We start from the raw sequence: 57671 nt of genomic DNA, 5'->3' as shown, positions 1-57671 counted from the left end.
ACAAAGCCGCTATGGCGAAGTAGTCGTTGCCCTGAATGAACGTGAAAATCGGCCCCAAACCGTCTTCGTAAGGCTTAATGTTTTCGATTCTACCGGCAGCCCAGATATTGCTCTGGTATTGGTTCGTGCTAGGACTCGCCTCGATAGCGAAGGCCCAACAGGCGAAAACCGAAAGCAAACTAAAAATTCTCGTCATGCTATCTCCCTTTGGTTTTGTTTTCCGCCTTAAAAAGCTCGTCGTGGTCGGCATCCAGCCAAAGGCTAAATTTTCGCGGATTTTCGTGAAATTATATCAAAAAATAACGTAATGCAAGCTTAGCGCCGAAACACCGCTTTTTTAGGCGGTTATGGCGCATTTTTATCAAAATCGGGGTCAAATTTATAATCCGCTATACTAATTCATTTATATAAGCTAGATTTTATTTATCTTAAATTTAACTTCGTTTGGGATTAAATTTGCGACAAATTTGGCAAACGATAATCCAAATTTTAAATTTGACGCTAAAAAGGTGCAGGTTTAGCAAGCCCGCACGCCAGGCGCAAGCCAAATAAAAGATCGCCGCAAAATTTGATAAATTTATCGCCAAAAACGGCGCCTCAAAATGTCAAATTTGCATCATAAACGGCGCGGTTCCTGGCGTCAAATTTAGTTTCGCCTCTCGTACTCTTCAAAGCCGAATTCCCGCACGGTTACAAGCTCGCCGTTTTCTTTTAAAAGCAGCAAATCAGGCAGCTTTATGCCGTTAAAGGTCGTGTTTTTCACGATCGTGTAGTGGATCTGATCCTCAAATATCACCTTATCGCCCACGCTTAGCGGCGCGTCAAATTTATACTCCGGCTCGCCCGCGTCAAGTCCCACGATATCGCCTGCTAGACAGGTATTTCCGCCGAAGCGGTAGATAAATTTACCGCCCTTGCTCTCGCCTCGCACCGCCGGTCGGTACGGCATCAGCACCGTGTCTGGCATATGCGCCTCGGCTGAGACGTCTAGGATGGCTATAGTTTTTTCGTTTTGCACGAAATCAAGCACCGAAGCAGCTAAAAATCCCGTCTGCCAGCCCACCGCTTCGCCGGGCTCTATATAGACCTCGACGCCGTATTTTGCGCGGAAGTTTTTGATCAAATTTATGAGCAGATCCACGTCGTAGCCCTCTTTTGTCACGTGATGTCCGCCGCCGAAATTTACCCACTTCATGTGTGGGATAAACTCGCCGAATTTCTCCTCAAACGCCATTAGCACGGTCTCCAGACTCTGCGCGCTCTCCTCGCAAAGCGCGTGAAAATGCAGTCCCGTGATACCCTCAAGCGCGTCTGCGTCAAAATTTGCGCGAGTGATGCCTAGGCGGCTATAGCGACCGCACGGGTTATAAGCGTCAGTCGGCGCGACGGAGAGCTCCGGATTTACGCGAAGGCCGCAGGTAACGCCCGCGACTAGGGCTTTTTGCTTAAATTTAGCCCACTGCGCAAAGGAGTTAAAGACCACGTGTTTTGAGAGCGCTAGCACCTCATCTATGTCCTCGTCTTTAAAAGCGGGAGAATACGTGTGTATCTCGCCTCGAGCGTATTTTGCGGCAAATTTAGCCTCGTGTAGGCCGCTGCATGTCGCGCCGTCTAGATATTCGCCGACAAGCCCCATCACGCCGCTAAATGCAAAGCCTTTTAGGGCGACTAGCACCTTCGCGCCGCTTTCATCCTTGACGCGTTTTAAAATTTCGAGATTTTTGCGCACTTTGGCCTCTTCACAGACGTAGGCGGGCGTTTTTATTTTGCTTAATATTTCGTTCATTACGGCTCTTTCGTTTAAAATTTGACGTAAGTATATCTAAATATTTTTTTAAGTAAAATCAAGAAAAAAATTTAATTTCAAAGGCGAATTTATGGTAGAAATCGAGTTTTTGGGCCCGATAAAGATGCATAATTTAAAGCTAGAAGCGGCAAATTTAAGCGAAGTAAAAGAAAAACTAGGCGAATACGCGCAGCTCGGCGAGTGGCTAAAAATCTGCGCCGTCGCCGTAAACGACGAGATCGCGAGCTCTCTTGACGCGCCGCTAAAAGACGGTGATAAAATTTCCATTTTACCGCCGGTTTGCGGAGGCTGAGATGCAGATTTTTGAAGGAAGCCTAGACGCCAAGGCGATCACAAACGCCTGGTACGACGAGTTTAAAGACAAAAACTGCGGCGCGCTCATCACGTTTACGGGCATCGTGCGCGAGGAAGGCGGCATAAGCGCGCTTAGCTTTGACATCTACGAGCCGATCCTGCGCAAATGGCTAACTGACTGGGAGCAAAAGGCGAAGGATCTGGACGCATACGTGCTTTTTGCGCATTCACGAGGCGACGTGCCGGTGCACGAGAGCTCCTACGTCGCAGGCGTCATTAGCCCGCAAAGAAAGGTCGCCTTGCAGCTAATAAACGAGTTTGTAGAGGACTTTAAGGCTAACGCGCCGATCTGGAAATACGACGTCGTGGGAGGCGAGCGCATCTACGCAAAAGAGCGCAGCCAGGCGATCAAAGGCGCCGGACTACTAGCGTAGCGCCGCTTTTTATTAGTTTTATATAGACTCGTAAATTTGATTAAATTTTAGTTTGAAACGACACTCAGGTAGTGACAAAATGCGCTTTTGCCACTACCTTTAAGCTCAATTTGCAAACCTGAAATCACTTTAGAGCCTCGTATTTCTCGCACGCTTGTAGCCATATCTTCTTTTGCTCCTCAATGACTTGCGCGCTGCGGTCGTTTTTACCTAGATCGCATGCTTTTTTGAAGTATTCTTCGGCTGTTTTAAAAGATGCTTCCGACTTGGTTTTTTGACCGATAAGCTCGTTAGCAAGCGCAAAATTTGAGCAAGCACCCCAAAGCCCTTTATCACAAGCTATTTTTATATAGCCTAGCCCTTTTATGGCATCTGCTTTTACACCCTGGCCCTTAAAATACATGGCTCCTACGTTTTGGCAACCAAAAACGTCTCCGCCCTCGCAAGCCTTTACGTATAACTCCGCGGCTTTATCAGGGTCTATAACGACGCCTTGGCCGGTAGAATACATAAAACCGAGATTCGAGCAGGTTTTGTAGTTATTTCCGTCGCAAGCTTTCGCAAAAAATTTCGCGGCTTTTTCGTAATCTTTCGTAAAACCGTTATCGCCCATATAGTACGATATCCCGACGCTACCGCATATAATAGCGTCTCCAACCTCGCACTTTTGCTCAAATTCACGTATCTGCGCCTCGTTAAACGAAGCGGCAGAGACCAAAGAATACGCCGCAACCAAACAAAAAATTACTTTTTTCATTTTCTTTTTCCCTAAAATAAATTTTAAATCTATTTTACGCCGAGGCGCATTAAATATCTATAAAATCGATATTATCCTAGTTTTTGTCTTTTGGTCACATAGAGAAACTTGCAAAAATTTAATATTTTATTCGTATTTTTGTCTTGTGGTTGATTTTAAATTTAAGCTAAATTTGACCCACCGAGACCCGTACCGCGAAAATGTCAAATTTGGCAAGATATGAAGCAAATATTCTAGACAGAATAGGCGTAGTTTAACTTTAAAATTTTAACCCGTTAGGGCGCGTATATGCAATACCTAACCGAAACGGGTTTAAAATTTTAAAGCTTGAAATCCGTCATTTATGGGGAATCAAGCGGCTTTTTTGTGAAAAAATCCTACATAAACCGCAAAAACAAACCCCACCGTCACCGCCCACGGAGCCGCCGCCGTTATGGCGCTCGGAGAGCTAGCGAGCAAGAAGTTATGCGCTACGGCCGCGCCAGCCGCCATACCGATGACAAAGATTACCGAGCTTAGATTGCCCGTACCCATTTGCACGAGATGCTTGCCTGGGCAGCCTTCGCTAAGGCTAAAGCAAAGCCCAGCTAGCGTCATGCTAAGGAAGTTCCAAACCACGTCGTTGTGCGCGATAGGCTGGCCCTCGAAGCCAAATTTATACTGCCCGAGCGCCAAATTTACGATGCTGGCAAAAACGACGATACTGATAATGCCCGTAAACATCGAGAAATCCCCTTTAAAAAGCCTGCCAAACGCTCCGACGCTACAAAATTTGCTTTTGTGCATTAGCGCGCCCACGACGACGCTAAATCCAAGCGAGATCAGGATCGGAGCGTGCATGGAGCCAGGGCCCTTTGCGGAGGTAAAAAGCGCGCCGTTTTCGCCAAGCTTTAGTCCTAAAGCCAGCGCCGCAAGCAGCAAAATACCAATAACCGTCGGCAAAACGCCTATCGCGGCCTGAGTTTTAGTCTCGTGCGTGAGGCCGTAGCCGAGCTTTTTGAAAAATACGCCCGCACACACGCCCGCAAAAATACCGACGACTCCAGCAACCGCGGTCATATCGCCGCCACCAAGACGCAAAAACGCTCTCCACGGGCAGCCCAAAAACACGAGGCAGCCGATCATCGCAAAAAATCCGAGAAAAAAGCGCACGAAAGGCGACGAGCCCGTGGTCGCGCTAAACTCCTTCGTCCAAAGCACGCTAGCTAAGAAGCCGCCCAAAATGAGCCCGATGATCTCCGGGCGCACGTACTGCACGACTCCTGTGCGGTGAAAGCCCAGCGCGCCCGCCGTATCGCGCAAAAAGCAAGCCGCGCAAACGCCCATGTTGCCTGGGTTGCCAAAATACACGAGCAGTGCGCCTAAAGCGCCGAGCGCCGCACCTGAAACGATAAACCATTTTGAATTTGATAAATTCATGAAGTGTCCTTTGAAAAGGTAAAATCGACCCGATTTCTTAGGCTGTATTTTACTGATGTTAAAATAAAAAATTAATAAATTTTGATTTATATTTAATCAAATTTGAAGGAACATATAAAATTGAACTCAAACGGTCAAATTTGTGAAAATATCAAGAGTATTTAAAATTCGCAGGCGTCAAATTTGTGCCGCCAGATAAAGATATAAAAAACGATCGCGATATGCTATTTCTGCTCTGATTATAAAAAAGGGCGGCTAAATTTAATCGGCTTTATCCCGATTTCGCCGTCCCTTTACATAGCCTTAATCGAATTTACGGCCAAATTTACTTTTTCTTACCGTCTTTTTGTTCGCTTGCGACGTTATATTTCTCGGTATCTTTTGTGCTAAAATCCGACGCGTCTTTAGGTTTTTCGAAACTGCTTAGCAATGGCGAAGCGATATTTTGTATCCCGCCGTTTAGGTCGATGCCTACTTGCTTCATTAAATCATCGATTATAGGCGCGTTTACTTTATAGTTTAAAGACGCGTTTACGATTTGATCGGATAGCGATGCGCCCGCGTTGCTAACGCCGCTGCTAGTACTTGAACCGGCACCGCCCTGATTTGCACCGCCAAGGCCCGCCATTTGCACGATTTTGATAGAGTCGATTTTCTCTACGGGTTTTACGACCTGGGCGATGATTTGTGGCATAAACTCTATCAAAGCAAGCTTAAATCTATTTTCTAAAATCGCCGCTGAGACGATATTTTCTGCATTATTTATCTCAGTTTTACCCTTAGCCTCGACCTCATAGTTTAGCCTGTTGGCTTCAGCCGTTATCTTTATGGCTTCGGCTTCTGCAGTAGCCTTGATCTTTAGCGCTTCGCTTGCACCCATAGCTTTGATTTTGGCAGCTTCAGCTAGGTTTTCTTCGGCTTCTTTTTCAGCTTTTGCGGCAACCGTTTTTTCGATAGAGAGTTGCTCGGCCTCTTTTTGCGCTTCAATTAGTGCTAGTTTTTTAACGCGCTCGGCCTGCTCAGTCTCGGACGATGTTTTGATCTTTTCAAAAGATGCGGCTTCTAGCGCCTTTTTTTCGTTGGCTAGCGTTTTAGCGGCGGCCTCTTCCTCGACTTTTTTGGCGATTTCTATGTTTTTGCTCTGATTTGCGAGCTCGACGGCTTTTTCTTTGTTGATCTCGGCTTCCCTGATAGCCCTAGCCTTTTCTATCTCGACGGTTTCGATGGCGCGCGCTTTGTTTATCTGAGCTTCTTCGATAGCTTTGTTTGCGACGATCTTGGCTTCTTCGGCCTCTTTTCGCCTACTTTCGGCTTCTTTTGCTCTTAGCGCTTCTTGCTCGGCTTGAAAATTTGCTATCTTGGTTTGTTGCGTCGCTTCAGCCTCGGCTTCTTTTCTTTGGATTTCAAATTTCTCCGACTGCGTTTCGTAGTTTTTTTGCGCGATTTGCACCTCGGTAGAGCGTTCGATATCGTTTCGTAGCTTTTTGCGCTCTTCGATAGTTTGCGTTAGGCTAGTTAAACCTTCTGCGTCAAAAGCGTTGTTTTCGTTAAAAAACTCTTTAGCCGTTTGATCTAGCGAAGTAAGCGAAACCGACTCTAGCTGAAGGCCGTTTTTAGATAGGTCGGCTTCGATAGCGTTTTTTACCTGCGAACTAAATTCATCCCTTTTTTCGTGTAGCTCCTTCATCTCCATCGAGCTTGCTACCGAACGAAGCGTGGCGATTAGCTTACCTTCGATAAGCCCGGTTAACTCCCTTAGATCGACCGTCTTTTTACCAAGAGTCTGCGCCGCGCGCGAAATAGACTCTCTATCCTCGCCCACTCTGATGTAAAAATCAGCCGTGATATCTACGCGCATTCTATCTTTGGTTATGAAGCTATCGCTTTTAGAGCGAGCTACCGTGACCTTCATCGACTGCATATTTATGTCGATATAATCATGCAGTATAGGCAGTATCAGTGCGCCGCCGTCTACGACGACCTTTTCGCCGCCAAATCCCGTTCGTACAAATGTAAGCTCCTTTGTCGTCTTTCGGTAAAGTCTTGAAAAGACGATACCCAAGATAATGATAGAAAAGAGTCCTATGCCGACAAATACGGCCAAAGAAGTCATTGCGTCAATGTTCATACTATTCTCCTTAGATTAAATTTACTGTTTTTTCTTGATGTAAAAGTTATTTTTTTCGACTCTAACTATAAGCGCGATATCGCCTTTTACAAGCTCTTTTTCATCGGCAGCTCGTGCAAAAACGAAACGTTCTTTTCCGTTTTTATCCGCAACCTTAACGTCGCCGCCTTGCTCTTTGGTTATTTTATAGTCCTTGACTTCGCATTCGCAGCCAAGAAGCTCTTTTTTACTAAACGCAGCGCTTTGCACTTGAGGTAGGTATTTTGCCGCGAGCAGACTAACCCATCTAGTCCAAGTCAAAGCGATAAAAAACGAAACTGCGGCGATAGCTGCGCTCATATACCACGCAGGCGCCGCAAATCCATAAAAAACGCTAACGATAAAAAGCCCGCACGCCCCGAAGCTCATAAGCAAAATCCCATAAAAAATCGTACTCGGCACGCCGCCTTTATTTGCCCAAGCTAACAACTCGGCGCCGGGCACATCTATACCGTCCGCTCCGTCAAATAGCCCGTTTAACGGCTCAAGCGCTGAAAATCCGGTCATCATCAAAATAATCTCAAGCAAGGCAAAAACTACAACAATAACCAGCGGAACGGAAAATATGAGATTGTTACCAAGAAGCGTTAAAAATTGATCCATCTTTTACCTTTTTTGTTTTTAAATTTACCCTCTTGCAAAGTCAAATTTGACTGCTACAGCTTAAATTTGAACGAGGATTTATCCGCCGAGCGTAAATTTGCTATCGCAAGAGCCGCAAAGCAAAGTTAAATTTGAGCGAAATTTTACCGTTTTACGCTCAAATTTAGCCCGAGAGCCGACCGCGCTTTAGATCAAATCTACCAAAACGCGAGTCAAATTTGACCTTCTCGCCGCCCTACTCGATACTATATATGTCGCTTTGCTCGATCTTTTCGAGCTTATTTACCTTACTTTCCAGCGCCTTGCTCATCTGCGCGATTTTGGCGATATTTTCTTTCATCTTCGGCAGCGCCTCGTTTTTGAAATTTTCTATCTTATCTAGCGAATCTATCATCAAATTTATCGCTTTTTCGAGGCTCTCGTTATCTAGCGCGCCGCCCGCGACCTTTGCCGTCACTTCTGTCGCCGTGTCGTTTACGTCCTGTGCGTTTTTTAGGATGACGTCGGTAGCTAGCTTGTCCATTTCAGAAACCGCTTTTAGCTGCTTTTTGCCTTCCTGCGCTGCGCTTGCGATGTAGACGTTGGTTTTTAGCGCGGTGATGCTAGTTGTGATCGTGTTTTGCGTGGCGAAACTTAAAAGCGAATTATTGTGCTTGATAGTGGCGTAGTTTGCGAGGCTTTGCTGCATCACGACTAGCACTTGTTGCAAATTTTGCAGATGCATACGGATGTAAAATAGCGCCTCTTCGAGGAGAAATTTTTTCTGCTCTTCGTCCGTTTGATTTGCCGCTAAATTTTCGATGAGCTCGTCTGTTTTGCTTAAAATTTCTATCTTGCCTTTTAGGCTTTCGATGATGAGCGAGAGCTCCTTTTGTTTCTCGGAGATTTCGGCGTTTCTAGCTTCTAAAACGTTTATCGAGTGCTTTAAATTTGCCGTGATTTCTTCAAACAAGCTTGACACGCTTTGATATTTGCTAGCCAGCTCGGCGGCTAGGTCTTTGCCGAGCAAGAAATTTATAAATTTCGCGCCCAGTCCACTCTCTTTTATCTTATCGCTTGCTTTTATGAGCTCGGCGGAGTACTTTTTGACCGATTTTAGCGACTCGCCGACCGAGCTTCCTACGCTTTGGCTCATGCTAAGCAAATCTCCGACCTTCATATCCATATCGCCGTTTAGCTTTTCAAACTCGCCTAATTCATCCTTACCAAACGATACGATAAATTCTTTGGGATCGGTAAATTCTTTCCTTTTTTCTATGAGTAAGGCGACGACGTCTTGGGGCGTTTTAGCGATTTGATTCAAAGCTTGTCCTTTGCTTAAATTTAAGAGCTATTATAACTAAATTTGTACGCTTTTTACAGGCTTAACAATAAACTTCTGTGCTTTATTAGCATAATTTACGATTAAATTTAGTAAAATCGGCAGAAATATTCCAGACGGATTGTGTGTAGTTTAAATAGTTTTTGGCGGATACGACGGGAGCGGACTGGTCGTCCGTGACCCGAGTATTCTAGCCGAAAACTACTTTTAAAATCCAACCGAGCCGGGGAATCAAAAAAGGATAAAAAATGAAAGAATTTATGAGTTACGCATCCTCTCTTGAAATTTTACGCTCTACGCTGGCTCCGTGGGACCGCGTAGAAAAGGTCACGCTCACGCAAGCACTTGATCGACGTATCGCCGTAGATATCGCGGCGCAGGACAACTACCCGGAGCGTCCCGTCTCGGCGATGGACGGCTACGCTTTTGCGTGGCAAGAGGGCCTAAGCGAGCTAGATCTCATCACCGACCTACCAGCAGGTAGCGACAAAGGGCTAAAAGTAGAAGGCGTAAAATGCGTTAAAACATTCACCGGCTCGCTAATGAGCGAGGGCACAGACACACTAATCCCTGTCGAAAACGTCGAGGTCTCAGGCGGCAAGATCCTCATCAAAAAGCCTGTGCCGAAGGGCTTTGCCGTGCGCGAAGTCGGCGAAAGCTACAAAAAAGGCGAAATCCTAATCAAAAAAGGCGCGACGATAGGCTACGCCGAGACTGCGCTGCTAGCCGAGCTTGGGATCTTTAACGTTAGCGTATTCGTGCGGCCTAGAGTCGCGGTGCTGGCGACTGGAAGCGAGATAAAAGACCTCGGAGAGCCGCTAGAAAACGCCGCGCAGATTCACAGCTCAAACCACGTAGGTATCGCAGCCATGGTGCGCAAAATGGGCGGCGAACCCGTGCTGTGCGAGATAGTTCGCGATCGCGCCGAACTCGTAAAAGACGCCATCGTCCGCGCGCTAAAATCAGCCGACGTACTCGTCACCACTGGCGGCATCAGCATGGGCGACTACGACTTCGTCAAGGGCGCGCTGGGTGAAAATTTCGACATCATAATAGACGGCGCCGCGATCAAACCCGGCCGCCACATCAAGGTCGCAAAAGCGGGCGAAAAGTACATTTTTGCGCTGCCGGGCTTTCCGTACTCGGCGATGGTGATGTGCGTGCTCTACGTGCGCGTGCTGCTAAACGCGTGGTTTGGCGTTAGCGAGCCCAAAATCACGGCAATCATGGACGAGGATTACAAAAAGCGCTCGCCGTTTTTGGAGTTTACGGCGGTAAATTTAGAAAATCGAGACGGTAAAATTTACGTGAATTTAGACGGCAAGAAACTGGGCAGCTCGGCGATCGTAAATAACCTAACAGGGGGCGCCGCGCTTTTAATCATCCCAAAAGAGACCGAATTTATCGCAAAGGGCGAGATAGTCGAAGTGCTGAAAATGGTTTAAATTTGGGGTCAAATTTGAGTTGTGGCGTTTGCGGTTGCGGGCGCACAACGCCGAGCAAATGCGACTAGACGATCAAATTTATACACCGCAAAATTAATTTTTTGAGCGGTAAGTTTTCAAATTTTAGGTAAAATTTTACCGCTTTGTTTGATCTTTTGGCGTTTTACTTGGCGCCGCGGACATTAAATATTGTTATTCGGTGCGCCTGTGCTCAAGGATAAAAATACGGTGAAATTTCTACCTTCTTACTTTGTGCGGCGTAAAATTTACTTGGGCAAATTTTATTAGACTTGACGCGCATAGCACGCATCTTGATTACATTCAGCGTTTTTTAGAGTTTAAAAATTCGTAACTAGACAATAAACAAAAAGTAATTTTTGAACTAATTTTTGATATAATCGGCATCTAAAATTTAACAAAAAGCAGCCATCTTGAATGAACAAATAATATATTTTTTTAGAAAAAAGCCCTACTTTTTCTATTCGTTTTTTCCGGTTTTTGGTGCCTTATATAGCTTTATATTAGCGGTTTTGTTTTTAAAATGGTCGCCTTTTAAAACGGACATTTTTATCGTACTATTTTTTCTTAGCGCGTTTTGGTTTTTGGCCTTTTATCTTAGCTACACAAAGACCCTACCTACCTATAAATTTGAAAGAGAAAAGGAAAAATTTACGCTTTTAGAGGCTAGGGTCATTTCTGATTTTAGCCTGAGCGATAGAGAAAATATCTTTAAAAAGATAGAAGCCGTGCGGGTTTTTGCTAGAAAAATATTTTCCGAACAAAGCCTAGTTTCGGTTAAAATTTTAAGCCTGATAAACAAAACGCTATTTTTATACATCGAAAATTTAAGTATCATAAAAAGCCTAAACGCAGGGCTTGGTGCGGTGACGGGCGAATCAAAAAAAGAGCAAATCGCAAAAAGAACGCAAATATACGAGGCTAGAAACGCAACGCTTTTAGAGTATCTAGATAGCTACATAAACGAACTTGCGTCAAAAAACCAAAACGACAAAGAGATCGCGTCAATACAAAACGAACTTGAACGTATGTTGGTCGTATTAAAAAATATCAACAAAAAATAAGGAGAAAACAGTGGAAAAAACAGGCCAAGAGATACTAATAGACTACATAAAAGAGGATGCGCAAGATAGCGAAAAAAGCATGCAAAATTTGATCTTTAAAGATGATTTTAGCAAAGAAGACGAGGAAAAAATTTCTCAAAAAGCGGCAGAGCTTTTAGCTTTTTTATCAGATAAGGATAGTGCGCAGATAAGAGAAATTTTAGAAAGCGTCACGATCGAAGACGCGCAAAGTCTAGAGAGCTCTTCGTCGCTCTTGATGGGGAAATTTGCAAAACTAGACGACATAAAAGACGAGCAAACGCAAAATTTAAGCCGCTCCATAATCGCTCTAAACGAGGAGCTAGAGCAGATAAATCCGCACAAATTCGACTTTGATAAAAAAGGCGTTTTAGCTCTCTTTCCCTTTGTTGCAAAGCCAATAAACAGATATTTAAAGAAATTTCAAAGCGCTAAAGAAGTGATAAAAGATACTCTTTCGCACATCGAAGACGGCGAGAAAATTTTAAGAGAAGACAACGCTCTTTTACAAGAAGAAAAACAATACTACAAACAAAAAGCCGTAAGTTTGCAACGAAAAGCCGTAGTATTTGAAAAAATAGTAAGATCTATCGAGCAAAATATCTCCAAACTAGACGCCAAGGAGAGAGAATTTTACGAAAATAACGTCTTGCTAAATTTAAATAAAAAAATCAGAAGCATATATGAAATTTTAGCCGTTACGCAGCAGGGATTTTTATCAAGCGACCTCATCATAAACACAAACTGGGAGCTAATAGATAATATCTCAAACGTAAAAGCCGTAACCAAAAGAGCCGTAGAGATCGGTATCGCGATGGCTATAACGCTACAAAATCAAAAAAACGCGTTAGAAACGGCCGAAAAAACCAAAAAATTCGCAAACGATATGATTTTAGCCAACGCGCAAAGACTAAACACGCAAGCAAGTGAGATCTACAAGATGTCGGGCGATGCGACACTTGATATAGAGACGCTAAAGCAAGCTTTTAGCCAGATAGAAGAGGCCATGGGTAAGATAAATGCCTTTAAAACTAAGGCCGTAGAAAAAATCAAAACCGAAGTAACGGCGCTAAAAGAGGTAACGGCCAAGCTCGAAAACAAAATCCAAGAGTCGCAAAAAGCGCAAGAGTTTAAAACTTCTTTTTCCATGGACTTGTGAGACTTAGATGATCGATCCGAACATAAAGAAAAAGCGGCAATTTACGATCTATCTTACCGTCTTGATCGTAATTTTGCCCTTTGTTTTTCTATACCTAAAATATGCAGACAAGGAGCCTGAAAGCTTAGCGCAAAATTTCACCGTCGCTCGCCCGCAGCCGCCGGTACAAAAGGCTCAAATTTCACAAAATAGAGACAAATCGGCATATAAAGGCGACATAACGATATATAAAAAAGATATTATAAATAACTCCGTTCAAATTCCGTTTGAAGTGCGCGATATGTTGATATCTCGCGACAAAAAAAGACTCTATACTATCGGGCACGACAGAGACGGCATAAGCGTGATAGACATATCAAATTTAGACCGCATAAAGCTACTCGGACTTTTTTATTTTCCAGAGGCCAAATATAGCGTAGAAAGTATCCAGGCAGTTGAGTCAAACGACGGTAAAAGTCTGTACGTAGCAAGTCCGAATTTAGGTATTTTACGTCTTGATGTTACGGATCCTAAAAAAATAAAGATAGCAACCAAATTTGAAGTCAAAGGCTACTCTAAAATAAAATTAAGTTCAAACAACAAATTAGCCTACGTAAAAGCTAAAAACGGCATGGTTGTCCTAGATATTTCATCCAATAATATAAAAAAGATAGGCGAGTTTATAAGTATGGAAACTTTTAATCCAATAGAAAAAGGCGATGTAGCGATATACTCGGACAAATACGTTTTTATGTCCGATTTTGCGGGTCTTCATGTGCTTGACGTAAGTGATCCGAAAAGCATAAAAGAGGTTTATAAACGAGAGAACTTTAAAGTTGCTATAAATTTGCAAATTTCTCCAGACAAAAAATATCTATACGCAAACGAGCTTTATAATTTTAAAGTATACGGCATCAGCAATATAAGCAATATAGAGCATCTAAAAAACTATACCACTAGTAATAGAATTTATACTTTCGACATCGATAACGACAGTAAAATAGCATACATATCCAGAAGTAGAGACGGGCAAGACGATACTGTTTTGCCTAGTATCGATATCATGGATATCTCTAGTAATTTTGAGCCCGAACGCCTAAGAAGCTACTATATGCCCGAAGCAAAGAAAACAAATTTAGCCCTGCATCCCGACGAGCGCCATATGATTATATCTTTTGCTTACGATGGGATTGTGGGAGTGATTAGAAACGATGCTCAAACCATACAAAAAGAGGCGACAAAAACGCAGATAGATATAAAAGAATTAGAGGATTCAAGCAAAAATATAGATAAATCAAAGCCTGTTTGGGATCTGCCGTTTTCGCAAAACGGCTTTGGCAACGTTAGCATGATAGAAGCCACGGACGACGGATATATACTAGCCGGAGAATATGATAGCGCCAGAGAACCGGATCTTTTTATGAAAGTAGATAAAAGCGGACGAGAAATTTGGAGAAAAATAGTCGATAAAAGCTATAGCGGAATAGCAAATCTAATAGCAGCCCAGATGGAAACCTACTACATAATAGGAAACGAAGAAATAACCTACGCCGTGGATATGAATACACATAAAATCATAAGCAAATTTTCTCACACCTTAAAACAAGTGACGCCGTTAGATAACGACGAATTTATAGCGTGCGACTATAAAAATACCTTATATAGAATGGATAAAAACGAAAAAGTAATCTGGAAGAAAAAATTTGACGTTTCGCATTTGCCTGATACTTTTTATCACGAGTATAGATACAACGGCCCCGATAAACCAGCCGATGTAAAAACTATAAAAGCACCCAAAGACGGGTTTATAAAGATACTAAAAACTAGCGATGGAAATTTTATCTTAGTGGTAGAAGGCTTTGATATTTATAAATTTAATCCTGACGGTAAGCTTATATTTGAAACTAAAATGGAAGCGAATGGATATTTTAAAGATATGATCGAAGGAGACGACGGCTCACTCTTGATATTGCTTGCTTCTGAAGACAAAGAAGGAACAGATACCGCCGATATCATAAAGCTAAATAGCCGCGGCGAACTCATAAAAAAATCGACTATTTATAAAAGCAAAGATTCCTTTTTTGCTCCGTCTATAGCCAAATACAAAGACGGCAAATACATACTTGGCGTATTGTTGGCACACAAACGATTGTTACTCATTGAAATCGACGACGAAAACAATATTTCGGATCAAAAATATGTAGAAAATTTTGGAAAGTATATGGAATTCCATAAACTAATAAATATACCGGACAGAGGAGTGTTGGCCGCCGGAAAAAGAGACTACATCAAAGAAAGACCTCCGCAATACATAAATGGAGAACTTAAGAAGTTTTCAGATTTTAATATGGAAGAAGCTTATATGCTGATGATAAATTTCTACCAAAAAATAAGCGAGCAAAATTTAAACTTCACAGACGGAGAGTAGGCACTAAATTTAACGCTCAAATTTGAGCCGCAAGAGTGGCGCATTTTCACAAAGAAAAGACCGTAAATCGGCTTAAATTTAAGCTAAAACAAGTAGAGCAGAATTTGTTATTTTTATTTGCACTGGCCCAGTTTAAACGCGCGCCGGGTTAAATTTATATGGGCCGCATAAATTTGGAACCGTTACGGCAGAGGTAAACAAATTTGAGTTTGGCTAAAAAGCGCCAGGCAAACTTAAACCAAACAGCCTAGCGGTAAAAAGCTTTTATGAGTGTCAAATTTAGCCTATGCGCCGATTTGCCGCGCCGCAAAAGGCGCTAACAGCTAAATTTTGCCGCACGAATGCTCAAATTTAATGCTTCTAGATTTACGGCTAGCTCGCAGTTTTCGCAGTCGCGACCCCGCTCACTCAAACACCCTATAATGCGCCTCGTCGGCAAACTCCAGCATCTCCTTGTCGCCCCTGCTGTCGCCGTATGCGATCACGCGATCAAAGGCGTCCGTGTCGTACGCCTCGCGCACGCGGCGCACTTTCTCTGCGCCGTAGCAGTTGGCACCGTCTATCTCGCCCGTTATCACGCCGCCCTTTTTCTTGATGCGAGTACCCAGTAGCTCGAGCCCCTGCGCCTGGCACCACGGAGCTAGCCAGTCCTCGAGCGACGCCGTCACGATCACGACCTTGTCGCCGTTTGCCTTATACTCGGCGATCTTTGCCATCGCGGAAAATTTCACGATATCCTCGATGTGCGTGTTTGAGTATTTTTTGCAAATTTGAGCGAATTTATCCGCGCCCATACCCGCGAAAAAGTGCATCATCAGCCGCCTACGAGCGTAGTTGTTGCTGCAAATTTTTAGCTTATAGCCGATCAAAACGGGCGAAAGCCAAAAAATACCCCGAAAAAATTTCTTAAATCCCACGACGTAGGCGATAAACTCGAGCAGCGAATCGTCGCGCGTGATCGTCCCGTCAAAGTCGAATAAAACCAGATTCATCTTCGTCTCAAATTTTAAATTTGCGCGATTATAGCGCGCTAGAGTTAAAGGACGGCAAATTTAGCCGGGTTTTGCCGCGCAAATTTGCTTTCTCTTTCGCGCTTTAATCTAGCGCCCAAATTTTCTATCAAGGCTTTTTAACACGTATTTTATAAGCTCAAGCCCCTTTGAGCGGTGCGAGATTTTTAGCTTTGTGGCGTCGTCTAGCTCGCCAAGCGTGTGCGTAAAGCCTTTGGGGATAAAGAGGCTATCGTAGCCAAAGCCGTTGCTGCCGCGCTCCTGGCAAATCGCCGTGCCGTGCATAAAGCCGTGCGCCGTAAAGTCGCCAAGCTTTGAGCTAACCGCGATACAAGCGGTGTAAAAAGCAGGCGAGCTAGTCAAATTTAGCGCTTTTAGCTCCGAGATCAGCTTTGCGCGGTTACTAGCATCGGTCGCGCTTTTGCCCGTTATCTGCCCGTGCTCGTTCATATCGCTAAATCTCGCGGAGTAAATCCCAGGCCTGCCGCCAAGAGCGTCCACGCTGATGCCACTATCGTCGCTTAGCGCGATAAACTCGTCCGCCAAATTTAGCTCGCGCAGTTTAGCATGCACCGCGCGAGCTTTTATTAGCGCGTTTGCGGCGAACGTCGCTCCGTCCTCGACGATCTCAAAGGGCTCGCAAATTTCGCGCAGTGCGTAAATTTCGTAATCTTTTAAAAAATCTTTTATTTCGCGCACTTTGTCGGAGTTGGATGTTGCTAAAACTATTTTCAAAATTTTTCCTTTTTCGGCTTCTCTTGCGCGCCTTTAAATGAGCTAGAAATTTTCTCCCTCGATGAACTATATGTTCTATCTTCGGTCGAAAATTTCGTCGCAACATTTAAATTCATCGCAAGATAACTTTGCCGATTTTTTAAATTTACCGCTCACATTTTATCAAATTCGACTTTAATTTACGTATTATCAAAATTCGGGTAAAATCACTCCTTTAAAAAGGAAAATTTATGATAGTAAAAAGCGCTTTACCTTTATCTTTTATCATCGGCAGCAGGTTTTTTGGACTCTTTATCATTTTGCCAGTTATCAGCGTCTACGCGCTCGAGCTTGAGGGGGCGACCGAGTTTTTAGTCGGCGTTCTCATCGGCGTTTACGCGATGTCGCAGATCACGTTTCAGGTGGTTTTCGGCTACGTCTCAGACCGCTTCGGGCGCAAAAACTCTATGCTAATAGGCCTGCTCGTCTTTATCGTTGGAGCTGCGATCTGCGCGGTGGCGACTGATATCTACACGATGATTTTTGGTAGATTTATCCAGGGTGCGGGCGCGATAGGAGCCGTGGCGATCGCGCTGATGAGCGACATGACCAAGGAGGAGGTGCGCGGGCACGCGATGGCGATGATGGGCGCGTTTATCGGCATTAGCTTTACGCTTTCTATGATACTCTCGCCGATACTTAGCGCCAAATACGGCCTTTCAAGCCTCTTTTACCTCTCGATCGCAGTTACGGTCGTTTGTATCATGCTTTTATACACGGCCGTGGGCGAGGAGCCTAAATTTACGCACTCGCAGGCCAAAATGCCGGCCGTAAAGCTACTCTCAAACAGAAATTTACTACTCATGAACATCAGCAACTTCATGCAAAAAATGCTGATGTCGGCGGCCTTTATCGTGATTCCGATCGCTATAGTGAAGTATTTTGGCATGGACAAAAAGGACCTCAGCGGCATCTACTCGGTCGCGACGGTGTTTGGCTTTATCGCGATGGGTATCGGCGGCGCGATCGGCGAAACAAAGCGAATCACAAAGCAAATTTTAGTTATCGGCGTCTCGCTTTTCGTCGTTTGCTACGGACTTTTCGCACTCTCGCTCGGGCACAAGCCGCTATTTTACGCGGGCGTGATTATATTTTTTATCGGCTTTAACCTGCACGAACCGATCCTGCAATCCATGGCGTCCAAATTTAGTAAAGTAAGCCAAAAAGGCGCGGTTTTGGGCATCTTTAACGCCTTTGGCTACATGGGAAGCTTTATCGGCGGTATCGGCGGCGGTACTTTGCTTAAATTTTACGGACTTAGCGCGCTTTCCGCCGTTGTGACGGTGCTTTGTATCGTGTGGCTGATCGCGCTAAAATGGCTAGATAATCCAAATATCTTTAAAAATATCTATCTGCCGTCTGACACGGATGCCGACCTAGCCGAGATCGAAAAGCAAAAAGGCGTTGTGGAGTGCTATAAAAACGCGCAAAATCTCGTTGTAAAATACAACTCCAAGCTAACAAACGAGGCGGAGATAAAGCAAATTTTAGGCGTTTAGCGGACTTTTACGGACGGCAAATTTACCGAGTCCGTCCCGCGCAAAACGCCAAAACTTCGGCTCGTGCGCCGTTTGATAACGCAACGACGCCTGTCATGTAAATTTAGCCGCTTTTTAGCTATTTTTAAATACTATTATCAAAATCTAATTTCAAAAAAGGACAAAAATGAGCGATCTAAAAAAACAAATCGACGAGCTTTTCCAGGATAAAAAGATGTCCGTTTACGATGCGGCCAAACAGCTAAACGTACGAGAATACGAAATCCTGCAATACCGCGGCGATGACGAATTTAAGGAAGTCGGCGCAGAAAATTTGATGAAAATTTTCGAAGAAATCAGCACTTGGGGCGAGATGCTTTTTATCAAAAATACGCCTGAGTTTATCATCGAGATCAAGGTGAGCGTGCCTATGCCTAAAAAGGCGAAAGGGTTTTTAAATTTCACCGATAAAACAGGCTTTTTAGGCGGTCACCTCAAAGAAGAATCTATCGCGAGCATCGGCTTTGTGAGTACTAAATTTATGGGATTTCTCGGGCACAGCCTGCACTTTTACGACGCGGATCACAACGTGATCTTTAAGCTTTTCGTAAATCGCAACGAAAAAATGAAACTAGACGAAGCGCAAGAGCAAAAATTCCTAGCGCTAAAAAACAGTTTTTGATTTTAGCTAGCTTTGCCGCGCGTAAATTTTAAGGTTTTATGATGGCTAAAATTTGCAAAATTTACGACGTTTTGATAATCGGAGCGGGCGCAGCAGGGCTATTTTTGGCGGCGAATTTACGCGGTAAAAGCGTCGCCATACTCGAAAAAAACGCAACTCCCGGCAAGAAAATCCTAGCTAGCGGCGGAGGCAGGTGTAACGTCACAAACCGCCGCATAGACGCGTCAAACTACCTCGGCGACGCAAATTTCGTCAAAAATATCATAAAAAATCTAGACTTCAAAGACGTTTTAAATTTTTTCGGCGAGCTAAAATTTAACGAGCAGAAACAAAGCCAATTTTTCTGCGAAAGCGGCGCAAAAGACGTTTTGGGCGTGCTTTTAAAACGCGCTAGACAAAGCGGAGCGCAAATATTTTGCGGCGTTTGCGTAAAGGGTGCGAGGAAAATTTCGACAGATGAAAACGGTAAAATTTTGGATGCCTCTCTTACCGAAGAGACAAAATTTGATAGCGAAAATTTGCAGAATTTTACATCCAAGCAGACTGAAATTTTTGAAGTGCTCGCCGAAAACGAAGATAAATTTTACGCCAAAAACCTCGTCGTAGCTAGCGGCGGACTGAGCTACAAAAGCCTAGGCGCAAGCGATATCGGCTACGAAATAGCGCAAAGCTTCGGCATCAAAGTCGTCCCGCCCGCGCCCGCGCTCGTAGGATTTACCGTGCAAAAAGACGAGTTTTGGTTTAAAAATCTAAGCGGAGTTTGCTTCCCAGCCCGCATCCGCGTAGGTTGCGCAGGCAAAGACGCCGCAAACCGCGAGCCAAAAATGCCGCGAGAATTCGAGGGCGACATACTTTTCACGCACAAAGGCATAAGCGGCCCGGCCGTACTAAACGCTTCTCTTTTTTGGCAAAAGGGCTTAATCGCCATAAATTTTTGCCCGAATTTTAGCATCGAAAACGCGCAAAAAAGCAAAAAACAGCTCAGCACTATCCTGCCGCTACCTAGGCGATTTACGCTCGAGTTTTTACGCGCGGCGGGGCTTAGCGACAAGCCTTACGGCGAGTACAAGGCGGACGAGACGGCGAAAATCTCGCGGCTCTTTGCTTACGAATTTGCGCCTGCTGGGACGTTTGGCTTCGAGCGAGCCGAAGTCACAAAAGGCGGCGTAGACACGGACGCGCTAGACGCAAACTGCGGCCGTGGCGACACTCGCGGGCTTTATTTCATCGGCGAAGTCTTAAACGTAACGGGGATGCTCGGCGGATACAATCTGCATTTTGCTTTCGCTTGCGCGGCAAATGTAGCAAAGCGATTAAACGCCGAGTAGTGGCGCGGCTTAGTCAAATTTGAGGCGTAAATTTAGCCCGCCTCAAGATCCAATCGCTAAATTTACAACTCTTTTATCTTTGCTTCCACCTCTGCTTTTAGGCTTTTTGCATGTTTATCGTTACGTTTTTCTAAAATTTTATCCGCGACTTTAAGGGCTTTTTCGTAGTTTTGCAGAGCCTCCGTTTTATTGCCGAGTCCCGCCAGATCGCCCGCCATCAGCGCATAGTACTTGGCTCGCAGCAAATTTACGCTATCAGCGCCGAAAACCTCTTCGTAAATTCTAAACGCGACGGCGTGTTTTACGTATGCGCCGTTAAAATCGCCCATTTTATAGAGCGTATCGCCAAACCCCGCGCAGCAACTCATCAGGTCTTTTTGCATCTTCTTGCCGCCAAGCTCGTAGCATCTGATCGCCGCGCCGAAATTCGCTATCGCTTCATCGTATCTCCCCAATGCCGACTGTGCGATAGCTACGCCGTGATAGGACTTTGCTAGCGCTTTGTGCTCTTTGCCGAGCCCTTTTTGTAAAATTTTTAGCGAGCGCTCATAAGCTGCGAGCGCCTTTTGCGGCTCGCCTGCAAACATAAAAAAGCTGCCCGAGTTGTTTAATGCTATGATCGTGTTCTCATGCTCTTCGCCGTACTCAGCCAGGCAAATTTGCGCCGCCCTTTCACTCGCTAGCGCAGTAGCCGTGGCGTTGCGGTCGGGCTTAATAAACTCTTCGGCGCTAAGCTCTATCGCCTCCTCGCAGCTCATCCCAAACAGCCAAATCGGAAGCAGAAAAATTAAAATTTGACGCATAGAATTCCTTTAAAATTTCGCGCTATTGTAACGATTGAAAGCAAATTTTATCCCGTATTGCCTCATAAATCAGTATTATTTCTTGGCAAATAAACTTGTGACATTATTTTTATGTCTTCTTCTTCTGGATTCTCGATTTGAGTATCAATTATCTGCCTCATTAGCGCCACGCAAAATTTCATACCCATCTCTTCTGTGATTATATCTTTTAGATAAATATTTGTTATTTCATTATATTCACTGGGAAATTTAACAGAAAAATAAGTCATTTTCTTCTTTTTTGTCTCCCATATTCTATATTTGACCTCTGATTTATCATCAATTTTATATTCTTTTGCCTTGGTGAGAAATTTATTTATTTGCCCAGCCTTATCCCAAGTGGCAAGACTTTTGTTTATATAGACTTCATCCCATGTGTCAAAAATAGGAAAGTGCAATAAGAGGTTTCTAATAAAACTAAATAGATCATCGGCAATCACTCCTTCAAAAAAAGGTCGTCCTCCTCTTTTCATCCACTTTAAATATTCTTTAATTGGTTCATAATTAGAAATCTCTTTAAATACCAAAAATGCTTCTCTGAGCCTATAAAATCTAAAGCATGGTTCTTGAGTTTTGAAATTTTCACTAGAAATTTCATCATATAAAAAATAAAATCTATTATAAAAAAGAGTTAAGGCTTCTATCTCTTTTTCATTCGGTCTTTGCTTGCCATTTTCAATCATTGTTGCCTCTTTTTGCGTTTTCTTGCCAGGCGCTAATCCACCAAGTTTTTTAACTCGGTTGCGGTAGCTTTTTAGATTTAAATATGCTGATTATACCCAAAACAAGTCAACTTGATAATACATCGTTGATATGCTTTAGGATAAATTTAGGCGCTCAAATTTTAGCGACAAAATTAAACCTAAAAATTTAAGCTTATTTCTTATGCAATCTACCTCAAACTAAAAAATGGAATTTGAGATAAATTTTATTGCGCGATGCAAGGCGGTAAATTTAATTTGGTAAATTTAATCTCATGCCGCCGTCAATCGACATGCTGCTAACTATGCAAAATTTTAGCGCGTGCCGCTTTTGGCGCTCTTGTTGGAGCGAGCTTGCGCTCCGCGCCCGCCACAACCAAACTCTATGATTAATTACACCTAGCCTCTTAAAATTCATCTTAAATTTGCTAAAATTGCAGCTAAATTTAAAATTTAAAGGAGCCAAAATGTCAAATATCTTAATCATAGGCGCGGGCGGCGTGAGCCAAGTCGCGACCGTAAAATGTGCGATGAACTCGGACGTTTTTAGCAAGATCACCCTTGCTAGCCGCACGAAAAGCAAATGCGACGCGATCGCTAAATTTATCAAAGACCGCTTGGGTGTCGTTATCGACACCGCCCAGATCGACGCGGACGACACCGATGCTGTAGTCGCGCTCATCAAAAAAACGGGCGCCGAGCTACTACTAAACGTCGCGTTACCGTACCAGGACCTAACCCTCATGGACGCGTGCTCTCGCACCGGCATCCCATACATCGACACCGCAAACTACGAGCACCCCGACACCGCGAAATTTGAATACAAGCTGCAGTGGGCAAAGGACGGCGAGTTTAAAGCCGCAAACACGATGGCGCTGCTGGGAAGCGGCTTTGATCCGGGTGTGACGAACGTATTTTGCGCCTACGCACAGCAAAATCTCTTTGACGAGATCCATGAGATCGATATCTTAGACTGCAACGCGGGCGATCACGGATATCCGTTTGCGACGAATTTCAACCCAGAGATAAATTTACGTGAAGTGAGTGCAAAAGGCCGCTACTGGGAGCGCGGCGAGTGGAAAGAGACCGAGCCGATGCAGATAATGTTCAAATGGGACTACCCGAAAGTCGGCGTCAAAGATAGCTACCTGCTCTACCACGAGGAGCTAGAAAGCCTTGTTAAAAACATCAAAGGGCTGAAGAGAATCCGCTTTTTCATGACATTCGGACAGAGCTACCTAACCCACATGAAATGTCTAGAAAACGTCGGCATGCTACGCATCGACGAGGTCGAGCATAACGGCGTAAAAATAATTCCGATTCAATTTTTAAAGACCCTACTGCCTGATCCTGCGTCGCTCGGCCCTCGCACGAAAGGCAAAACCAATATCGGTTGCGTGATACGCGGTCTAAAAGACGGCAAAGAGCGCCAGGTCTATATCTATAACGTCTGCGACCACGAGGCTTGCTACGCCGAGACGGGCGCGCAGGCGGTGAGCTACACGACGGGCGTGCCTGCGATGATCGGCTCGATGATGGTGGCAAAAGGCATTTGGAGCGGGAAAGGCGTCTTTAATATGGAAAATTTCGACGCCAAGCCTTTTATGGATGAGCTAAATAAGCAGGGCTTGCCGTGGGAGATAATCGAAATGAAGCCTGGCGAGAGGTATGAAGTAAGATAGCAAGGCTTGTCTTTTTCTACTTAATACTTCGTTGAAATTTGATTTTTAGTGCTCACGTATCACATATACGCCCCGCTTAAAAATCAAATTTCGCCTCGTCTAAGCAAAAAAATACTGCGCCTCATTTGGTGGGTATATTTAAATAGATTTGAAATTTTCGCTCTACGACAGACTGCATGTATAGTCTTGGGACGAAATTTACTTCAAAACATTTAAAATCATCTCACGATACTTTGCCTTATAATCTTGCATTTAAATTTTACTCGGTCACGTATTTCATATACGCTTCCGTCATAAAATTTAAATCCGTCTTGATTAAGGCAAAAATACTGCGCCTTGCTCTACTGCATTTAAATTTCTAGTTTAAATTTTGCACCGCTAGCATTCAAATTTTACATCAAATTTAATTTAAACTTCCACACCGAAAAGCGTTTAAATTTAGCTATAATCGCGCCAATTTTATCAAAACAAATTTGAGCAAATTTAAAGCTGTCAATCTCCAGTCGCGCAAACCCTGCGCCCACTCAAATAACAACAAAAGGAAAAATTTGAACTCTTCAAAAACTTAACTATCTTTTTTAGTCGTGCTAAGCGCGCTCATGGCTTGTACATCGCTATCTACGGACGTATATCTACCTGCTATGCCTACGATGGAGCGGCAGCTGCACGGCGATGCGGAGCTCACGATAACGGGCTTTTTGATCGGCTTTGCTATAGCGCAGCTCGTATGGGGGCCTATCAGCGATAGGATCGGGCGTAAAATCCCGCTTTTTATCGGTATGGCGCTCTTTGCGATCGGATCAGTAGGATGCGCGATGTCGGACAATATGGCTAGCGTAGTGTTCTGGCGCGTGTTTCAGGCCGTGGGCGCGTGCGTAGGACCGATGTTAAGCCGGGCCAAAATCGTAAAATGCAGCGATCTTTTCGGTAGCTCGCAGGCCGCACAGATGCTCTCTACGCTGGTTATCATCATGGCGATAGCGCCGATAGTGGGTACGTTACCGGGCGGCGCGATACTGGAGTTTGGCTCTTGGCACGGGATATTTTGGCTGATGGCGCTAGCTAGCGCGATTATGTTTGCGATGATTTTTTCTCTGCCGGAGACCTTGCCGTCGCAAAAGCGCTCCACAAAGCCCATCGTATCGTCTTTTAGGAACTATCTAAGATTATTACAAGATGCCAAATTTATGCGCTACACTCTTAGCGTGACGTTTTTCTACGTAGCCGTCTATGCCTTTATCACGGGCTTTGTCTATATCGATTATTTCGGCATTCCTAGCAAATACTACGGATTTTTATTCGGCATAAACATCGTGGGCGTCATGGCGCTAAGTTTCGTAAATAAAAAGCTGGTAAAGCGCTATGCGCTAAACCGCCTGCTCATAGTCTCCACGCTCGTTGCCGCGCTTGCTACCGGCGTGCTATTTGCGTTTGCGTTTTTCAAAACGGGCGGAGTTCTTGGCGTGATAATCCCGATGTTTTTCGTTTTTAGCATGAACGGCATCATCGCTTCTTGCTCCAATGCCGCCGCTCTTGATAGCGTGCCGCAGGAGATGAAAGGCTCGGCCGCTGCGCTCATAGGCTCGTTGCAATACGGCAGCGGCATCCTTTTACTTTTTACCGTTTTTTGTGCGATGCTTGCGGCGTTTTCCGCGGGTACGCCGTGGACGATGTCTTGGATAATAGCTCTGTTTGTTTGGCTAAGCGCGCTCGCGGCGTATTTTAATAAATAAATTTAGCCTTGCGGGTTTGACTCAAATTTCGGTCAAATTCGCAAATTTGGGTCACTAAAGCTAAAAATCAAATTTGACTCCAGCGGGCCTAGCCAAATTTTACTTTTTCTTATTTTCGCTTTTTTGCGCGTTTAACGCCTCAAATTTCTGCTTTAAAATTTTAAAAACCTCGTGCTTGGATAGCTCGTATTTGTCGTATATCACGGCGTCATCGTCGCCGATAGGCTGCATGAGGCCATCAGCCGCGTCGCGGTCTAGTTTGCCTCTTTTAAACCTCACGTTTAAAACGTCGATTTTGCGCTTGGCGTCGACCATACGAACGCCGATCTCTTCGATATCTTTAAAGTAAAATTTGGCGTTCTTGCCGCCTTTTTGCACCAAAAACCCGTCGTCATCGATGCTTAGAAAGCTAACCTGAAATATCTTTTTCACGCAAAAAACGGCGCAGATCACGGCAACGACCATCGTAAAAACGCCCGTCCCGCCTATGCCGTAATAAAAATATCCCGCACACCCCGCCGCAAACAGCGCAACCGCCAAAAATAGCGCGCTTACCGCCCCTTTTTTATTTTCTTTCGTCGTCATTTTTTCGCCTTAATTAAATTTTACGGCTCATTATATCTTAAGTTATCGATTTTTCGGCATTACGGAATAAAAAATAATAATAAAGTAGAAAATTCGGCGCAAGCAGATCTTTAAGCGCCGAATTTAAGGATTATTTTATTTTAGCTTCGAGTGAGATTTCTACATCCGGATAGCTTTTGCCACCATGAAAAGGCTTGGCTGAAGCCGCGTATTTTTCAAATGTCTCATTGAGTTTCAAATCAGCCAACAAGTCAATGCCGATTTTAGCCTTTAGTTTACCATCTTCCACCGTATACTGCGTTTTGTAAGACTTTGAGTTTCCTTTTACGCTAACTTCGACTTCAGCTTCGCCCGCTTTTTCGTCGCCGCTTACGGATACGATTTTAGCTGTTATTGCGTTGCCGTCAAAGATCATACCGACACGTTTGTCGCGATCGGGCAACTTTGTATCGATATTTTTAGGATCGATGTTAAACTCAAAGGTTTTTAGAAAATCGGCAAAATTTGCGTTTTCCGCGCTTTTAAAGCCAAGATCTTTAAACGTACCCTCGACGGCTGTTTTGTTAGCTAACTTATAACCAACGAATTTGACGCTAGGGTTGCCATCTACACTAAAAGCAAATGCCGAAGCAGCCAGCAATGACGTGGCTAGCGCACCTGAAATGATTTTTTTCATTTCTTCTCCTCAATATTTAATATTAATAACTACTATCGTTAAAATGAGAATTATATAATCTTGCTCTTCAAAGAAAGCTTAAAGCGGATATTTTTTATCCTCTTTTTTTGAGTTGCCGTTTTTATGGTGCTTATAAAGCGCATCTGGAAAATTTCAAACTCGAAAAATACTAAATCGCCGTATAGATTTGCTCCAAATTTAAATTACTCTTTCCTAAAAAGAGATAAAAAACCACCACTTCTGCTGCACTATCCGAAGCCTGCGCTCCGATAGTATTTCCCTCCCGAGTACCGCGCGGCATCCTAAAATGTAGCCAAATTTAACCAAAGCGGAGTATAATGCTAATGAGACAGCGGCTTTAAGGAGGCGAAATGAGTTTAAATTTGAGCAAATTTTACGCGTTTTTTGCCTTTTTTATCCTGATTTTTGCGGGCTGCGCGGACGAAAGCCGGAGCGCGTTTTTTAACGGCTACGTCGAAGGAGATTATCTTTACGTGGCGCCTGGCGTTAGCGGGCAGATCGTAAATTTAAGCGTCAAAGAGGGCGTCGTCGTCCAAAAAGGCGAGCCGCTTTTTGAGATTGAGAGCGCCGAAGCGCTGGCAAATTTAGACGCCGCAAAGGCTAACATAGAAGCTCTAGAGGCCGAGCTAGCCGACCTTAGCACGGGCAAGCGCCCGGAGGAGATCGAGCGGATAAATGCCGAGCTAAAACAAGCTAAGACCGCGCTTTGGATAGCGGAGGCCAACTACGATCGCGCAAAGTCGCTGCTAGCTAAAAACGCCGTTTCGCAAAAAGAATTTGACGCCGCAAAGGCGGAATTTGACCGCGCAAACGCCCTGGTTAGCGAGCTAAACGCCGCGCTAAAGATCGCAAATTTGCCCGCTAGAATCGAACAAATAACAAGCCTAAAAGCAAAAATAAAAGCGGCCGAAGCGCAGGAGCGAGCCGCGCGGTGGAGGCTGGAGCAAACCGCCGTCCTAGCGCCGAAATCCGGATTCGTCGAAGATATATTTTATAAAACGGGCGAGTTCGTCCAAAGCTCGCAGCCCGTGCTATCTCTACTGCCGCCGGGCGAGGTCAAGATCAGATTTTTCGTGCCCGCAGGCGCGCTGCCTGGCCTGCGCGAGGGGCAAAAAGCGCGCGTGAGCTGCGAGGGATGCGCGGACTTTAGCGCTCGCATCGTCAAAATCGCGTCCGCTCCCGAGTACGCCCCGCCCGTCATCTACAACCAAACCTCGCAAAGCACGCTAGTGTATCTAGTCGAAGCCGTACCCGAAAACAACGCAACCGCCTTGCACCCGTCGCTACCGATAAAAGCGAGGCTAGAGCCGTGAACGCGCAAAATATCTCCGCTCAAATTCGGCGCTTAAATTTAGACGAAATTTCGCTCGGGCAAAATTTAAACGCACGCGGCGATAAAATTTACGGCATAGACAAAGCTCCGTCGCCGACCGAAAGAAAATCAAATTTGAGCGGGTCAAATTTAGCAAACAAGGTCAAAGCCAAATTTAGCCTTCATAAAAATTTTCGCGTAAATTTTAGCAGCGCAAATTTGCCGTCAAATTTGACAAACGCCTCAAATTTAACTGCAAGCCAAAGCTCAAATTTGACTCCAAATTCGAGCCCAAAACAGCAGAGCGACGACTACGCCATCGACGTTAGAGGCCTCACCAAAAAATTCGGCAAAAAGATCATCACGGATGGCGTAGATATCAGGGTCAAAAAGGGCAGCGTGTGCGGATTTTTAGGGCCAAACGGCAGCGGCAAGACGACCACGATACGCATGCTTTGCGGCCTTTTAAAACCAGACGGCGGTAGCGGCAGCTGTCTGGGGTATGAATTTCGCGGCCAAAGCGAAGCCATACGCCTAAAAACAGGCTATATGACGCAGAAATTCGGTTGGTACGACGACCTTAGCGTGAAGGAAAATTTAGAATTTATCGCTAGGCTTTTTGCGGTCAAAAACCAAAAAGCCGCCGTAAATCAAATCCTAGACCGCTTAGACCTCGCCCCGCGTCAAAACCATCTAGCGGGCAGTTTATCTGGCGGCTGGAAACAGCGACTGGCGCTTGCGATGTGCCTCGTGCACGGCCCGGAGCTGCTTTTACTCGACGAGCCGACGGCGGGCGTAGATCCAAAGGCTAGGCGCGAGTTTTGGGATATCATCCACGGACTAGCCCAGGACGGCATCACCGTGCTAGTCTCCACGCACTACATGGACGAGGCCGAGCGCTGCCACGAGCTCATCTACATCGCCTACGGCAAGATCCTAGCCCGCGGCACGCAAGCAGACATCATCGCCGGCTACGATCTAAACGTCTGGCAGCTAAGCGGAGATAGGGCGGGCGAAGCGGCGTCGCTGCTAGGCTCAAACGCCGCGCTTAGCGTTTCGGCTTTTGGTAACGGCTATCACGTCACGGCAAAGGACGAGGCCGCGCTACAAGATGCGGTTAAAGGCCTTGCTATACCGCAAGACGAGCTAAGTCTAATACCGATCAAAGCAAGCCTAGAGGATGTTTTCATCCACCTGCTAGAGCTTTATAAAGACGAGCGGTTTTAGGAGCGACGATGAAATTTATCTCGTTTTCTCGAACCGCGGCGATGATCGTAAAGGAATTTCGTCAAATTTTAAGAGACCGCGCGACGTTAGCGATGATCATCGCGATGCCGCTGATGCTGATGCTGCTTTTTGGTTACGCGATAAACAACAACCCGCGCCACCTGCCCTCAGCCGTAGTGATCGTAGATGGCGGCGGCAAGCTCACCCGCTCGCTAGTTAGCGCGATGAAAAATACGGAGTTTTTCGACGTCAAACACGTCGGCGCGGACGCAGCTAGAGCCGAAGCCATGATGCAAAGCGGCGAGGCGCAGTTTATTATCTATTTTCCGCCAAATTTAGAACGCAACCTCATGCGAGGCCAAACGCCTAAAATTTTAATCGCCACCGACGCCACCGACCCATCGGCAAACTCTGGCGCCGCGGCCGCTCTGCAAATAGCTTTTGAGCAGGTCTTAGCTAGAGACAAGCCCGGCTACGCGCAGCCTAGAGCGGAATTTGAGCTACGTGCACACTCTCGCTACAACCCCGAGCTACTCACGCGCTATCAGATCATCCCGTGACTCATGGGTATCTTGCTCACGCTAACTACGATCCTGCTAACGAGTATCTCGGTAACGAGGGAGTTTGAGCGCGGCACGATGGAAAATCTCCTAGCCGCTCCGTTGCGCCCGGCCGAGGTGATGATAGGCAAAATTTTACCCTACCTGCTCATAGCCTACCTGCAAGTGGGCGCACTTTTGCTGATAGCTAGGCTGCTTTTCGGGTTGCCCCCTATCGGCGACTGGGCCGCGCTTTTTACGGCTTGCACTCTGCTGATGCTTGCAAATTTGGGCGTGGGATTTACCTTTAGCACGCTAGCTCGCAGCCAGCTGCAGGCGATGCAGATGACTTATTTTTTCTTTTTGCCTTCGATGTTGCTATCTGGATTTATGTTTCCTTTTTACGGGATGCCGGCGTGGGCGCGGTTTATCGGCGAGTGCTTTCCGCTGACGCATTTTTTGCGTATCATTAGAGGCGTATGGCTAAAAAGCGCCGAGCTTAGCGATTTTTACTACGATCTAGCCGCGATTTTGGCGTTTTTATGCGTTAGCACAGCCATATCGCTCGCTAGGTATAAAAGGACGCTAGATTAGCCTACTCAGGGTCGTCGCTAAACTCGTTATCTCTAAAAATTACATAAAAGTCGATAAACCAAAGCGCGAAAGCTACGGCGATAAGAGTTGCTGGTAGATGTATATAAAATCCGCTCCAAACGTAAGCCAAAAAGCCCCTGCAAATGCCGGCGGCGATAACGAGCACAAAGGCAATCTTGCTAAGGCGTAAAAACTCAAGCTCCTGCCCGCTGTGACGCAGGCCTGCGATATTAAAGATAAGCATAATGCTAAAAATAATGCCGTTTAGCGCGATGACGTGCAGCATATTTGTCTCCAGCCCCAGGCCCAAAATCCCGCTCACGCCGTAAATGGCATAGCCCGCAGCCAGTAAAAGCTGCATCAGGTAGTAATAAATCACAAAGCTATGACGCAAAAGCTCCTTGTAGTGCCACTCTTTTAGCTTGGCTAAAATCGCGCTACCGCAGGCTATCGCGGCAAAATTTACCGCCTTGCTGCCTTCAAAAAACAAGCTAACTAACAAAAACGCGCAAACGCTAACGATCGCGATGTTTTTATAGACGAAATTTGGCACAAAGGCCGCGTCTTGCATGCCAGGCTCGCGGTTTAACGCCTCTTTGCCAAGCACCACGCTAACGCGAAAAGATATAAGCAAAATCGCGATAACGTGTAGGTGGATTTGTAAATTTAAAAATCTCTCCTCGCCGCTAAGCAGATAGCAAATCTCAAAGCCCAAAATGCCGAGTAAAAATGCTAAAACGCCCAGCTGATCGTCGTTGCGGTCAAGCCAGATCATATAAACGCAAAGCCCCGCCAGATACGCCCAAAAAAGCACCATAAAAAAATGCGCCGCAAACAGGCTAAAAAATGCGCTAAAAAAACTCGCCGCAAAAAACGCAAACATAACGCAGGCGTGCTTTTTTAGCCCTCCGCCAAAATTTGTCCAATCAGTTAGCCCCGTTAGCAAAAACCCCGCGTACGCAAGGGCTGCAACCAGGTGCAAAAAAATAAATTTGTGCCAGCTAACGAAATCTACGGGCGTAAAAAATATCGCTCCGCCTAGTACCGCACAAACCGCGCTCGTAAGGAAAAAAATTCTCATCGGATGGGTGAAAAAGTCGTTAATCATAATAAATTTTTCCTTTAAAATTTTCGTCTATCACGCCGCTAGCGTAGGCAAAATCCCGCTGCGAAAAGGCACGGTCAAGTTCTAGCTCGCGCTCGATCACAGCGCCTTTGCTGGCTAAAAAGCAAATTTTACTAGACATGCGTGCGGCCTCCATCCTGTCGTGAGTCACCAGCACTACGCTCATGCCCTCCTCGACGCGGCGCGTGACGATGTCGATTAAAATTTCTTTCATGTCGTAATCAAGCCCCGAAAACGGCTCGTCCATCAGTAGCAAATCAGGCTTTGTCACGATCGCCCGCACGAAAGCAACTCTTTGGCGCATACCGCCACTTAGCTCGTCAGGGTACTTTAGCGCGTCTTTTTCCGTTAGTCCTAGTCTAGCAAAGAGCTCTAATACGGTCTTTGCTTCAGGCTCATTCATCACGAGCAGCACATTTTCAAGCGCATTTTTCCACTCGAGCAGGCGATTTTCCTGAAAGAGATAGGTTGTTTTGTTAAATTTATTGATTATTTTGCCTTTGCGCGGATCTATGAGGCCCGAGATCAGGCGCAGGATCGTGGTTTTACCGCAGCCGCTCGCGCCAAATAGCGTCACTACTTCGCCCGCGCCGACCTTTAAACTAAAATCGCGCACGACCTTGTCGCGTAAAATTTCGTATTCTAAATTTTGAAGTTCCAGCATAGCAAACTACCTTTTCCACGGCATTAGCGTGATCTTTAGCGGCTCGATAACCAGATACTCAAAAAGCATAATGATAGCGATAGTAAGCACGACGTAGGCCATCACTTCGGTGGTATCTAGCATCACTCTAGCGCTCGCGATCTTGGCGCCCATACCATCGTTTGCGCCCAGTAGCTCGCCCATGATGACGATCTTTACGCCCATGCCCACGGCGACGCTTAGAGAGCTGATGATATGGCTGGTTAGGTGCGGAACGTATAGGTGGCGAATCTTTTTGCAAATGCCTAGTTTATAGGCGTCAAACACCTCCTTTAGCTCCTCACTAACGCTCATCATGCCGACCATCGAGCTAGCAAAGGTTAGCGGCAAAACCGTGATGATGATGGTAAAAACGACGTTTACGGCTAAAATTTCCCCCTCGTCTCCAAACCCGAACCAAAATATAGCTAAAACGATCCAAATAATAGGCGGCATAGAAAGCAGCGTCGTGATCACGGGCTTTAAAAACGCGGCAAAGCTCCTATACGCTCCGGCAACCAGACCTAGCGTGATACCGATAGCACAGGCCGTGCCGACTCCGACTAGCGAGCGCACGAGAGTGATATTTATCTCACTGTTTTTATAATCCGCCAAAAGCTCGTAAGCCCGCACGAAAACCGCCTCGGGCGCGGGGAGTAAAAACTCCCCTCCCAGCTCGCTGCCGATCTGCCAAAGCGCGATAATAAGCGCTATCGTCGCAAGACCGCTAAAGCCGCCCCAAAGGTAGTCCGCGACCTTTAAAAACGCGCCGCGGTCTTTTTTGACGTTATCTATAAGTATCATAAAAATAGGCTCTTATCGGGCATTTTGCCGCCCAGAAGCTTTGGATTAAACTCGAAAATTTGCTCAAAAAACGCCATCACGTCGTCTTGCAACTCATGCGCTTTTGTTACGGTCAAATTTGCCTTATCGAAAGCCCCGGCTAGCGCAGGCTCGGGCGCAGGCAGATACTCGGCGCCGATTTTAGCCGCGCTTTGTTTGTTTTCTAGGATCCATTTTAGCGCGCTCGTTAGATCGGCGTGCAGAGTTTCAAAAAGCGCGCGATTTGCCTCGTAGTAGTCCACGTTTACGATGATTCCCGCCATCGGGATGTACGGCTTGGCATTAAAGCTCTCGCCCCAAGTTTTAGGAAAATCAAGCCCGTAATGCACCGCCACGCCCGCTTTTTTACCGCGCAAAATCGTCGCCTCGCTAAGAGGCTGCGGCACGATAAGTACGTCATAGTCCTTTTGGATGAACAGCCCCACCGCTTCAGGCGGCGTCTGGGTATACGTGATATCAAGCTTACTCGCGTCTATGCCGCGTTTCTTGCAGAGCGCGCGTAGCACGAGATCGGGCATATCGTTTTTAAACGGCATTATGATTTTTTTGCCGACGAAGTCCTCGAGCGTCTTAATGTTTTCGTCCTTTATCATCGCGTTCATAACGCCAAGCGTGAGTAAATTTAACATCGCGAAATTTAACCCCTGATTTCGCAGGTTCGCCGCGACGTTTGAGGGCGACATAGTGACCTTGATATCGCCGCTAGCCACGCCCGCGCGCAGGACGTCCGGAGTGTTCCAGATGCGCAGCTTCACGTCGTGCGTCTTAGCTAGCTCGCCTTGCATGCTTGCCACGGCCATTATCACGCTAGGGATCGCAGGCGCGCCCCACATCGTAAAGTTTTCCTTCGCAAAAAGGCTAGGAGCCATCGTAGTCGCGCCCAGCGCCGCGCTGAGTCCTAAAAATCCTCGTCTGTTCATAGCTTTCTCCTTGTATTAAGATTTTTAAATTTTATTTCGTTTCGCTTTTGTTCGCGGTTAAATTTGAGCTCAAATTTGCCGCGCCGCCCGTCAATTTTTACGCGCCACCGAGCGCTTAAATTTAGCTTTGCGTTAAATTTGGACGGCCCAGACCCGCACCGCAAAAATGCTAAATTTACTCGAGGCAAATTTGAGCTTACCTCAACTCATTTTTGATAATTATATCCAAGATTTAAATATAAAACCTTGATTTAAATCTTGATTTTTTATTGACTTGGTTCATTAAATTTAAGCTCTCAAATTTATTTTTTTCTTGGGAGGCGGGAGGATTCTACTTACGAAGCGTCGCCCCTTCCGCCCCCAAACCCCCACCTACCCCACTGCACGTGAGAGGTGGCGACATAGCTTTGCTGACGCAAAGCGTCGCGGGCTTGAATCAAATTTGACGTTTTCAAGATACGGGTCTCGGCAACCCAAATTTGCAAATTTGACTTCAAATTTTGAACATAAAACGATAAGGCGAAGTATCGTGAGATGATTTTTGGGGTTGTGCAGATAAAATTTAGCGTAGGCTAGACGTGTAGTCCGCCGAGCTAAATTTTATCAAACTCCGCAAAAAGCGCTCGCGAGACAAGCCGCCGCTCAAATTTTAAAAACTAGAGTGAAAGCTGACAAACACCGCCCTCCCCGGCGCACGCACCACCGGATCAGGATCTAGCGCTCCTACGTGCTCGCCGCTGATAAACTCGGCGTAATCTTTATCAAAGATATTCGTCACGCCAAGCCTCACGCCCCAGCTGTTTTTAAACTCAAATCCGCCGTAAACATCCATCGTCGTAAAGCTCTTAGCCGCTTCGCGCTTGTCGATGCCAAAGCCGGTGGATTTATCGAAGTCGCCTCTATTTTGCTTTGCTACGTAGCGCACCGCCGTGCCGATGTTGTAGCTGCCAAAGCTCGCGTAGTCTTTGTAATCAAAGGCCAAATTTGCCTCAAACGGACGGATCTGATAGAGCGGTCTGCCGTCGGTTTTGTTTTGTCCATAGTTATAAAATAGTGAGGTTTTTAGCCCGAAATTTCGCGCGAAATTATACTCGCCGCGCAAATTTACGCTGTAAATTCTAGCATCGACGTTGCGCGTGATGACGGCGTTTTTATTTATCGGCGCGGCCGCGGTAGAGTGGCGGCGATCGTAGATAACTAGATCCTGCGCGTCGTCTGCGATAAAGTGCCCGCCCACGCTAAAGCTATCCTCGCCCTGGCGCGAGCGTAAGTAATCTTTATAAAATTCGCTCTTGTAGGTAAAGCCCAAATTTACGCGGTTGTGACGCTCGGGCTTTAGCAGCGGGTTGCTCACCCAGCCGTTATTCATCGGTCCGTAAAGCGTGTTAAATCGTTCCATGTTGCCGGGTATGCGCTGCAAGCTCTCAAGCGCCGCGTAGTAGCTATCCAGCTCGTTTGGCGTAAAATCGTATTTTAGGCTGGCGCTTAAGCCGTCTTGCTTGACGCTGCCGTCAAAATCATATCCGTAAACGCTACGGATAAGCCCTTTTACCGTCCTAAGCGGCACGGAGGGCGCAAAATAAGGCTCATTTAGCCCCTTTAAATTTGACTTCATCCAGTCGTAGTTTAGCGCAAGGCTAAGCTTATGGGCGTCGCTAAATTTATAACTCAGCGTATCAAAAATTCTCGTTCGCTTATTTGTCACGTCGGCAAATCTATAGCCGTTAAAAACCCAGCCGCTAGGCTGTTTTACGTACCTTTTGCCTTCGTGATTATCATGCTGATAACTGATACCTGCGAGATTGTGAAAGTCGCCCAAGTCCGCGTCGTATTTTAGCTCGACGTCCACGATTTTTCTATCCAGTTCGACCTTGACCGTCTGCGCCGCACTCCTTAGATGATAGTTATCGGCGTTTCTGCTCACGTCGCGAAGCATCAGCTCGAAATTTAGCGTATTTGATAGATCCTCCGCGCCGATGCGAGCGTTAAATTTACCGACGTATCGCTCGGTTTTGACGGCATCCATGAGATGGTGAGGCTGCTTGTCGTCGTCAATGTTATCGTGCACGAGCGTAAATCTAAACTCGCTTAGCTCGCTAGGCACGAAACCCACGACCGCGCTTTGCCCCTGCCTGACGTAGCCGTAGTTCCACGTCCTGCCGCCGCCGTCTTTGTAGCGGTTAGCTTTAGAGAAATTTGCGTTTAAAATCGTGTAGAAATTTGCACCGCGGTATTTAAAAAGTCCCGAACCGTAAAACGTTCTGCCGTAAAATCCGCCCGCGACGTGAAATTTATCCATAGAGTTATCGAGCAAATCCGTCACGAAAAAATAATCATCCCTTGGCGTGCGGTCAAATTGATTTTCGGGAAACGCGCTTTGAGCGATGTTTGGCGTATAAGGCGGCGGAGGCGTAAAGTCCTTTACCGGCTTTATGACGTCGGGATTTGCGCCGTTTGCAAATAGCGCCGTCGCAGCCGCAGCCAGACTGATAGCTAGTCTCATTTGAAATCCTTTATGATAATTTTGATTTTTCGTATCACAATTATATAGAAAAATGTTTGAATATTTCTTGATTTTCATTAAGATAAGATTTATAAATTTTCGCGCGGTTTGGTTTGCAGACGGCGGCAAATTTGATGTTAGCGGAGTTAAATTTGATAAACGTAAATTTTACGCACCGAGACCCGCACCTTTAAGATGCTAAATTTGATTTGGTTAAATTTGGCGTTATGCATTAAATTTAGTTTTTCTTGCTAAGAGGAGAGAAGGGGCTTGAATTACACTCTGCTAGCAGCTCTCAAAGAGAGTGCAAGCACAAGGCGAGGCAAAGCCGAAGCAAAAGAGCTCCCTTTTGTATCCGCCTTTCTCTTTTTCTTGGGTGGCGGAAGGGGTTTCTACTTACGGTTTGCTTGCAGATACGAACGAAGCGGTCTCAAGCCCATAGGGCGACGGTAGCGAACGTAGTGAAGCTAAAGTAGAGCGCCCTTTCCCCTTGCGTCGTGCTATGCACTCGCAACTGCCAGAAGCAGAACCGCCCCCGTCTGCTTGCAGCTGCTAGCGCAGCGACGCAGAAACCCCTACCTACCCCACTGCACGTGAGAGGTTGCTGCGCTATGCGCAGTTTTATCTGGCGCTATCGCGCCGCACGTTTTTAAATTTGTGTTTTCAAGATGCGGGTCTCGGTGGGTAAAATTTAACTTCAAATTTGAACGTAAAACGATAAGGCGCAGTATTTTTGTTTTTTACTTCGCGCAAGCGCTCGTAACGCTCTGCTTGCAGTAGCGAACGCAGTGAAGCTAAACTTCGCTACGAGGAGACGAGGCGGAAACGACGGAGGCGAGGGAGCAGACTAGTCGTCCGTGACCAAAGCCAACCGAGTTTTTAACGAAGTATAAAGGAAAAAATCAAGCCGTTAAGGATAGAAAAACCCGAGTATCTGCGTCGCCGCCTTTTCTTCTATGTATGGGATTATGTAGCTTGGCGAATAAAGATTTTGGCCGCTTTCGATCTCGAGATTGGTTCTTTGTTCGCTGCCGTTTGCGCGGATCATCACGCTGATATAGGCTCTATAAAGATAATAATCCGTCCTGTCGTAAAAATCATCGTCAAACGGGTCGCCAAAAAGCATGCCAAAGCCCATGCTGCGCCTGTATCCGTAGCTGCCGAAACCATAACCCATGCTCATATACGCGCGCGGGCGTTCGCGTCGTTCAAAGCGCTGCAAGCTCGCAAAATCGCCCATTATCACGATATCGGCGCTCTTTTGATCCATGCTTTGGGTAAAACCGTTTTGCAGTAGTTTGTTTCGCACGGTATTTTCTAGCGTGTTTGCGTAGCCGCAGGAGTTTTTAAAATAAACATAGACGCTGCGCGAGGCTTTTTTTACGTCGCCGTTTGTTATAAAAATAGGCATCGTGCTTCTAGCGTAAAGCTCGGGCGTGCGGGGCTCGCCGCAACCTACGAAAAAAATCGCAAATAGCAAAATAGAGAAAATTTTTAGTTTCATTTCGCGTCTCCTTATTCAAATTTGACCACCGCAAATTTAACGCGGACGGGTCAAATTTAGGATCAAATTTAAGCGTATTTTACTACTAAATCTTTACGTTTGAGTAAATTTATAATACCAGCTTGATCTCGTTTTCTAGAGTGGCTTTTGGAGTGAGTCCTATGAAGCGCTTTTTGAGATTACCCTCGCCGTCAAAGACGAAGATCGCAGGCACGCCCATCACACCGCCGACGGCCTTGCTGAAATAATCGACCGAAACTTTATCGCTAATCACGTCGTAGTCGATATGGTGCTGCTTCACCATATCGATATCTTTATCAAATCCAAGGCTCGGTCCAAATATCCCGTAAACACCAAATTTGTCCTTAAACTCGGAGTAAATTTCATTTACGATCGGAGCTTGCGCTACGCAGGCGCCGCAGGATGTGCCAAAGAAAAAGAGCATATAGGGCTTGCCGTCCGTTTTAAGCCGCCTGCCCTCGGGAAAATAGTGCGTATCGACGCCCTTTGGCGAGTTTAGGCTAATGTGGTGCTTGTCAAAGCCGCTATTTCCGCAGCCCGCTATCATCGCCGCCGCAAAGACTAATAATATATATTTTTTTATCATAATTCTCCCAAATTTAAACCGTCGCAAAGGCGCTTTGACCCTTTGGCTCACTTGCTAGCCTCTCGCATGCCTCCGCGCGCTCGCCGTCGCTCACGTGGTGAATATTTTCCATCTTGCCGTGCCTTAGATAGACGATCTTATCGCCAAACTGCCCAAGATCAGGGTTGTGCGTGATGAGCAGGATCGTTTTGCCCTCGCTTCGCAGCTTTTGAAACAGCTCCAAAACTACGCGCTCGTTTGCTTCATCTAGGTTGCCCGTCGGCTCGTCGGCTATCAAGATATCAGGATCGTTTATGAGGGCGCGCGCGATACACAGACGCTGCTGCTCGCCGCCGCTAAGCTGACTCGGACGGTGATCGAGCCTATGTCCAAGCCCCACTCGCTCGAGCGCCTTTTTAGCGTCCTCTTCGTCCACGCTGCTGTGATAGTACTGCGCTATCATCACATTTTCGACGCAGTTTAGGTAGGGGATGAGGTGAAACTGCTGAAATATCAGCCCGATCTTTTCGCGGCGAAATTTGAGCGTCTCCTCGTCGCTAAGCCTACTAGCGTCGTCTCCGCCTAGCATATATGTGCCTGCGGTTGGCTCATCCATCAGCGAGAGTATATTTACCAGCGTACTTTTGCCGCTACCGCTTGGACCCATTATGCTGACCCACTCGCCGGCGTTTACGTCAAAGGTAATGCTCTCTAGCGCTCTTACTTCGCCGAATCTTTTCTCTATCCCGTTTAATCTTATCGCGTACTGCATATTATTCTCCTCTTAAAATATCGGCCATCTTGTTTTCTAGCGCCCGTTTGATCGGATAGATCGAGGCCACGCCCGCAAAAACTAGCGAGATAACCATCGCTATCGGTATACTCATAAATCTAAAATCTATGCTCGAATCAAAAATCGCGTAACCTAAAATTTGCGCTAAGCCGTAGCCTAAAATAGCGCCCGCCAAAGCCGCCGCAAATGCCGTGACGAAGGTCTCGACGCCAAATAAATTTAACACGTTTTTCTTGCTAGCTCCAAGCGCTCTAAGCAGCGCGATCTCCTTTGAGCGCGAGAATAAAATCGCGCTTAGCGTCGTGTTTACGCACATAGAAGTGATGAGCAAAATGACAAAGCTAACAAGCGCCATCAAAAGCTTAATCTTGTCCAAGATAAGTCCCTCTGATTTTGAAATTTTAGCCACGGGTTTGACGGAAATTTGCTCGTCGCTAAGGCTTTTGCCAAGCTCGCTTATGTAATCAAATTTGCCCGTTACTACGGCCTCGGAGTAGTTTAGAGTATTTGGCTCGTTTGCTATCTTTTGCGCTAGAGGTAGCGAGATGATGAGCAGCGAGTCCTCCTTGTCGCCGTCTTGCACGATGCCGCGGATCTTTACCTTTTCGCCCGAATTCGCGCCGATTTGTCTTACTTCGATCACGTCGCCGACCTTAAAGCCGCTTTGTTTAGCTAGATCGGTACCGATTAGCGCGTTTCTCTCGTCAAAATCAAGCGTTATGCCCTGCCCCTCTTTAACCTCCAAAAACGGCTTAACCCGCGTTAGATCGCTAAATTTGACGCCCATGGCGATCGCAGTCGTAGGACCAATATTTACCTGCGTGAAAAGATATCCGCTCTGTCCGAGTAGCTTGTCGCTTGGGATTTTGGCGATCTTTTCGTTAAATTTAGCCTCGTCTATCGCGTCGCTAACGGGGTCTGCAGGAGCGAAAACCACGTTAGCGCCGTAGCTTTTTAGCTCTTTCGTTACTTTTGAGTCGATATCCAGATATACGTTTACAAACGCCGCCGTCACGCACGCTCCAAGCAGGATAGAGACGATGATGACGCCTACTCTAGCCGCGCCAAAGCGCAGGCTTTTAAAGATGACGTTATAAAAAAAGCCCTTATTTGCGATCATATAGCACCTCCGCAGGCAAGAGTTTGACGACGCTTCTCATCGGCACGAGCGAGCCCGCGATCGAGATAAGAAGCGCAAAAGCGATACTAAGCGGAAGCACGATCCACGCGATACCGATACCGTAGCCAAAGATACTGTAAGCGATTATATAGCTTAGCGCGTAGCCCAAAAACGCACCCAAAATGCCCGCAAAAAACGCCACGACTAGGCTTTCGCTCGCAAAAAGGGCGTAAATTTCAAAGTTACTCGCGCCTATGGCTTTTAGCAGGCCGATCTCTTTTTTACGTCTATAAATTTCGCTTGTCATCAGCGACGTAATACCGATAGAGGAGACCGCAAGCGCGATGATGCTAACGATACCCATCAGGCTTTGGATTTTTTTCACGATATTACTCTCGGCGTCGCTTACCTGCATCATCGCCTTTGCCGCTACGCCCGCGTAGTTCTCCTCGATCTGATATGCGATCGAGCTAACGTAGGCCGAGCAGTACCACATATCGTATTCGGCGCTGTCTAGGTTGTCTAGATTTCGTCTAGCCTTGACGGATAGGTCGTTTTCGGGGATCGTCATGGCTGAAACCTCGGCTTTTGAGTATTGGCCGGGCTTATTTAGAAGCTCCTGGGCTAGCTTTAACGAGGTTACGATCTTATAGCTTTCTTCGCCGGCTCCTTTTAGCACGCCAGCGATTTTTACGCTACGTCCGTTTAAATTTAACTCTCCGCCGACGCTCAAATTTCGCTTCGCAGCTAAATTTTCGCCTACGAGCACGTTTTGCACGTCGTCGTCCTCTATCCATTTGCCCTCAACCGCCCAAAAGCCAAATAGCGTTTTCACGCCCGTTTTAAACTCCGGCTCGTCAGCCACGTTTGCAAATTTATCAAACCAAGTGCCCGTGATTTGGTATTTTTCGCCGCTAGCGTCCTTTACCTCGCCGTTTAAAAACGGAGCAAACGCCACGATGTTATTTCGCCAAAAAATTTCCTTGATCTTATGCAAATCCTCTTCGTTTAGATAGTTTTGCGATTTTAGCGGGGTGAAGTTTTTACCCTCGATCTCGATTGCTAACGCTTCGCCCTTCGGTAAGACGACGATGTTTGAGCCGTAGCCGCGCAGCTCGCTAGCGATCTGATCGCCGATTTTTAGCGTGATATTTAGCATACAAGCAATCAAAACCGTCGCCAAAAGTATGGTGATAAAAGCCATACCTTTTTGCACCTTCGAGCCGGTGATCGAGCTTTTTATAAGCCTTAGTTGCATATTTTTCATTTTAGAGTTCCGTTCGTGTCGACGTATTTTTCAGGGTTGGCTTCAAATTCCGCCTGAGTTTTTTCGTTTTCAAAGAAATACGTCCTGTTGTAGTATAGATACGATTTTGAGTTTTGGTTGCTCACCTTGTTGCGGCTTACCGGATCTAGCACCATCTTTTCGATAACTTTTGAGAAATAGTTCGCGCCGCTTTGGATAGTGTCTAGCGTAACGGTTATAAATTTGCCGTCAAATTCAAACGGCATAGGTATCGGGTTGCAGCCGCCCTCTTTGCCGACCGACGGCAAGAAAATGCGCACGTTACACGAGATGCAGATGAGATCGGCATCCTTTTTTATATAACCCATATCGCCGCATATCGCGCACGCGTCAAATACAATGATCGGCGAAGCGCGGTCGGCGAAGCGGTTTAAGAGGAAAAACCTTATCTCCCTGCCCTCGTCGTTTATGTAGGCATAGCGGTGAAGTTCGTTGTCGGCGAGTTTTTCGACGTCAAATTTAAACTCGTTGTTTACGGGTTCTACGATGATAGGATCAGATATCTCTGGCGGTTTTGACGCGTGCAGATCGTAGTAAAGCCCGAAAATCAGAGCCGTGACGACGATAGCCGCACTGCTTTTTGAATTTGCCGCCATGAAATTTCTAGCCGCGTTGTTAAATCTAAATTTGTTTGAACCCACGACCGATTTTAAGAGCGGAGCCGGACGTTTTTTGAAATTTATAACCGCCAAAACTAAAACTAAAAAGATGAAAAAATACTGAGAAAAGGTCGTGTAGTAAATGCCCTTGGCCACGAGCGAGAGCGCCCACGGATATGTAGGCATCATGCCCGCTCGCATAAACTCGAGCCCCGTGTTTGAAAGAGCCTGCACTATCAAAACCGCAAGCGAAAGAAGCGAAAACGTCCACAAGACGTGCTTGCAGAGGCACTCTTTTAAATTTGAAACTACGAAAAACAAAATCAGCAAGAGCAAAAACGCAAATATCATCAAAAATAAGCTGATGATAGACTGCGTATCGAGTAGCTCGCCGGCAAATACCGGAAAATTCGCGCCCGCGTGAGCATAGGTTAGACCGTAGCCCGCACCCAAGGCGAAAAACGTTATCATCTTTGCAGGGTTAAATTTGATAAAAATCCAAAGCGTGCTAACTAGCAAAAATACCAAAGTAGCCGCGTCAAACACCATTTTCACCCCGACGTCGTGAAGCGTGAGTCTAGCGATCTTAAAAACGACTATGCCCGCTGCGATACCCAAAACCGAGGGTAAAAACAGCGCTTTTAGGCTCTTTTTGTCGTTGTTTAACGCTGCAAAAAGGACAAATCCCAGTAACGATGAGATAACTTGGACGAAATATATAGACATGATTAGCCCTAAAATTTGAGAATTTAAGTGAAATTTAGAGCGGACTTAGCCGCTCTAAGCCCGAACTATTTAGCAGGCGCGCCTGTGTATTGGAATTTATAAGTCGTGGTGAACGGCTCAAACCATTTACCCACGCCGGTTTCTTTGTCCGCATGGCGACCAAAGCCTTGTTTTTCAGGATTTTCTATATGAAATTTTAGCTCGTAGTTGCCCACGCCGGCGTCCATTTTTAGGTTAGCGCCGTAGTGAGGGCCGTCTTGAGCGACCATAGGCATAAACGTACCTTTTTTAACTTTGCCGTTATCTAGGTTTTTTAGCTCGTAATTAACTTTTAGATAAGGGATCCACTCGCCAGCCGCAAAGCCGTTTTTGTTTCCCTCGATAGCGTGGATGTCGGCCTCTAGGTGGATGTCGGCTTTACTTGGAGCTAGGTCGATGCCTTTTGGCTCCATGTCGATCGGCTCTAGATAAACGGCAGCTATCTCCATACCGTTGATCTCTACCGGATCGCCGATAGGAAACTCGCCTGCTACGGCTACTGAAGCAGCAAGGCTGAATGCCAAAGCTGTTTTAACAAATTTGTTCATGTTCTCTCCTTTAATTGGTTTGTAAATTTATTTTTAAGCTTCGCGGCAACCCGCGAAAGCTAGAAACGTCAAATTTAAGCCTCTTTGGCTTGCTTGTTTTTCATTATGATTACGCCGATGATCAGCGCCGCTATCATGATAGCCTGCGGCACCAAGCTCTCGTAATACGGATAAATGCCCAGCCACTCGATAGTCGGGAAGCCTTCGATCTTAGTCGGAACGAAAATTTTACCTTCGACGAACTCCATAAGCCCCTTGCCCACAAACACGATCGACATATAAAAAATGATCGCCGAAGTGACCAAGAAAAACGGTTTGATCGGGATTTTGATAGCAAAAATTTTAAACACGTAGTAAGTAACTAGCAAGACGACGAGACCCACTACAAATCCCAGCGCGATCATCGAGTAACCTGCGCTATCTTTAGCGTCGAAAATCAGCGCCTGATAGAAAAGCACGGTCTCTGCGCCTTCTCTAAATACGGCTAAAAATACCGTCCACCAAAGCGCCTTAGCAGAGCCTGCGGATATCGACTCGCTGACGTGGCTTTGGATATATTTGCTCCATTTTTTCGCGCCCGCATTTGAAAGTAGCCAAAAACCGACGTAAAAGAGCAGTCCCACGGCGATAAGCATCACCGCGCCCTCCATCACCTCTCTTTTTTGACCCGCAGCGTCGGCAAATATCAAATTCATAATCCACGCCATAACAAAGCTTAACACAACCGCTACGGCAAGCGAGCTGTAAACGATGCTCATGCGCTTTTCGTTGCCGGTTTTTAGTAGATACGCCACGACGGCCGCTACGATGATGAGCGCCTCAAATCCCTCGCGAAGTATAATCGTAAGCGCGTAAAGAAATAGCGCCCAAGGCGAACTGCTACCGCTTGTTTTTTCTAGCGCGGCGTCTAAATTTGCGCCTAGGTTATCGGCTGCTTGCTGGAGTCTCTCGACGCTCACGCCCGCTTTCATCAACGCGACTACTTCGCCGAAATTTCCTTCTATCTTAGTTTTTAGACCGACGTCTATCGCGCCTACTTTATTTTCCATGCCGCTACCTTCGAACTCGTCGAAGTAAATATCCTGCGCATCGCTCATAGCTTTAGCTACGTCTTTTGCGGCGTAAAGTTTGATCGCGTCGGCGATTTTTGCCTTTATGTTTGCAACCACCGGCGCAAAATCAGTAGCTGCTTCATCCTCGGCGCTATCAGGTAAAACCACGTTGGCAGCTAGCGAGCCCGAGTCCATAGGTAGCTTGGCAACGTTTTCGTATATCAGCGCATCAAGCTCTTCCAAATTTGACTTTAGTACGTCGGCGGCTACATCGTTGTTTATCGCTATTATCGCCGAACCCATGCGTTTTTGGATGTCGCCGTCGATACCCTGACCGCCGTCTATAAATCTACGGATAGCCTCTTCTAACTTCGTGTTGCGATATAGCTCAAATTTGGCTTTGTTGTTTATCTGCTGTTTTGCTGCGTCTTTGTCGCCCTTTTCGTAGGCCGCGGCCGCAGCGCTAAGGGCTGTTTTTATGTCGTTATAAACCACTTGCCAGTGCGGCTCGATAGCGGCGCTACTTGCAGGTTGCGCCGTAGTTTGGCTAGCCTCAGTAGCCTTAGCGGTCTGTGCGGCGTCCGCGTTTTTAGGATCGGAGTATTCGCCCACTAGCTTGTGACCGGTGTTTATGACAGGCAAAACCTCATCCATCTCTTTGTTTAGATCGTCCATTATCGCTTGTATCTCTTCTACGGATTTTTTAGCGATGATGGCTTTGCGGATTTTGCCGAATTTAGACTCCATCGAGTAGGCTTTTTTCTGCCCCAAATTTACCCTGATTGCCGCTTCGATATTTTCGAAATGCCCAAAATACGCATTTTGCGTGGTGGTTTTTGCCTCGTCGATCTTGCCCTCTTTATACTGCTGCATAATGCTTACGAACGAATCTTTTATGCTCTGTATCTCAGGGCCGTAGTCGGTATCGGCTGCATTTAGCATAAAAGGGATAAAAAGCGCGAGTATAAATTTTAAAAATTTGCTCATAAAAAACTCCGATAAAATATGTTTTAAGCGGACATTTTACCATTTTAAAACTTTAGCGAAAATAAAAACGGCTATCAAGTATCAATCTTATCAACAAGCTATATTTTTTGATTATTAGATTGATCCGACTTTGAAATTTGAGTAAATTTAAGAGGTAAAATTTGAAAGAAAATTCGGGAGCGAGTCGCCCCCGAATTTGAGTTAGATAGTAGTGCCCGCTTGTCTTAGCATAACGCGTTTGCGATATACGTTTGACACGTCTGCGGCGTCGCCGACTAGTAGCGCGTTGGTGGCGCAAACGGCGGCACACATAGGGACTTTGCCCTCTGAGATGCGGTTTTGACCGTACATATGAAGCTCCTCGTGAGAATTCGTCTCCTCAGGGCCTCCGGCGCACATGGTGCACTTATCCATAGCGCCTTTTATGCCGAATGCTCCGTCTCTTGGGAACTGCGGCGCGCCGAACGGACATGCGTATAGACAGTATCCGCAGCCGATGCATTTGTTTTTATCGTGAAGCACGATACCGTCGGCTCTGATGTAAAAACAATCCACCGGACACACCTGCTCGCAAGGAGCGTCGGTGCAGTGTTGGCAGGCTATCGTAGTCGATACTTCCTTACCCTCTATACCGTCGTTTAGCGTGATGACCTTGCGGCGGTAGAGCCCCACAGGGAGCTCGTGAGCCGAAGAGCAAGCAACCTGGCATCCAAAGCAGCTGATACATCTGTTTGTATCTACGAAAAATTTCATTCTTGCCATCTCTTACTCCTTAGACTCTATTTTCGCCGTATTCGTGGAAGAAGGTGTTAAAGCCCTCTCCGTCCGCTTTTTCTATCCTGCAAAGTCCGGCGTTAAATTCCGAAATTTGAGTAACCGGGTCAAAGCCGTAGTTTGTTACGGTATTAAAACTCTCGCCGATCGTATAAGGCTTAGTACCCTCAGGATAGCGATCCTCTAAGCTCACGCCTTGCATAACGCCCGCGAAGTTATACGGCATACAAATTCTATCCGGCGTAACCATCTGAGTATGATAGCAGCGAACCTTGATCTTAGTGCCTTGCGGAGAGTGGATCCACATCATATCGCGATCTTGGATACCGTATTTTAGGGCAAGCTCAGGGTGAACGTTAGCAAACATCTCAGGCGTGATCGCCGCTAGATACTTACTCGTTCGCTCGATCATACCAGCACCGCTTAGGTTTACTAGGCGCAATGTACTAAATACGATAGGGAATTCCTTACTCCAGTCTTTTGCTTGCTGCTCGGATTTGTATTTCGTCTCGACGCGGAAGTTTCTAGCCTGATCGTCGAAAGTCGGGTATTTTTGCACCAAATCCCAGCGCGGAGAGTGGATAGGCTCGCGGTGTTTAGGGATCGGATCTAGGAATTCCCAAACGATCATTCTAGCCCTTGCGTTACCAAACGGCACTACGCCTTTTTCGCGGCATTTTTCTAAGATAAGTCCGCTGTGATCCGTACTCCAAGTGGCTCCCATCAGTCTTTTTTCTTCTTCGGTTAAGGTTATACCTAGGACTTTTTCGATATTTTCTTTGGTAATTTGCGGATAGCCGCCTTTTACGTCCGATCCTACCAAAGTCGTATCCTCGCTAGCTAGCTGACTAACGCCGTTATGCTCTAAGCCGAAACGATTTCTAAATCCGGAACCGCCCTCTGCGTAAGACTTGCTCATATCATAAAGTATCGGCGTACCAGGGTGTTTTTCGTCCCATGCTGGCCAAGGTTTACCGTAGTATTCGCCTTTTACGTCGCCGCCGATACCCATTAGCGTATCAGGGTCGAAATTTTGCCAGTTAGCCTGATGTCTTCTGAACATCTCGGCCGTTCTACCGGTATAGCCGATAGATTTACCCATGCGAGCTATCTCGTTTGTAGCGTCGTCAGGCCACACAAAGTCGTCTTTAACTTGTTTTGGCTCGTGATTAACGGTCGCCATCTTCATGCCTTTTACGTATTCGTCATAAAAGCCAAATTTTTTAGCAAATAAGAACATAACGTCTTGGTCAGTCTTGCTCTCGTAAAGTGGCTCAACAACTTTTGTTCTCCATTGACCAGAGCGGTTAGTCGAGCTTATATGACCTTCGTTTTCAAACGCAGTAGCCACCGGAAGCACGTAAATTCCATCTTTTCTATCACTTAGGATTGCAACTTCATTTACGAAAGGCTCCGCAACTACTAGCATATCTAGCTTGTCGACGGCTTGCTGAATTTTTGTAAGGTGAGCCATAGAGGTGATACCGGTTCCTTGAACCCAAAGAACGCGAAGCTTACCGCTTGTATAGGTTTTTTCCTCTTTTAGAACGCCTTGCCACCATTTTGATAGCGACCAGCCTTTTTCGTTTCTCCAGTTTCTATCTTCCGGATTTTGCGGATCGTGATAAAAATACTCTTCAAATACGGTATTTTTTACCGGAGCGCCGCCTTGTTTCGGCTCTTTTGTCGAAACCGCAAATCGTTTGATAAACTCGTCGTAATCAACGCCCCAGCCTTTGCAGTAGTATTTCCACGAGGCGTCTCCTAGTCCGTAATACATCGGCAAGCTATCAGAAAGATTACACATATCGGTAGAGCCCTGAACGTTATCGTGGCCGCGGATGATATTACAGCCGCCGCCCGGTTTACCCATATTGCCTAGGATTAGTTGAAGGATAGGTAAAATTCTGGTATTTGACGTTCCTACCGAGTGCTGGGTGATGCCTAGAGCCCAGATAACCGTTCCCGGTTTCGTATGCGCCATTATATTAGCAGCCTCTATGAGTCTATCTACCGGTACGCCCGTAACGTCCGAAGTAAGCTCAGGAGTCCAGTGTTCGGCCTCTTTTCTAACCTCTTCGATGCCGTAGGTTCTGTTTTCTAAAAATTCTTTATCTTCCCAGCCGTTTTTAAGGATAATGTGAATAAGTCCGTAAATAAGAGCCACGTCTGTTCCTGAACGCTGACGCAAGTAAAGATCCGCGTGCGCAGCCGTTTTAGTAAAATTCGGATCCGCTACGATTAATTTTGCGTTGTTTCTATCTTTGGCTTGCAACATATGCTTCATACCGCCGACGGGATTTGCTACAGCCGAATTCGCACCGATACAAAAGATCGCTTTTGAATTTGCCGTCATATCTCCGAAGTGATTCGTCATCGCGCCATAACCCCAAGTATTCGCCACACCGGCGACTGTTGCGCTATGTCAAATGCGTGCTACGTGATCGTTGCTGTTTGTACCCCAAAACGCCGCAAATTTGCGGAAATAGTAAGCCTGCTCGTTGTTAAATTTAGCCGAACCCAAGAAAACTACGCTATCAGGACCGTCTTCTTTACGGATTTGTAGCATCTTATCGCCGATTTCGTTTACGGCTTGTTCCCAGCTGATGCGCTCCCATTTTCCGTTTACTTTTTTCATCGGAAATTTGATACGCTGTTTTGATTTCGTAAGGTCGATCTGATCGATTCCCTTAGAGCAGTGCGAGCCCTGAGAGATCGGGTGATACATAGCCATATCTTGGCGTACCCATACTCCGTCTTTTACCTCGGCTTCGATACCGCAGCCAGCCGAACAAATAGAACAAATCGTTCTAACCTTTTTTGAACCTTCGTAAGGATTTTTTATCTCCTCGTTGGTTGCCTTTCTAAACGTCTCGTTTTCGCCAAATGCCATCGTGCTACCGGCACCAAGAGCGGCAAGCTTCAAAAACGAGCGTCTTCCTATGCGTGAATCACTCATGGTTTTCTCCCTTAGTAAGCGATCTTATAGTAGTATTCCCACTCTTTGCTTTTTTTGTAAAGCACCTCTTTTTTGCTCGACTTGCCGACAACTACGCCGTTGTCGTCAGGAGCAAGCTCGTCGCTAGTCGGTTTTGCGATAGCTGCAGCGGCCAATACAGTCCCGCCTACCGCGCCGACCTTCAGAGATTTTTTGAGAAAATCTCGTCTTGATCCTTGCATGTTTTCTCCTTATTAATCCCAAATTTGAAATTTTTGAGACGTTTTTAGAAAGATATTGTTCAAATTTTGCATATTTCCTAGGCGTAGTGCGCCTTACAGGCGCGTATTTTAGGGCACTTGCATATTTTAAAATATCACTATGCAAATTTAGCATATTTTGAGAATAAACGAAGTAAAAATATTAGATTAATTATGAAACTTAATAAATAGTTAAGGAAATCTAAAATTTAGCTTAAGTTTTAATACTATATATCAAGTTATAAAAGTATATTTTATGAAAATTTAGGGCTTTTGAGCTAAATCTGGTAAATTTAGCTCAAATTTGCGTTAGAGATTATTTTTGCAGGTCGCTTAAATTTACTATAAAAGGCACGGAGCGAACGCCTGCAGCGGAGTATTTTTGTCTTAAGTTATCCATCGCTTTAACGTCTGCGTCGCTAACTGCACCGTCTGCTACCTTATAGTCGTCCGCGAAATATTTTCGTAAAATTTTGATCTTATCGCTATCGGTTTTTGCGCTTGCTGCGTCTTTATAGATCAAAAAGCTTTTTTGCAAAGACGAAACGTCGTGAACCGGAGTTAAGATTAGCTTTACGTTGCTTTCTTTTAGCGTCGCTTCGATCTTTTCAAGCTCTAAGCGGCAGTATGGGCACTCAGGATCGGAAAACATCACGATAGTAGGCTTTTTAGAGTCGTTTCCTAGAGTGATGATATTTTCTTTTTGCTCGCTTTTATATACTTTTGAGATGTTTTTCGCCGCAATTTCCTTTTTTATCTCTTGCATGTAGGCTTTTTGCGCTTTTAGGTCGATGATGTCGGGGAAAAGCAGGTCGCCTTTAGTAAAGATAACCTCGTCTTGGCTGACTTGGCCGTTGCTCAAATTTACCACGACCGCTTCGATGCCGTCGGCTATCGGTTTACGCTCGGTTACGTTTACTTTCACGCCTTCGCCGACCATCTGCGAGTAAAAACCGACTACCTGCTCGTTTGACGCCGCAAACATCGCAGAAGCCGCCATTAGCGACAAAACTATTTTTTTCATTTCATTCCTTTTTTAAAAATTTGCGCGGATTATATTTGCTTTTTTTAAATAGATAAAAAATCACGCTTTTAAAACTCGGTCGGTGCCGTTTTTAACGATATTGGGATCCAGATCGAGTTGCTCGAGGTAGGCGATTATGTATTTTCTGCTTAAATTTAACGCCTCTTTCGCGTTCGTTACGTTTACGAACCCTTGCGCGGAGATGATAGCTTTTAGCTTGGCAAGCGCCTCGCTTAGGGCTTTTGACGTTACGAAAAGATTGTGCGCGAGCCTAACCACGCGGCCGATGCCCGTTAGCTTTTTTAGCGCGTTATCGCCGCTAACTCGGTCGATCTCAAGCTCGTCGTAGATGTTATAAGGCGCCAGGGGGGCTAAATTTCCGCTTTGCAAAATCTCGTAAATTTTCTCCTCAAGCCTGATTTTTAGCTTGCTCATATCGACGCCCGTTTTGGTATAGACGCCGTCGTTTTTGGTTATCGCGCCCGCGCTTTCTAGCTCATCAAGCGCTTTTTGAGCGATGCTTTCGCTAGCCCACGAGAGCTTTAGGCTGATGCTAGTAGCCGAAAATACCGCAAATTCGTTCTTTTCTATCATAAATTTGACCGCGCTTTTTATCCGATCGACCGCGCTTAGATCGTAGATATTTAGCGCTTTTTCATCGACGAATACGTTTGGCGTTTGTTTTGCTATCGCTACGGCCTCCTCGTGATTTAGCCCGAAGCGCTGATAGGCCGAGATGATGCCAAAGCCGTTTTTATGCGTATCTTTTAGCATCGCAAATGCGCTTACGAAGTCCTTTTTAAGCAGCGAGTTTAAAAACGAAATTTTGCTTGATTTTTTCATCGGTTCGCTCACGGCGTTTAACACCCTGCCGCCGCCTATGACGCGACCATTTGCGATAAGCACGAACGGCTCGTCGAATTTTAAAAACATATCCCTTTCAAATTTAAACGTCGCAAATATCCCGCCCTCTTTTTCGCTAAGAACCAGCGCCTTTGCGGGCGCGGCCTTTGCGCCGACGCAAAACGTCACGCTCTGCCCGTGCGTTAGCTCGCGAGCGAAAACGATCGCGTCTATCTCGCGAAATCCCCTAAAAAAGCCCTTTTTACTAAGCAGTTGGCCTTTTTTTAGATCGTTTAGCTCGATTCCCGTCAAATTTAGCGCCACGCGGCTGCTAACTCCCGCGCGGTCGACGAAGGTATCGTGGCTCTGCACGCTTCGCACCTGCACCTCTTTGCCAGCATCATAGTTAAACAGCTTCTCGTTTTTGCTCACGCTGCCCTCTATCGCGGTGCCCGTGACTACGTTTCCGATACCTTTTAGGCTAAAAACGCGGTCGATATAGTATCTAAAAACGCCCTCTTGCTCGCGGCTAGCCGCCTTTAGCGTAAAAAGATAATTTCGCAGCTCGTCTATACTCGCGCTATCTTTAATGCTAACCGGGAAAATCTCCAAAATTTGTAGATTTTTGTAGTTTTGCGCAGCGGCGTAAATTTCGCCCTTTCGCTGCTCTATTAGCTCCGCGCTAGCTAGGTCGCATTTAGTTAGCGCGACGATAAGCGAGCGAACGCCAAGGATATTTAAAACCTCCAAATGCTCCAAAGACTGCGGCATTAGCCCGTCGTTTGCCGCCACGACGAAGAGGCACGCGTCAAATCCGTACGCGCCGCTGATCATCGTTTTGATCAAATTTTCATGCCCAGGCACGTCGATAAATGCGATATTTTCGCCGTTTTTGCTCAAATTTGAAAAGCTAAGATCGATCGTGATCCCGCGCTTTTGCTCCTCCTCTAGCCTGTCGCCCTCAAAGCCGTTTAGTTCCTTTATCAGCGCCGTTTTGCCGTGGTCGATGTGCCCGGCCGTTCCTATTATTAAGCTCATTTTTCATCCGTTTCGTTGATTTTTTCTATCAAATTTTGTACGTCCGCTTCCAGCACGCTGCGAAGATCGAGCAGGAATTTACCCTCCTCGATGCGGCCGATCACGAGATTTTTCCTAAATTTAGCCTCGTTCTCGTTCGCGTTTCCTTTGACGGCTAGCGCGACGCTAGGTATGCGTTTGTTTGGCATAGTGCCGCCGCCTACGAAGGTCGTAGTGCGCACGATTTCAAGCGGATTTTTTAGCCGCGAGTTTATGAAATTTGCCGTGTTTTCTAGCTCCTCTACGCTTTTATAGAGCTGCTTTACCGTCGTGATAAGCTCAAATTCGCGGTTTGCGTAGGCTTTCGCGCTCTCGGCCAGTAACGAGATGATCACCTTATCCACGCGCAGCATTCTTAGTAGCTGATTTTTCTTTAGTTTTGCGATGAGTTCGCGTTTACCTAGGATTATGCCGCACTGCACGGAGCCAAAGAGCTTGTCGCCGCTAAAGCTAACGAGCGAGGCCTCTTTTAGATTTTTTAGATTAGGCTCGTTTCGCTCGAGGCCGTATGGCAGCTCACCGTAAAATCCGCCGCCAAGATCGAAATAATCAATGAGATTTCGCTCTCTTGCCAGCGCGCTAAGATCCGGCATCGCCGCGTCCTCGCTAAAGCCCACGATGTCGAAATTTGATCTATGCACCTTTAAAATCAGCTTTGAGTTTTCGTTTATCGCGCCCTCGTAGTCGCGCAGGTTGGTTTTATTGGTAGTGCCCACTTCACGCAGGATCGCGCCCGAGTTTGCCATGACTTCGGGTACGCGAAAGCTCCCGCCGATCTCGACTAGCTCACCCCTGCTGATGATAGCTTCGCCGCCTTTTGAGAAGGTATTTAGCACCAAAAACACGGCGCTTGCGTTGTTATTTACTATAACGGCGTCCTCAAATCCGAAAAGCTCCGCCAGCAGTCCGCCCACGTAGTCGTAGCGATTTGAGCGGCCGCCCTTTTCGACGCTGTATTCTAAATTTGAATACCCCGTAATCACGGGCGCTCCTCGGCGTAAAATTTCAGGATCGATCGCGCTGCGGCCGAGGTTTGTGTGGATGATGACGCCTGTTGCATTTATTAGATTGCGTAGGCTCAAATTTGACGCCTTTTCGTATCTTTCGAGCGTATTTTGGACGATCTCGCCTGTCTCGGGGCAGTTTTTGCCGCCTAAAATTTGAGCGCGAAGGCTCTCTAGCTCGGCCCTAGCGACTTTGGTTAGCAAGCTAATATCAAGCCCGGAAAATCGCTCGTTTTTTATAAATTTATCTATCTGCGGAAGTTTTCGTAGTTCGTTCAAATTCGCTCCTAGTAAATTTGTGTTACCGAGCGCGATTTTAGCATAAATTTGGATAAATCTAATCTTATTAAAAAAAATAAATATAAAAATTCAGAGCCTATTAATGCCTTTAGTATTAAAATGCGCTTAATTTTGATAACGCATAGCGCGGGGAGAAAATCATGAAAGAATTCGGTTTTTACAACGATTTTGACGAGAATTTGATGCTAAACGAGCAGATTGAGATAAACGGCGAAGGCGAGTATCTCGTCTCAAATTCGCCTAAACTAAAATCAAGCGTCGTAGCGCCTGAGATAAATTTTTATCTAAAAAACACCGCCGACTCGGTGCTAGATAAAGCCAAAAACACGCTTTTGCTTTATGAGGCTAGAGCTAGCGCCTTTGACCTAGCGCGCGACATCGACTACGAAAAGCAAGTCGGCAAAAATGTCGTGATCGTTAGCAACGGCGGACGCGAAAATTTGGCGAATTTGCTTAAGGTTAAAGGCTTTAAAACCATCGAGCTGACGCATTTTGAGATCAAATTTATCTACGGAGCCGCAGGCGAGCTAAGCGTGCTAGTACTGCGCCCGGACGGCGAGTTTGAGGTAGACTGCGACTTTTTCCTCGTAGAAAACGCGCGCGAATACATGCTAAAGCAAAGCGGTTGCTACGAGATCGCGGGCAAAAGCGACGAGGAAATCGCCTTGCTGCTAGACGCGCAAAGTCCGAAATTTAAATTTAAAAGCCACGTCCACTACGACTCCACGATCTGCCAGTATCACGAGCGCAGACACGAGATCTGCGGCAGATGCGTCGAGGCCTGCCCTACGGTAGCGATACTAAAAGAGGACGAGACCAAACACCTAGTTTTCTCGCATATCGACTGCGTAAACTGCGGCGGCTGCGTGAGCGTGTGCCCTAGCGGCGCGCTTGATTACTCCGATATGCCGCGAAACTCGTTTGCCCAGATAGCCAAACTCTACCGCGGCAAGATCGCGCTAGTCGTACCCGCAAAGGCAAATTTAGAAAACCTAAGCGTAAATTTACCCGCAAACGTGCTGCCTTTTGCCGTGAGCGGCGAGAGATTTTTGAGCGAGACGCATCTGCTCACGCTACTTCAAGAAAGCGGCGCGCAGGTCGTGATCTACGAGCAAAATATCGGCAAAGGCACCAAAGACGCGGTGGATATTTTAAATCAAATTTACGAGCTTAAATTTAACGAAAAAGCCGTCCTGGTCGTGCAAAACGAAGACAAGCTAAAAAGCGCCCTCTCTCAGGCCAAATTTATCGAGGGCTCGCAACACTCCATCGCCGAGTACGCCATGCCAAAGCGCGAGATTTTCGCCAAACGCCTAGAGTGGCTAGTCGGAGATCAAAATTTAGGCTCCGTTAGCACCACAGAGCTCATCAGGTACGGCCGCGTCGAGATAAACCGCGACACCTGCACGCTGTGCCTAAGCTGCGTGGGAGCGTGCAACGTCGCTGCACTAGTTGCGGACAAGAAAACAAACTCCATCGTCTTTAACCCGAGCGTCTGCACCGCGTGCGGATACTGCGAGCTTAGCTGCGCGGAAAAAGACACGATATTTTTACGCCCGGGCAAGATCGACCTGGAGCCTAGTTTCTTTACGTTTAACGAGCTAGCCAGAGACGAGCTTTTCGCCTGTATCGAGTGCGGCAAGGAGTTTGCGACCAAAAAGGCCGTCGAGAAGATCGCCTCGATCATGGCGCCTAAATTTAACGGCGACAAAGCCAAGCTAAAGACGCTTTATTGCTGCTCGGACTGCAAGGCCAAAGTAATGATAAAAGCGCAAATGGATCAAATGAAAGAAGAGGTTTTAAATGGATAATAACTTAACCAAGGCGCGCGCGTATTTTTACGAGTTTTTGGCCTATCCGCTGTTTTTTCACGAGCACGGCGGTAAATTTGACCGCTGGCGCGAGCAGCTAGCCTACCTAGCGACCAGTCCCGTTACGCCCCAGAGCGAGGCTGCGTTTGCAAATTTGGCAAAATTCGACTTTGAGAAATTTGCCAGAGAGCAAAACGACGTGCTTTTTGACTTTTCTTACTCCAACATCCCGCTAAACGCCTCCTTTTACGAGGATGGGCGCGACGACGGCGCGGCTAGGCTGCGCGTGATCGAGTGTCTGAAGCTAAGCCCGTACCGCAGAGACAAAGAGGCCTGCAAGGACAGCGAGGACTACGTCGGATTTATATTTTTGGCCACGGCGACCTTTTTGCGCGACGAGATAGCGGGCGCGGCAAATATCAGCAGCAAGCTATTTACGGACGTTACAAACAAATTTATCGACGAATTTATCAAATTTTTATCCGCTCACAAAAATGCCGACTTTTTCGCCTCTTACGCAGTTATCTTGCGCGATTTTATCGAGCTTGAGCGTGCGGTGCTAGGCGTAGAGGCTCCTGCGGCGCCGATCGGCGACAGCGCGGCGGTAGCCTCGATGAAAAAAGAGCCGTTTCAAAGCAAGATGCCTACGGCCAAAACCAAACTCCGCTGGGAGGAGTTCTCGCCCGTTATCTCGCAAGAGTTCGACGACTGAGGACTGCGCGCTTAAATTTGCTTGCTAGGCTCGTGCCGGCAGGCAAATTTGCGCTTTAAATTTGGCGAGATAAACCCGTCCGTTTTCGGTATGAATTTATTTTAGCTTTATTTCAACCCGCCCGAATTTACTCCCGCTTTTTTCAAATTTACCGCCCCCAAATTCACTCAAATTTAACCGCCCTTTGGCTAAGATTTCGCAAATTTAGTCATAAGCAAAAGGATCGAATTTGCAAAGCTTTTTTAAATTTCTATTCACCCTCGCAGCCTTTGCTGCTATCCTCTTTTATCTTTCTTTTTTAGGAGTTAAATTCGATAAATTTGGATCAGGCTCTATGCCCACGGGTTTTACCGTCACTCCCGATACCAAGATAGATCCAAACTCCGAGCTAGCTAAATACGTAACGCAAGAGGAGATAGAGGCGTTTGGATTTGGAGTTAGAGATATCGTTTGCGACGAGGAGAAAAACGCTACGCTAGTACCTTTAAGGGCCGCTCTTGATAGAAAAGATACCGATTTCGTAGTTAAATTTATCAAAGACAACAATCTAACCGCCGACGTAGAGATGAGAGACAAAAGAACTCCGCTGATGTACAGCTCTTTTAGAAACGACGTAAATACCTTTAATGCCTTGCTAAATTTAGGGGCGGGTATCAGGGCTAAAGATAGATTCGGCCTATCTCCTATGGCTTATGCAATTATGTTAAACTCCGTTGATACGGCTAAGATATTACTAGATAAAGGGGTTAAATTTGAAGAGGTGGAGTATGTATCGCCGCATATTTATACAAACAGATACTATGATTCTTCCAGGTTTGAATCCATAATCATAAACGGCGAGAATAACATAACAATACGCTACAAATACGATCAGAGGCGTCCAGAGACGGATCTAAATAATCCGCAATGCGTAGAGTCGAGCACTAGATATAAATCGGATCCGTTTTTCTACGTAGTAAATAGAAATCTACCCCAAATGGCGGAACTAATGCTAAGCACAGGGTATAAACCTAAAAAATTTGAAATGGGTATCGGGCCAGAAGGCATAAAAGAAGAAGAGAAAAACAGACCGTTAGAACAAAGCGGCTGGGCATATCTAGGCAACTACGAAAACTACGAGCCCATGCTTGACGTCTTTATAAAATACGACCTACCGAGCGCTCCAAATAAAGAGCAGTTAAAGGAGGCATATAAAGTGTGCAATGATAATTTAAAATATTATACAAAAGAAAAAGAAAAATACATCTATAAAATGAATCAAGGCAGAGACGAAGAGGCCGAAGAAAAGATAAAGAAAAAGTATGATAAATACAAATATGCTCCTTATTCGCTACTATATGAAGACGGTCTTTTACAATACAAACCAAAGCCGATAGACCCGAAAATGATAGAAGAATTTGATAAAGAGATAGACTACTATAAGCAACATTGTTCAGATGAAAATTCTACGTTTAAAGATACCGAATCTTTTGTAAAATGGGCAAATGAAGAAAAAAG

At 46.0% G+C, this 57671-nt stretch carries 48 protein-coding genes and 1 pseudogene (1 of these 49 running past the window's edge); 17 read left to right on the top strand and 32 right to left on the bottom strand.

The annotated features are described in order from the left end of the window. On the bottom strand, window positions 1–196 hold the beginning of the coding sequence (locus tag H7R39_RS00250; RefSeq protein WP_185897459.1) for a formate dehydrogenase subunit gamma. It extends 752 nt beyond the left edge of the window; 196 of the gene's 948 nt are visible here — the first part of the coding sequence; its start codon is at window positions 194–196; the stop codon falls past the left edge of the window. A 450-nt stretch (window positions 197–646) separates the two neighbouring features. Further along, the gene (gene nspC, locus H7R39_RS00245; protein ID WP_185897458.1) at window positions 647–1786 is read right to left on the bottom strand and encodes a carboxynorspermidine decarboxylase; all 1140 of its coding nucleotides are present in this window, start codon (window positions 1784–1786) and stop codon (window positions 647–649) included. A gap of 91 nt (window positions 1787–1877) precedes the next feature. On the opposite strand from nspC, the gene H7R39_RS00240 reads away from it, so the two are divergent. Further along, window positions 1878–2099 (top strand): MoaD/ThiS family protein, encoded by a 222-nt coding sequence (locus H7R39_RS00240; protein ID WP_122862513.1) that lies wholly within the window; start codon window positions 1878–1880, stop codon window positions 2097–2099. 1 nt (window position 2100) lies between these two features. Next, window positions 2101–2535, top strand: a complete 435-nt coding sequence (locus H7R39_RS00235) for a molybdopterin synthase catalytic subunit (RefSeq protein WP_185897457.1) — start codon at window positions 2101–2103, stop codon at window positions 2533–2535. Between the two features lie 124 nt (window positions 2536–2659). Here the strand turns inward: H7R39_RS00235 and H7R39_RS00230 are convergent, their stop codons facing one another. From H7R39_RS00230 to H7R39_RS00210, 5 genes are all read right to left on the bottom strand, one after another. Beyond that, window positions 2660–3292 carry a tetratricopeptide repeat protein gene (locus H7R39_RS00230; RefSeq protein WP_185897456.1) on the bottom strand — a complete coding sequence of 211 codons (633 nt, stop codon included), beginning with the start codon at window positions 3290–3292 and terminating at the stop codon, window positions 2660–2662. 351 nt (window positions 3293–3643) lie between these two features. Beyond that, window positions 3644–4711, bottom strand: coding sequence for a YedE family putative selenium transporter (yedE, locus tag H7R39_RS00225; RefSeq protein ID WP_185897455.1), 1068 nt, complete (start codon window positions 4709–4711; stop codon window positions 3644–3646). Window positions 4712–5036: 325 nt separating this feature from the next. Beyond that, window positions 5037–6839 carry a flotillin family protein gene (locus H7R39_RS00220; RefSeq protein ID WP_185897454.1) on the bottom strand — a complete coding sequence of 601 codons (1803 nt, stop codon included), beginning with the start codon at window positions 6837–6839 and terminating at the stop codon, window positions 5037–5039. 21 nt (window positions 6840–6860) lie between these two features. Next, entirely contained in the window at window positions 6861–7481 is a 621-nt protein-coding gene (locus H7R39_RS00215; protein ID WP_185897453.1) for an OB-fold-containig protein, read from the bottom strand. 235 nt (window positions 7482–7716) lie between these two features. After that, window positions 7717–8784: a toxic anion resistance protein gene (locus H7R39_RS00210; protein WP_185897452.1), complete on the bottom strand. Its 1068-nt coding sequence runs from the start codon at window positions 8782–8784 to the stop codon at window positions 7717–7719. A 266-nt stretch (window positions 8785–9050) separates the two neighbouring features. Here H7R39_RS00210 and H7R39_RS00205 point away from each other — a divergent pair, with 266 nt between their 5' ends. The 4 genes from H7R39_RS00205 to H7R39_RS00190 all read left to right on the top strand — a co-directional run bounded on the left by H7R39_RS00205 (window position 9051) and on the right by H7R39_RS00190 (window position 14913). Then, on the top strand, window positions 9051–10247 hold the full coding sequence (locus tag H7R39_RS00205) for a molybdopterin molybdotransferase MoeA (RefSeq protein WP_185897451.1): 1197 nt from the start codon (window positions 9051–9053) through the stop codon (window positions 10245–10247). Window positions 10248–10678: 431 nt separating this feature from the next. After that, on the top strand, window positions 10679–11329 hold the full coding sequence (locus H7R39_RS00200; protein ID WP_185897450.1) for a hypothetical protein: 651 nt from the start codon (window positions 10679–10681) through the stop codon (window positions 11327–11329). 10 nt (window positions 11330–11339) lie between these two features. Next, the gene (locus H7R39_RS00195; protein WP_185897449.1) at window positions 11340–12506 is read left to right on the top strand and encodes a toxic anion resistance protein; all 1167 of its coding nucleotides are present in this window, start codon (window positions 11340–11342) and stop codon (window positions 12504–12506) included. 7 nt (window positions 12507–12513) lie between these two features. After that, complete coding sequence (locus H7R39_RS00190) at window positions 12514–14913, top strand: LVIVD repeat-containing protein (protein ID WP_185897448.1); 2400 nt, start codon at window positions 12514–12516, stop codon at window positions 14911–14913. Window positions 14914–15317: 404 nt separating this feature from the next. Here H7R39_RS00190 and H7R39_RS00185 read toward each other — a convergent pair whose 3' ends face one another. Continuing rightward, a complete protein-coding gene (locus tag H7R39_RS00185; RefSeq protein WP_185897447.1) occupies window positions 15318–15905 on the bottom strand; it encodes an HAD-IB family hydrolase in 588 nt (195 codons plus the stop codon). Window positions 15906–16013: 108 nt separating this feature from the next. Continuing rightward, complete coding sequence (locus H7R39_RS00180) at window positions 16014–16658, bottom strand: non-canonical purine NTP pyrophosphatase (protein ID WP_185897446.1); 645 nt, start codon at window positions 16656–16658, stop codon at window positions 16014–16016. Window positions 16659–16891: 233 nt separating this feature from the next. On the opposite strand from H7R39_RS00180, the gene H7R39_RS00175 reads away from it, so the two are divergent. From H7R39_RS00175 to H7R39_RS00165, 3 genes are all read left to right on the top strand, one after another. Next, the gene (locus H7R39_RS00175; RefSeq protein ID WP_185898461.1) at window positions 16892–18196 is read left to right on the top strand and encodes an MFS transporter; all 1305 of its coding nucleotides are present in this window, start codon (window positions 16892–16894) and stop codon (window positions 18194–18196) included. A 166-nt stretch (window positions 18197–18362) separates the two neighbouring features. After that, the gene (gene hutX, locus H7R39_RS00170; RefSeq protein WP_185897445.1) at window positions 18363–18857 is read left to right on the top strand and encodes a heme utilization cystosolic carrier protein HutX; all 495 of its coding nucleotides are present in this window, start codon (window positions 18363–18365) and stop codon (window positions 18855–18857) included. A 41-nt stretch (window positions 18858–18898) separates the two neighbouring features. Beyond that, window positions 18899–20185 carry a BaiN/RdsA family NAD(P)/FAD-dependent oxidoreductase gene (locus tag H7R39_RS00165; protein WP_185897444.1) on the top strand — a complete coding sequence of 429 codons (1287 nt, stop codon included), beginning with the start codon at window positions 18899–18901 and terminating at the stop codon, window positions 20183–20185. A gap of 62 nt (window positions 20186–20247) precedes the next feature. Here the strand turns inward: H7R39_RS00165 and H7R39_RS00160 are convergent, their stop codons facing one another. After that, window positions 20248–20988 carry a tetratricopeptide repeat protein gene (locus H7R39_RS00160; RefSeq protein WP_221892053.1) on the bottom strand — a complete coding sequence of 247 codons (741 nt, stop codon included), beginning with the start codon at window positions 20986–20988 and terminating at the stop codon, window positions 20248–20250. Window positions 20989–21050: 62 nt separating this feature from the next. Then, complete coding sequence (locus H7R39_RS00155) at window positions 21051–21710, bottom strand: hypothetical protein (protein ID WP_185897443.1); 660 nt, start codon at window positions 21708–21710, stop codon at window positions 21051–21053. A gap of 485 nt (window positions 21711–22195) precedes the next feature. On the opposite strand from H7R39_RS00155, the gene H7R39_RS00150 reads away from it, so the two are divergent. Both H7R39_RS00150 and H7R39_RS00145 read left to right on the top strand, forming a co-directional pair. Then, the gene (locus tag H7R39_RS00150; RefSeq protein ID WP_185897442.1) at window positions 22196–23410 is read left to right on the top strand and encodes a saccharopine dehydrogenase family protein; all 1215 of its coding nucleotides are present in this window, start codon (window positions 22196–22198) and stop codon (window positions 23408–23410) included. 584 nt (window positions 23411–23994) lie between these two features. Beyond that, complete coding sequence (locus H7R39_RS00145; protein WP_269472424.1) at window positions 23995–25143, top strand: multidrug effflux MFS transporter; 1149 nt, start codon at window positions 23995–23997, stop codon at window positions 25141–25143. A gap of 99 nt (window positions 25144–25242) precedes the next feature. Here the strand turns inward: H7R39_RS00145 and H7R39_RS00140 are convergent, their stop codons facing one another. Together H7R39_RS00140 and H7R39_RS00135 are read right to left on the bottom strand one after the other, a co-directional pair. Then, window positions 25243–25728, bottom strand: a complete 486-nt coding sequence (locus H7R39_RS00140) for a molybdate transport repressor (RefSeq protein ID WP_122862502.1) — start codon at window positions 25726–25728, stop codon at window positions 25243–25245. Between the two features lie 130 nt (window positions 25729–25858). Then, window positions 25859–26404, bottom strand: coding sequence for a YceI family protein (locus tag H7R39_RS00135; RefSeq protein WP_122862501.1), 546 nt, complete (start codon window positions 26402–26404; stop codon window positions 25859–25861). 371 nt (window positions 26405–26775) lie between these two features. Here H7R39_RS00135 and H7R39_RS00130 point away from each other — a divergent pair, with 371 nt between their 5' ends. The 3 genes and pseudogenes from H7R39_RS00130 to H7R39_RS00120 all read left to right on the top strand — a co-directional run bounded on the left by H7R39_RS00130 (window position 26776) and on the right by H7R39_RS00120 (window position 30097). Then, on the top strand, window positions 26776–27738 hold the full coding sequence (locus H7R39_RS00130) for an HlyD family secretion protein (protein WP_122862500.1): 963 nt from the start codon (window positions 26776–26778) through the stop codon (window positions 27736–27738). Then, window positions 27735–28964 (top strand): ABC transporter ATP-binding protein, encoded by a 1230-nt coding sequence (locus H7R39_RS00125; protein ID WP_185897441.1) that lies wholly within the window; start codon window positions 27735–27737, stop codon window positions 28962–28964. Before H7R39_RS00130 ends, H7R39_RS00125 begins: the two co-directional genes overlap by 4 nt. A gap of 8 nt (window positions 28965–28972) precedes the next feature. Beyond that, a pseudogene (locus H7R39_RS00120) lies at window positions 28973–30097 on the top strand (ABC transporter permease). Between the two features lies 1 nt (window position 30098). On the opposite strand, the gene H7R39_RS00115 reads toward H7R39_RS00120, so the two are convergent. The 19 genes from H7R39_RS00115 to selA all read right to left on the bottom strand — a co-directional run bounded on the left by H7R39_RS00115 (window position 30099) and on the right by selA (window position 53630). Continuing rightward, the gene (locus tag H7R39_RS00115; protein ID WP_185897440.1) at window positions 30099–31205 is read right to left on the bottom strand and encodes an NnrS family protein; all 1107 of its coding nucleotides are present in this window, start codon (window positions 31203–31205) and stop codon (window positions 30099–30101) included. Further along, a complete protein-coding gene (locus tag H7R39_RS00110) occupies window positions 31198–31887 on the bottom strand; it encodes an ABC transporter ATP-binding protein (protein WP_185897439.1) in 690 nt (229 codons plus the stop codon). The genes H7R39_RS00115 and H7R39_RS00110 overlap by 8 nt, the downstream gene beginning before the upstream one ends. A gap of 6 nt (window positions 31888–31893) precedes the next feature. Then, window positions 31894–32709 carry an ABC transporter permease gene (locus H7R39_RS00105; protein ID WP_185897438.1) on the bottom strand — a complete coding sequence of 272 codons (816 nt, stop codon included), beginning with the start codon at window positions 32707–32709 and terminating at the stop codon, window positions 31894–31896. After that, window positions 32706–33668: an ABC transporter substrate-binding protein gene (locus tag H7R39_RS00100; RefSeq protein WP_185897437.1), complete on the bottom strand. Its 963-nt coding sequence runs from the start codon at window positions 33666–33668 to the stop codon at window positions 32706–32708. The genes H7R39_RS00105 and H7R39_RS00100 overlap by 4 nt, the downstream gene beginning before the upstream one ends. 649 nt (window positions 33669–34317) lie before the next feature. Further along, window positions 34318–36171 (bottom strand): TonB-dependent receptor domain-containing protein, encoded by a 1854-nt coding sequence (locus tag H7R39_RS00095; RefSeq protein ID WP_185897436.1) that lies wholly within the window; start codon window positions 36169–36171, stop codon window positions 34318–34320. A 910-nt stretch (window positions 36172–37081) separates the two neighbouring features. Beyond that, complete coding sequence (locus tag H7R39_RS00090) at window positions 37082–37675, bottom strand: hypothetical protein (RefSeq protein WP_185897435.1); 594 nt, start codon at window positions 37673–37675, stop codon at window positions 37082–37084. 109 nt (window positions 37676–37784) lie between these two features. Further along, window positions 37785–38282, bottom strand: a complete 498-nt coding sequence (locus H7R39_RS00085; RefSeq protein WP_122873229.1) for a TlpA family protein disulfide reductase — start codon at window positions 38280–38282, stop codon at window positions 37785–37787. Between the two features lie 13 nt (window positions 38283–38295). Continuing rightward, window positions 38296–39033, bottom strand: coding sequence for an ABC transporter ATP-binding protein (locus H7R39_RS00080; RefSeq protein WP_002950334.1), 738 nt, complete (start codon window positions 39031–39033; stop codon window positions 38296–38298). A 1-nt stretch (window position 39034) separates the two neighbouring features. Beyond that, window positions 39035–40174: an ABC transporter permease gene (locus tag H7R39_RS00075; RefSeq protein WP_185897434.1), complete on the bottom strand. Its 1140-nt coding sequence runs from the start codon at window positions 40172–40174 to the stop codon at window positions 39035–39037. Further along, window positions 40161–41441 (bottom strand): ABC transporter permease, encoded by a 1281-nt coding sequence (locus tag H7R39_RS00070; RefSeq protein ID WP_185897433.1) that lies wholly within the window; start codon window positions 41439–41441, stop codon window positions 40161–40163. Before H7R39_RS00070 ends, H7R39_RS00075 begins: the two co-directional genes overlap by 14 nt. Then, window positions 41438–42805: a Fe-S-containing protein gene (locus H7R39_RS00065; protein ID WP_185897432.1), complete on the bottom strand. Its 1368-nt coding sequence runs from the start codon at window positions 42803–42805 to the stop codon at window positions 41438–41440. The genes H7R39_RS00070 and H7R39_RS00065 overlap by 4 nt, the downstream gene beginning before the upstream one ends. Window positions 42806–42870: 65 nt before the next feature. Continuing rightward, the gene (locus H7R39_RS00060) at window positions 42871–43392 is read right to left on the bottom strand and encodes an iron transporter (protein ID WP_185897431.1); all 522 of its coding nucleotides are present in this window, start codon (window positions 43390–43392) and stop codon (window positions 42871–42873) included. Between the two features lie 74 nt (window positions 43393–43466). Beyond that, a complete protein-coding gene (locus H7R39_RS00055) occupies window positions 43467–45431 on the bottom strand; it encodes an FTR1 family iron permease (protein WP_185897430.1) in 1965 nt (654 codons plus the stop codon). Window positions 45432–45632: 201 nt separating this feature from the next. Next, on the bottom strand, window positions 45633–46193 hold the full coding sequence (gene fdh3B / locus H7R39_RS00050; protein ID WP_002948963.1) for a formate dehydrogenase FDH3 subunit beta: 561 nt from the start codon (window positions 46191–46193) through the stop codon (window positions 45633–45635). Window positions 46194–46203: 10 nt separating this feature from the next. Then, entirely contained in the window at window positions 46204–49164 is a 2961-nt protein-coding gene (locus tag H7R39_RS00045; RefSeq protein ID WP_267454373.1) for a formate dehydrogenase subunit alpha, read from the bottom strand. A gap of 11 nt (window positions 49165–49175) precedes the next feature. Then, window positions 49176–49385: a twin-arginine translocation signal domain-containing protein gene (locus H7R39_RS00035; protein WP_002948952.1), complete on the bottom strand. Its 210-nt coding sequence runs from the start codon at window positions 49383–49385 to the stop codon at window positions 49176–49178. A gap of 334 nt (window positions 49386–49719) precedes the next feature. Next, window positions 49720–50427, bottom strand: coding sequence for a thioredoxin domain-containing protein (locus H7R39_RS00030; protein ID WP_122863134.1), 708 nt, complete (start codon window positions 50425–50427; stop codon window positions 49720–49722). A 60-nt stretch (window positions 50428–50487) separates the two neighbouring features. Continuing rightward, on the bottom strand, window positions 50488–52308 hold the full coding sequence (selB, locus tag H7R39_RS00025) for a selenocysteine-specific translation elongation factor (RefSeq protein ID WP_185897428.1): 1821 nt from the start codon (window positions 52306–52308) through the stop codon (window positions 50488–50490). Continuing rightward, window positions 52305–53630 carry an L-seryl-tRNA(Sec) selenium transferase gene (gene selA, locus H7R39_RS00020; protein ID WP_185897427.1) on the bottom strand — a complete coding sequence of 442 codons (1326 nt, stop codon included), beginning with the start codon at window positions 53628–53630 and terminating at the stop codon, window positions 52305–52307. The genes selB and selA overlap by 4 nt, the downstream gene beginning before the upstream one ends. 161 nt (window positions 53631–53791) lie before the next feature. On the opposite strand from selA, the gene H7R39_RS00015 reads away from it, so the two are divergent. From H7R39_RS00015 to H7R39_RS00005, 3 genes are all read left to right on the top strand, one after another. Beyond that, complete coding sequence (locus H7R39_RS00015) at window positions 53792–55462, top strand: 4Fe-4S binding protein (protein WP_185897426.1); 1671 nt, start codon at window positions 53792–53794, stop codon at window positions 55460–55462. After that, window positions 55455–56174: a formate dehydrogenase-specific chaperone gene (locus H7R39_RS00010; RefSeq protein ID WP_185897425.1), complete on the top strand. Its 720-nt coding sequence runs from the start codon at window positions 55455–55457 to the stop codon at window positions 56172–56174. The genes H7R39_RS00015 and H7R39_RS00010 overlap by 8 nt, the downstream gene beginning before the upstream one ends. Before the next feature lie 229 nt (window positions 56175–56403). Then, on the top strand, window positions 56404–57671 hold a 1268-nt coding region (locus tag H7R39_RS00005), incomplete at its 3' end, for an ankyrin repeat domain-containing protein (protein WP_185897424.1).

The sequence above is a fragment of the Campylobacter massiliensis genome, from assembly GCF_014253065.1.
In the GTDB taxonomy this organism is placed as follows: Bacteria; Campylobacterota; Campylobacteria; order Campylobacterales; family Campylobacteraceae; genus Campylobacter_A; species Campylobacter_A massiliensis.
Note: the sequence above shows the minus strand (reverse complement) of the source record. Positions and strands in the feature narration are given on the sequence as shown.

What these genes read in the sequence shown, in the direction of transcription:
- nspC (WP_185897458.1), bottom strand. Translation starts at nt 1,786, where the DNA reads ATGAACGAAATATTAAGCAAAATAAAAACGCCCGCCTACGTCTGTGAA.
- H7R39_RS00240 (WP_122862513.1), top strand. Translation starts at nt 1,878, where the DNA reads ATGGTAGAAATCGAGTTTTTGGGCCCGATAAAGATGCATAATTTAAAG.
- H7R39_RS00235 (WP_185897457.1), top strand. Translation starts at nt 2,101, where the DNA reads ATGCAGATTTTTGAAGGAAGCCTAGACGCCAAGGCGATCACAAACGCC.
- H7R39_RS00230 (WP_185897456.1), bottom strand. Translation starts at nt 3,292, where the DNA reads ATGAAAAAAGTAATTTTTTGTTTGGTTGCGGCGTATTCTTTGGTCTCT.
- yedE (WP_185897455.1), bottom strand. Translation starts at nt 4,711, where the DNA reads ATGAATTTATCAAATTCAAAATGGTTTATCGTTTCAGGTGCGGCGCTC.
- H7R39_RS00220 (WP_185897454.1), bottom strand. Translation starts at nt 6,839, where the DNA reads ATGAACATTGACGCAATGACTTCTTTGGCCGTATTTGTCGGCATAGGA.
- H7R39_RS00215 (WP_185897453.1), bottom strand. Translation starts at nt 7,481, where the DNA reads ATGGATCAATTTTTAACGCTTCTTGGTAACAATCTCATATTTTCCGTT.
- H7R39_RS00205 (WP_185897451.1), top strand. Translation starts at nt 9,051, where the DNA reads ATGAAAGAATTTATGAGTTACGCATCCTCTCTTGAAATTTTACGCTCT.
- H7R39_RS00190 (WP_185897448.1), top strand. Translation starts at nt 12,514, where the DNA reads ATGATCGATCCGAACATAAAGAAAAAGCGGCAATTTACGATCTATCTT.
- H7R39_RS00185 (WP_185897447.1), bottom strand. Translation starts at nt 15,905, where the DNA reads ATGAATCTGGTTTTATTCGACTTTGACGGGACGATCACGCGCGACGAT.
- hutX (WP_185897445.1), top strand. Translation starts at nt 18,363, where the DNA reads ATGAGCGATCTAAAAAAACAAATCGACGAGCTTTTCCAGGATAAAAAG.
- H7R39_RS00165 (WP_185897444.1), top strand. Translation starts at nt 18,899, where the DNA reads ATGGCTAAAATTTGCAAAATTTACGACGTTTTGATAATCGGAGCGGGC.
- H7R39_RS00160 (WP_221892053.1), bottom strand. Translation starts at nt 20,988, where the DNA reads ATGCGTCAAATTTTAATTTTTCTGCTTCCGATTTGGCTGTTTGGGATG.
- H7R39_RS00155 (WP_185897443.1), bottom strand. Translation starts at nt 21,710, where the DNA reads ATGATTGAAAATGGCAAGCAAAGACCGAATGAAAAAGAGATAGAAGCC.
- H7R39_RS00150 (WP_185897442.1), top strand. Translation starts at nt 22,196, where the DNA reads ATGTCAAATATCTTAATCATAGGCGCGGGCGGCGTGAGCCAAGTCGCG.
- H7R39_RS00140 (WP_122862502.1), bottom strand. Translation starts at nt 25,728, where the DNA reads ATGACGACGAAAGAAAATAAAAAAGGGGCGGTAAGCGCGCTATTTTTG.
- H7R39_RS00135 (WP_122862501.1), bottom strand. Translation starts at nt 26,404, where the DNA reads ATGAAAAAAATCATTTCAGGTGCGCTAGCCACGTCATTGCTGGCTGCT.
- H7R39_RS00130 (WP_122862500.1), top strand. Translation starts at nt 26,776, where the DNA reads ATGAGTTTAAATTTGAGCAAATTTTACGCGTTTTTTGCCTTTTTTATC.
- H7R39_RS00115 (WP_185897440.1), bottom strand. Translation starts at nt 31,205, where the DNA reads ATGATTAACGACTTTTTCACCCATCCGATGAGAATTTTTTTCCTTACG.
- H7R39_RS00110 (WP_185897439.1), bottom strand. Translation starts at nt 31,887, where the DNA reads ATGCTGGAACTTCAAAATTTAGAATACGAAATTTTACGCGACAAGGTC.
- H7R39_RS00105 (WP_185897438.1), bottom strand. Translation starts at nt 32,709, where the DNA reads ATGATACTTATAGATAACGTCAAAAAAGACCGCGGCGCGTTTTTAAAG.
- H7R39_RS00100 (WP_185897437.1), bottom strand. Translation starts at nt 33,668, where the DNA reads ATGAACAGACGAGGATTTTTAGGACTCAGCGCGGCGCTGGGCGCGACT.
- H7R39_RS00095 (WP_185897436.1), bottom strand. Translation starts at nt 36,171, where the DNA reads ATGAGACTAGCTATCAGTCTGGCTGCGGCTGCGACGGCGCTATTTGCA.
- H7R39_RS00090 (WP_185897435.1), bottom strand. Translation starts at nt 37,675, where the DNA reads ATGAAACTAAAAATTTTCTCTATTTTGCTATTTGCGATTTTTTTCGTA.
- H7R39_RS00085 (WP_122873229.1), bottom strand. Translation starts at nt 38,282, where the DNA reads ATGATAAAAAAATATATATTATTAGTCTTTGCGGCGGCGATGATAGCG.
- H7R39_RS00080 (WP_002950334.1), bottom strand. Translation starts at nt 39,033, where the DNA reads ATGCAGTACGCGATAAGATTAAACGGGATAGAGAAAAGATTCGGCGAA.
- H7R39_RS00075 (WP_185897434.1), bottom strand. Translation starts at nt 40,174, where the DNA reads ATGATCGCAAATAAGGGCTTTTTTTATAACGTCATCTTTAAAAGCCTG.
- H7R39_RS00070 (WP_185897433.1), bottom strand. Translation starts at nt 41,441, where the DNA reads ATGAAAAATATGCAACTAAGGCTTATAAAAAGCTCGATCACCGGCTCG.
- H7R39_RS00065 (WP_185897432.1), bottom strand. Translation starts at nt 42,805, where the DNA reads ATGTCTATATATTTCGTCCAAGTTATCTCATCGTTACTGGGATTTGTC.
- H7R39_RS00060 (WP_185897431.1), bottom strand. Translation starts at nt 43,392, where the DNA reads ATGAACAAATTTGTTAAAACAGCTTTGGCATTCAGCCTTGCTGCTTCA.
- H7R39_RS00055 (WP_185897430.1), bottom strand. Translation starts at nt 45,431, where the DNA reads ATGAGCAAATTTTTAAAATTTATACTCGCGCTTTTTATCCCTTTTATG.
- fdh3B (WP_002948963.1), bottom strand. Translation starts at nt 46,193, where the DNA reads ATGGCAAGAATGAAATTTTTCGTAGATACAAACAGATGTATCAGCTGC.
- H7R39_RS00035 (WP_002948952.1), bottom strand. Translation starts at nt 49,385, where the DNA reads ATGCAAGGATCAAGACGAGATTTTCTCAAAAAATCTCTGAAGGTCGGC.
- H7R39_RS00030 (WP_122863134.1), bottom strand. Translation starts at nt 50,427, where the DNA reads ATGAAAAAAATAGTTTTGTCGCTAATGGCGGCTTCTGCGATGTTTGCG.
- selB (WP_185897428.1), bottom strand. Translation starts at nt 52,308, where the DNA reads ATGAGCTTAATAATAGGAACGGCCGGGCACATCGACCACGGCAAAACG.
- H7R39_RS00015 (WP_185897426.1), top strand. Translation starts at nt 53,792, where the DNA reads ATGAAAGAATTCGGTTTTTACAACGATTTTGACGAGAATTTGATGCTA.
- H7R39_RS00010 (WP_185897425.1), top strand. Translation starts at nt 55,455, where the DNA reads ATGGATAATAACTTAACCAAGGCGCGCGCGTATTTTTACGAGTTTTTG.